Raw genomic sequence first — 57,671 nt, forward strand, 5'->3', positions numbered from 1 at the left:
AATTCGTGCCAAAGAGGTTCGGCTGGTCGGAGCAGAGGGTGAACAAATCGGGATCAAGCCGATCCGCGAGGCGTTACAAATGGCGATCGATCTTAATCTGGATTTAGTCAACGTAGCACCGCAGGCGAAGCCGCCGGTATGCCGCATCATGGATTACGGCAAGTTCCGTTATGAAACGCAGAAGAAAGAGAAGGAAGCCCGCAAGAACCAGAAGATCGTGGATCTCAAGGAAGTCTGGTTCCGTGCAAACATTGAGGAACATGATTATCAGACCAAGTTCCGCAATGTAATCAAGTTCCTGGGCGAAGGCGATAAAGTGAAGTGCTCCGTCCGTTTCCGCGGCCGTGAGATTACCCACGCTAGTATCGGTCAGAAGATCCTGGAGCGCGTGAAGAGCGAAGTAGAAGAGCTTGCTGTTGTAGAGCGCCAGCCTAAGCTGGAAGGCCGCAGCATGATTATGATTCTGGCTCCGAAGCCCCAATAATCCTGGAGTCACTTGCATAGCAATTTGGCGCCGCATAATATTCAAGGAGGAAACACCATGCCTAAAATGAAAACACATAGCAGCCTGAAAGGCCGCTTCAAGATCACTGGAACTGGTAAAGTATTGCGTTACAAAGCTCACAAGAACCACTTGCTGTCCCACAAATCGAAACGTGCAAAACGCGTATTGAACGGCAATCCGGTAATGGCCCCTGGGGATGTAAGACGTTTGAAACAAGGACTCGCTAACTTGAAATAGTTAATCACACATTTTTGGGAGGTTTATTAATATGGCAAGAGTTAAAGGCGGATTTGTAGTTCGTCGTAGACATAAAAAAGTATTGAAGCTGGCAAAGGGTTACTTCGGTTCCAAGCACCGCATTTTCAAAACAGCTAAAGAGCAAGTAATGAAATCGATGGTTTACGCATACCGTGACCGTCGTCAGACGAAACGTAACTTCCGCAGACTGTGGATCGTTCGTATCAATGCTGCAGCCCGTTTGAACGGTCTGTCTTACAGCAAGCTTGTATACGGCCTGAAATTGGCTGGTGTAGAAGTGAACCGTAAGATGCTGGCTGATCTGGCAGTGAATGATCTGAACGCTTTCAACTCCCTGGCTGTTGTTGCCAAAGAGAAGATCAACGCGTAAGACGCTATAAACCGAAAAGCACCGCCTGCGGGTTCTCCCGTGTGACGGTGCTTTTTTGCGCGGTGGGAACCGCCGGATGGACAGCTATTCCCAGTATTTCGTTGTGCTAAGCAGCGAAGCGAGTTTCTTGCTGCTGGAGCGTCTCAGCTTGCGCAGCGCAGACCGCTCGTCAGCAGACTGGCAGATCAGCTTCTCTTCGTCGGTCTGGGCCACGATGGCCGGAACAGGGGCTGTAGTGCCATCTTCATTCATAGCTACGAAGGTCAGGAAGGAAGTTGCGGCAACGGCGCGTTCGCCTGTGTAGAGATTCTCGGAGATAATCTTGACGAATACCTCAATGCTGGTGCGGCCCGTCCAGGAGACAAAGGATTCGAAGCAGACGGAGTCCGTCGGCCGGATCGGCAGGAGGAAGTCGACAGAGTCAGCGGATGCCGTTACTACGTTGACCCGGCAGTGGCGCATGGCCGAGATGGAGGCCACTTCATCGATGGTGCTCATGAGCTTGCCGCCGAACAGTGTCTTATGATTGTTTACATCATTCGGGAAGACGCGGCCGGTTTTGAATACGCGGGATTCATGACAGTATTTGAAGTCGGGTGCAGCTTGTGGTATGTGTTCTTGTTCCATTTTCAGTAACTCCCTTTGCGTACAAGATGTAATCATACATGATAATAGAAAAGCCTTCCCTGTGCAATAATAATGTTAATGCACTTGGAGCCATAAGCTACATTTTGAGGTTTTCTAACATATAACGGACACAGAAATAACAGCCCGTGTCAAGGTAAGCGATTTCTTGTTGAAAAATGCAAATTATTATTGACCTGAGGTCATTAATAGACTGGATTTTAGCTTTTTTTGCAGGTATAATTTGTACTAATGGTATGTCCAAAGCAGAACACAGAAGACATCCAATTTACTAAGGGGGATCACTTTCGATGAAGAAGTTTTACCAACTATCTTTGGTTATGGTTATGGCCTTCACTGTCATTCTGGCAGGTTGCGGTAACAATAACAGCGCTAATTCCGGCTCCAATGCTGGAACAGCAACTACTGCACCAACAGACGCAGCTGCAACAGAAGCACCAGCAGCAACTGATGCTCCTAAGGCTGTCAAACTGGGTCTAGTAACTGACGTAGGCGGAGTAAACGATAAGTCCTTTAACCAGTCTTCCTGGGAAGCACTGGAGGCTATGGAGAAGGAATTCGGCGCTGAGATCAAATACCTGCAGAGTAAATCCAATGCAGACTATGAGCCTAACCTTAACCAGTTCGTTAAAGGCGGCTATGACCTCACTTGGGGAATCGGCTTCGACCTTGGCGATGCCGTACTGAAGGTTGCCAAAGAGAACCCGAATGCTAATCTTGCGATCATTGACAGTGTAGTGGACGCTCCTAACGTTGAATCTGTAACCTTTGCCGAGAATGAAGGCTCCTTCCTGGTGGGTGTTGTTGCTGGTATGACAACCAAAACCAACAAAGTAGGTTTCATCGGCGGTATGGAAAGCCCGGTTATCAAACGTTTCGAAGTGGGCTTCAAAGCCGGCGTAGAAGCGGTTAACCCTAATGCAAAAGTAACTATCACTTATGCAGGTGCTTATGACAAGCCTGATACCGGTAAATCTTTGGCTGCAACGCTGTATGATGCCGGCAACGACATTATTTTCCCTGCTGCAGGCGCAACAGGCAACGGCGTATTTAACGAAGCGAAATCCCGCAACAAAGCCGGCGGCAGCAAAGTATGGGTTATCGGCGTTGACAAAGACCAGTCCCTGGAATTTGGCGATGATGTAACGCTGACTTCCATGATCAAACGTGTTGACGAAGCGGTTAAGAAGGTTTCCCAGCAGGTTGTTGACGGTACCTTCAAAGGTGGTACTACAACTGTTCTTAGTCTGAAAGACAACGGTGTAGGCCTTCCTGAAACATCCAAAGCTAACGTTACTGCCGATATTCTGGCTAAGGTTGACGAATACAGCAAACAAATCATTGATGGAACAATCGTTGTTCCTTCCGAGTAATTCATTGCTTCAGCTTAACCCGATTTAACATAACTCGACGAAGCAGGGCCGGTTCAAACACTGGCCTTGTTCTCTGTCAGCATCTGTTATAGACAATCACAACTGTACCGTCCTTGTGTGGGGCGGTACAGCCGTGTCTAAAAGGCAATATTATATATATTCTGTGATGAGGGTGATTCCATGAGTGCTGCGGCTCCTGTCGTAGAGTTGAAGCAAATCACAAAACGCTTTCCCGGTATCGTTGCGAACGACTCCATTAGTCTGACGCTGGAAAAAGGGGAGATCCATGCGCTGCTTGGTGAGAACGGGGCAGGCAAATCAACCTTGATGAATATCGTATTCGGACTGTACCAGCCCGATGAAGGCAGCATCGAAATCGACGGGAAACCGGTTATTATTGATAACCCCAATAAAGCTATTGAGCTTGGCATTGGTATGGTTCACCAGCATTTCAAGCTTGTTGATCCTTTTACGGTCACCGAGAACATTGTTCTGGGCATGGAGCCGAAGAAAGGTCTTAAAATTGACTATAAATCCGCTGCGGAGCAGGTTCGTAAGCTATCTGAGCAGTACGGGCTCCAAGTCAATCCAAATGCCAAAATTCATGACATTTCGGTAGGCATGCAGCAACGGGTAGAAATTATGAAAACCCTGTACCGCGGAGCGGATATACTTATATTCGATGAGCCTACCGCTGTACTAACGCCGCAGGAAATTACGGAACTGATGGCGATTATGAAGCGGCTTGTTGCAGAAGGTAAATCCATTATTCTGATCACACATAAGCTGAAAGAAATCATGCAGATTTCCGACCGTGTCACCATTATCCGGCGCGGTAAGGTGATTGATACGGTGAAGACCACCGAGACCAATCCTAACGAGCTTGCTGAGAAGATGGTCGGACGCGGAGTAACCTTCAAAGTGGACAAGCAGCCGCCGCATATTGGCGAGAGCATCCTGAAGCTGTCTAATGTCAGCAGCAAAAGCAAGGATGGCGTGCCTGTGCTGAATGGCCTGAGCTTCGAAGTTAAGGCGGGGGAGATTCTCGGAATCGCCGGAGTGGACGGTAACGGCCAGAGTGAGCTGATTCAGGCCATTACCGGGCTGCGCAAGATTGACTCAGGTTCGATCCAGGTCTCCGGTAAGGAGATTGGCAATCTGTCACCGCGCAAGGTATCTGAAATGAATGTCTCCCATATTCCGGAGGACCGTCACAAGCATGGTCTGGTGCTGGACTTCACCGTGAGCGAGAACATGGTTCTGGAGACGTATTATAAGAGTCCATATAACCAGAACGGGTTCTTGAACACAGATGTGATTAACAAGCATGCCGAAGATCTGGTAAGACAATTCGATGTGCGCACACCTTCTATAGAGAATAAAGCCCGCTCCTTATCCGGCGGTAATCAACAAAAAGCGATTATTGCGCGGGAAATAGACAAGAATCCGACTCTTCTGATTGCCGCTCAGCCAACGCGCGGTTTGGATGTCGGAGCCATTGAATTTGTGCAGAAGCAGCTGATTGCGCAGCGTGACCAAGGCAAGGCTGTACTGCTGATTTCATTTGAGCTGGATGAAATTATGAATGTGTCCGACCGGATTGCCGTTATATATGAAGGGCAGATTGTCGGAGAGGTATTCCCGCAGGATACGAATGACCAGGAGCTGGGTCTGATGATGGCGGGCAGTTTGAAGCGGGGAGGTCATGCGGATGTCTAGACTCCGGAAAATATTCGCAACAGACAGCTACATAATTCCTCTTGTAGCAATTCTGATGGGTTTCCTTGTAGGTGCTATCGTCATGCTGATTGGCGGTTATGATCCTATTGCGGCTTATTCTGCGCTGTTCAAGCGCGTGTTCGGCAGCCCGTATGATTTCGGTGAGGCGATCCGCGAGATGACTCCGCTTATGCTGACGGGTCTGGCTGTAGCCTTTGCCTTCCGCTCAGGGATGTTCAACATTGGTGCGGACGGGCAGGTCATGATCGGGATGACGGCTGCATCTGTTGTCGGCATTAAGCTTGGTGGGGTATTGCCGGCTTTCCTGTTAGTTCCGCTTGCGGTCATTGCAGCTGCTGTATGCGGCGGACTATGGGCCGGTATTGCCGGATATCTGAAGGCCAAGCGCGGAATTAATGAAGTTATCACAACGATCATGTTGAACTGGATTGCGCTCTTCCTGTCGAATTATATTGTCCGGACGTTCCTGCTTCTGCAAGGGCAGAACCGGTCGGAGGATAATCCGGCTTCTCTATCCATGACCTTCCTCTTCTCCACCTTTGATAATGCCCGTTTGCACTGGGGAACCGTGATTGCCCTGGCGGCAGCAACTTTCTTCTATGTCTATCTCTGGAAGACCAAGCAGGGCTACGAAATGCGTGCAGTAGGCTTGAACCCGCATGCTGCCGAATATGCAGGAATGAATGTCGGACGCAATGTGGTGAAGGCAATGTTCATCAGCGGCGTGTTCGCAGGTCTCGCAGGCGCTGGTGAAGTACTGGGTGTATTCCATTATCAATCCGTATTTGCAGCTTCACCTGGTTATGGATTTGACGGTATCGCTGTTGCCCTGCTTGGACTGACCCATCCGCTGGGTGTCATTCTCGCTGCTATTCTATATGGCACGCTGACGTACGGTTCGGCAGGCATGAGCTTCGGTGCGGATGTGCCTCCGGAGCTGATCCGTATTGTAATCGGTTCGATCATATTCTTCATTGCTGCGCAAGGCATTGTACGCTGGGTGCTCAAACCGTTTTACTTCAAGCGCAAGAAAGAGAAGGTGTTATAGATGGACTTCGTAGTCTTAGGCCAACTGCTCAATACGACGCTTGTTTTTTCCACAGCGCTAATATTTGCCTCCCTCGGCGGCATCTTCTCTGAACGATCCGGTGTTGTGAACATCGGACTTGAAGGCTTAATGATGTTTGGCGCCTTTGCAGCTGCAGTAGGTGGCTACTATGCTCAAGATGCAGGCATGGGCGAATGGGCCCCTTGGGTCGGGGTGCTTTGTGCCATGGCTGTCGGAGTAATCGGTTCACTGATCCATGCAGTGGCTGCGATTACCTTCAAGGCTGACCAGACGATAAGCGGTACGGTTATTAACTTCCTGGCGGCAGGCAGCACATTGTACATGGTTAAGCTGTTCTTCGAAGGATCAGGCGAAACTCCGCTGATCGACGGATTCAGCAAAGTGGCGATTCCCGGGCTCTCCAAGATCCCGGTTATCGGCGAGGGGATATTTAACTCCTATCCAACCACTTATCTGGCGATTATCTTAGTCATTGTCATTTATTTCATCCTGTTCAAAACTCCGTTTGGACTCCGTCTGCGCGCAGTCGGTGAACATCCGAGTGCGGCTGATACCCTGGGTGTCAATGTCAACAAGATGAGATATATCGGCGTCATGCTGAGCGGACTGCTGGCGGGTATCGGTGGAGCCACCATTACATTGACTACTACAGGTACGTTTGCGCACAATACGATCTCGGGACAAGGCTTCATTGCCATTGCTGCGATGATCTTCGGGAAGTGGAATCCGCTTGGTGCCTTCGGTGCTGCGGTATTCTTCGGCTTCTCCCAGGCGATCCGCAACTATGTCCAGCTGTTTGAATGGTCCAAGAGCATTCCGCAGGAATTCATCTTCATGATTCCTTATGTGTTAACCATTATCGTTCTGGTGAGTGCTGTGGGCCGTTCCTCGGCACCTAAGGCGCTTGGTGAACCTTACGATCCGAGCAAACGCTAAGGCTATCGGTATACCAATTCCAGAGCTTAACAGAACAGAGCGCATTTCCGGATTTCCGGGAATGCGCTTTTTGATAGATAAGAATTTATATGTTTTGGGGTCCCCGCAAAGCACCTGAGTCATCATCGAAGCTAAAGTCCCACTTTGTGGGGGGATTTTGTAATCATTGCAGGCAGCAGCTGCGAATACTTTCAGCCCGGAGGCGGGCGGATGTACAGGCAAATACCGGGTGAGGCGAATAGACTGTTAAGAAACAAATACAGGAGGGATATTATGGCACACCCGGTTACGAAACAACAGGTAATCAAATTAATTGGCAAACATATCGTGGCGGTAAAAAAAGACGGGTCCAAAGTGACGGGCAAGCTGGTCCGCATCTCAGGCAACCGGCTGATCCTGCAGCGTATCAGTGGTAAAAAAGTACAAACCAAGGCACTGATTCCGCTCGTGTTGTTTGATTTGCTGGCCATCGGTACAGCTCCTTACGGTTACGGCGGAGGCTACGGCTATGGCGGCGGTGTTCCTTACGGGGGCGGTTATGGTTATGGCCATGGTCCTGTTCCCGGCCCTTATGGCGGCTATGGCCCTGGTCCTGGTTATGGGATTCCGCCGATTGGATTCTTTTAAGCCATAGAGCTGGTCTGCTTCATCAGCGGAACTGTTTTTCAAGCTCATAGCAGTAATTTTGCGGTTGATAACGGGCTACGCTGTAGCCCAGTTTTTCATAAAAGGCCAGACCAGCGGTATTTCCGGTATCTACGGAGACCTTCGCTCTGTGGCATGCACGGGATAGTGCAAACCGCTCCGCCCTGTCCATAAGCATATTTCCGTATCGCTTACGCCTTGCATCCGGGGCAATGGCGAGCATATCAATGTATAATAAATCGCCATGCAGCAGAAAATGCACGAACCCCAGCGGATCACTGTCGTAGTCGGGACAAGCAACAAGTGTGACTCCCTGTCCCAGGCGGCGGGGCAGATCCTTCCTGACCTGATTAATGATTGTCTGCGGAAGATGGGATAACGGGACAAGCTGCTTTTCAATTAAGTCATAAATAATCGTGTCATCCTGCCTGGGTCTGCGGTAACGAATCATAAATATTGCCCCCTTTCCACGCATTGTCGTACATCATATGCCCCGGGCGGTGTGGGCGTTCCGGCAAGAATAGAACAAGATTTTATGAACAATTTAATGTATAACCCGCAGATGGGTATTGACTAACCGTGTGAGGAATCATATAATGTGTCTAAACATTTAACGAGCATACATGTATCGGCAATGATGAGGACGAAGTTTTAAGGGCTCTTTTGTTCAGAGAGTGAGAGGAATTGCTGCAACCTCCACCAGAATCCCTTATATACGAGCTCACCTCGGAGCTGTTTCCCTGAAAGGCCCACCAGCAGGAGCGGTGGAATTATTAGGGGGAATCGTTTGGTCCGCGTTAGGGACTTCAGGTTACGAAGATTTGGGCCCTGCCTACATCGATGGATTTTTGTATACCTGATAAGGCATATCATCGTGAGATGTTATGCAAACATGGGTGGTACCACGGAAGCTAAACCTTTCGTCCCTCACGCGCTTCTTCTGCGCGTGGGAGGCGAAAGGTTTTTTTGTTGAAACAGGAAAGATTTAAGCCTGTTCGCTAATATTAAAGGTTGGATACTGACGTCCTGTCATTTGAATAATGCATGTGAACGATCGAAGGGAGGAATACTGATGAGCGCGCAATTACCGGAAGAAGTGCGGTCGATAGAGCAGTTACGTGAGAAATGGAAAAATCCAGAGGTGGTTTCGGGTTCCGAAGTCCTCCTGCGCAGTCTTGTACTGGAAGGTGTAGATACTGTATTTGGATATCCCGGCGGGGCTGTGCTCTATATCTATGATGCTCTTTATGGATTCGACGATTTCAATCATATTCTGACACGCCATGAGCAGGGAGCGATCCATGCGGCTGACGGGTACGCAAGAGCGAGCGGTAAAGTGGGCGTATGTATTGCCACTTCAGGCCCCGGGGCAACCAATCTGGTAACCGGAATTGCTACAGCTTTTATGGATTCGGTTCCGCTGGTGGTCATTACAGGTAACGTATTCTCCAGCCTGATTGGCACAGATGCTTTTCAGGAAGCGGATATTACCGGGATAACGATGCCGATTACGAAGCACAGCTATCTGGTGCGGGATGTTGAGGATCTGCCGCGAATTATTCATGAAGCCTTCCATATTGCGAATACGGGACGTAAAGGTCCGGTACTGATCGATATTCCGAAGGATGTATCGGCGGCGATGACATTGTTCACTCCGGCAGAACACCAGGGAGTTAACCTTCGCGGCTACAATCCGCGCACGGTTCCCAATAAGCTGCAGCTCGATAAGCTGGTGAAGGCTATTGAGGCGGCGGAGCGTCCGATTATTATTGCAGGCGGCGGAGTCATCTACTCTGGAGCGCATGAGTCCATGTATGAATTCGTGAAGCGCACGGAGATTCCAATCACTACTACATTGCTGGGACTGGGGTGTTACCCGAGCGGCGAAGAGTTGTGGATGGGAATGCCGGGAATGCATGGCACATACACAGCGAATAATGCCATTCAGCAATGCGATCTGCTGATTAACATCGGTGCCCGGTTCGATGACCGCGTAACCGGCAAGCTGGACGGCTTCGCTCCCAAAGCGAAGATCGTGCATATCGATATTGATCCGGCCGAGATCGGCAAGAATGTAGCAACTGATATTCCTATTGTGGGCGATGTTAAGACGGTTCTGGAAATGCTGATCCCGGATGTGAAGCGTGCCTCGAAGGCTGATGCCTGGAGAACACAGATTGCCCAGTGGAAGCTGGACCAGCCGTACCGGTACAAGGATTCGGAGACGGAGCTGAAGCCGCAGTGGGTCATCCAGATGATCAATGACACCACCAAAGGTGAAGCTATTGTGACGACTGACGTAGGCCAGCATCAGATGTGGGCTGCTCAGTATTACAAGTTCAACCATCCGCGTTCATGGATTACTTCGGGGGGCCTTGGAACAATGGGCTTCGGATTCCCGTCAGCGATCGGGGCGCAAATGGCCCATCCGCAGCGGCTCGTAGTCTCCATTAATGGTGACGGCGGCATGCAGATGTGTTCCCAGGAGCTTGCGATCTGTGCGATCAATAAGATTCCGGTTAAGATCGTTGTGATTAACAATCAGGTACTCGGAATGGTCCGTCAGTGGCAGAACCTGATCTATGAGAAGCGTTACAGCTATACCGATCTGGCCGGCAGCCCGGACTTTGTGAAGCTGGCTGAGGCTTACGGTGTGAAGGGCCTGCGGGCAACGAACAAGGAAGAAGCCAGCGCCGCCTGGAAAGAAGCCATGGAAACACCTGGACCTGTCCTGGTAGAATTCGTTGTCCCCAAAGACGAGAATGTCTACCCGATGGTAACCCAAGGGTCTACCATTGATCAAATGCTGATGGGGGATGAATAACAGTGATGAGACATACGATTGCTGTGCTTGTGAATGACCAGCCTGGCGTGCTGCAGCGGGTATCCGGATTATTCGGCCGCCGGGGGTTCAATATTGAGAGTATTACTGTTGGGCAATCCGAAGAGGTCGGATTGTCCCGGATGGTCATTGTAACGTTAGGTGATCAGCATACTCTGGAGCAGATTGAGAAGCAGCTCTACAAGCTGATTGATGTAATTAAGGTAGTTGATCTGGGTTCAAAGCCTATGGTTGCCCGTGAGCTGGCCCTCATTAAGGTCAAGGCTGAGCCCTCTGAGCGGCCTGAGATTATGGGCGTAGTCGAGACCTTCCGTGCCTCGGTAGTAGATATCGGTACGGCAAGCCTGCTGGTGCAGGTAGTCGGAGAAACCACCAAAATTGATGCAATGATTGAGCTGCTGAAGCCTTATGGCATTAAGGAGCTGTCCCGGACAGGAGTAACGGCAATGATCCGCGGGAATGCCTAATCGTCACATTTTACAGCTTTAACGAATTGCTGCTTGCGTGCATTAATTTAATTAAGACATTCATTTAATTAAGATTAGGACAGACTTTGCCCGCTAAAGAGCGGGGGCTTGAGGAGCACGCTATAATAGAGTAAGCCTAACAGGAGTGTGCTCTTGAAGCACCCGCTCTTTACGATGGGTCCCAAATTAAAGGAGGATTTTGACAATGGCAGTTACAACGTACTATGAACAGGATGCAGAGCTTAGCGTATTGAAGGGAAAGACAATTGCAGTAATCGGGTACGGTAGCCAAGGACATGCCCAGGCACAGAACCTGCGTGACAGTGGTCTTCAGGTGGTTATCGGTCTGCGTGAAGGTAAATCTTTTGAAACTGCCAAGAATGACGGCTTTGAAGTATTGTCTGTAGCAGAAGCGGTATCCCGTGCAGATGTGGTGCAAATCCTCATGCCGGACGAAACTCAGGCATCTGTATATAAGAATGATATCGAACCGAACCTCAAGAAAGGCGCGGCTCTGATGTTCTCCCACGGTTTCAACGTGCATTTTGGACAAATCGTAGCTCCTAAGGATGCGGATGTGCTGTTGGTAGCTCCTAAATCTCCTGGACACATGGTTCGCCGCACTTATGTTGAAGGCTTCGGCGTTCCCGGCCTGATCGCTATCGAACAGGATGCAACCGGCAATGCCAAGGCTATTGGTCTGGCGTATGCCAAAGGCATCGGCTGTACCCGTGCCGGAGTCATCGAAACCTCCTTCCGTGAAGAGACAGAAACGGATCTGTTCGGTGAACAGGCTGTTCTCTGCGGCGGTGTGTCCGAACTGATCAAGGCTGGTTTCGAGACATTGACTGAAGCCGGATATGCGCCTGAGATGGCTTACTTCGAGTGCTTGCATGAGCTGAAGCTGATCGTTGACATGGTATATGAAGGCGGATTGTCCAGCATGCGCGATTCCATCAGTAACACAGCGGAATACGGTGACTATGTAACTGGACCACGCATCATCACTGCTGAGACTAAGAAAGCTATGAAAGAAGTACTGTCTGATATTCAACAGGGTAAATTCGCCCGCGACTTTATCCTTGAGAACCAATCCGGCCGTGCCTTCCTGACCGCTACCCGCCGCAATGAAGCCGCTCATCCGGTAGAAGTGGTTGGCAGCCAGCTGCGTGAAATGATGCACTGGATTAAGAAATAAAATCATATACTTCAGAATACAAGTAACCATAGTGTGATTCTCAGATGCGGCCGTAATTTTGCGGGCCGCATTTGAGGGTTTATGGACAATCTTCAGGAGGTGCTCAGCATGCGGAAAATTCATGTGTTCGACACGACACTGCGTGACGGGGAGCAGTCGCCGGGTGTGAACCTCAATACACGTGAGAAGGTAGAAATCGCTTACCAGCTGGAGAAGCTGGGAATTGACCGGATGGAGGCAGGCTTTCCAGCCGCTTCCCCAGGAGATCTGGCTGCGGTGAACGCAGTGGCCAGAGCGGTCAAGAACGTCACCGTAATCGGTCTGTCCCGTTCCAGAGAGAGCGATATTGATGCGGTCAAGGAAGCGCTGCAGGGGGCACAGGACCCATGCATTCATATTTTCCTGGCTACATCGCCGATACACCGTCAGCATAAGCTGCGCATGGAGAAGTCACAAGTGCTGGAAACGGCACAATCGGCGATCCGCTATGCCAAGAAGTATTTTCCCAAGCTGGAATTCTCCCTGGAGGACGCCGGCCGTACCGAGCGTGATTTCATGGCTGAAATGGTATCTATGGCGATCCGCGAGGGTGCGAATGTGGTGAATATTCCGGATACGGTCGGTTACCTGAATCCGGCGGAATACGGTGCCATCTTCAAATTCCTGAAGGATACGGTGCCGGATATCGAGCGGGTACAGCTTAGCGCCCATTGTCATAATGATCTGGGGATGGCTACTGCCAATACGCTGGCTGCCATTCAGAATGGCGCAGACCAGATTGAGGGTACGATCAACGGGATCGGGGAACGTGCCGGCAATACAGCGATTGAAGAGGTGGCTCTGGCGCTTGAGACCCGCAGTGAGTATTTCGGCGCGAAGACCTCTCTGGTCCTATCCGAGATCTCCCGTACCAGCCGCCTCGTCAGTAAGCTGACAGGGATGGTTGTGCCGGGGAACAAGGCGATTGTCGGCGCGAATGCCTTCGCCCATGAATCCGGGATTCATCAGGATGGCATGCTGAAGGAGAAGACGACCTACGAGATTATGACACCGGAAACCATCGGCCTCAAAGAAAGCAAGCTGGTGCTCGGCAAGCATTCGGGCCGTCACGCTTTCCGCGATAAGCTGAGTGATCTGGGTTATGACATCTCTGAGGAAGAGGTCAATGCCGCTTTTGCCAAGTTCAAGGATCTCGCAGATAAGAAAAAAGAAGTCTCAGACGAGGATATCCTTGCGCTTCTGGAAGAGAAGCTGATCGATACGCCGGAAACCTTCAGCCTGCAGACGATCTATGTTACGTATGGCAATGAGGCTACTCCAACCGCCAAGGTGATTATTCATGGCCAGGACCCGCAGCCGATTGTGGCGGTTGCCGAAGGCAACGGATCGGTAGATGCGATCTACAATGCCATTGACCAGGCTACAGGGGAAGAAGTCACACTTGGTGATTATTCGATCAAAGCCGTCAGCAGAGGGAAGGATGCTCAGGGTGAGGTGCATGTCGTGCTCTCGCAAGGCGAGGTGGCTGCACAGGGCCGCGGACTTAGCACCGATATTCTGGAAGCAAGTGCCAGAGCCTATCTGGATGCACTGAACAAGTTGATTGAGAAGCGCAAGACCTACACCAAGCGGGAGCATGCCAATCTATAATTTACTATTTAAAAGAAGCTTCACCGGACCAGTTCATTTTGTCCGGGGAGGCTTCTTTTTTTTGTTCAATAATCTGCTGAAATTTTTTTGACGCTGAGCATTCCGGGGTAGAATCCAGCTGAAGGGGATTTGAAACAAGTTTTAAATGAAAAGAATGAACAAGATGAGTCGGAAAAATGAAAAATAGTTCATAATCCAGGGTGGATTCCACATTATCAGCGTTTGAAACCACTTTTTTGCCGATAAAAATATTTTATTTTTAAGTTATCTATGATTTATCTCATAATCTGTTCAGAAATTGTTCAGAGGCGGCAAGTAAAGTTACGGAAGTACAGTAAAAGAGAAATCGAAGGCCCACATACATATTAGTGACAGGGGGACGATCGGAAAGAAGCAGGCCGGAACGGGTAATTGCGACGCTGGAACAATCATTTTGCAGAAAGAGAGAGAGGTTATAATTATATGAAGAAAAAGACGATAGGCGCCTGGTTGGTTGTTGTAATGCTGATTACACAGTTTGCCAACGGTTTCGGGTTCATGACGAAGGTTAAGGCGGATGGGACGGAGATAACGGCCCCGCTGATTACGAGTGTATCACTTGCAGTGTATAAAGATAGTAATTATACGGAGACAGTTACAGGAAATGTGTATCAGTTAGATTCCTACGCTGAACTGAACTATACGTGGGAACTTGAGGACAGTCATGGTTATTCTGCAGGCTCCACGTATAGATTTAATCTTCCTTCACAATTTGAGCTTTTTAACAATTTAGAAGGCCAGCTTGATTTTGAGGGAGAGACTGTTGCAAATTACACTGTAAACAAGGATACAAATGAGGTTGTATTTACTTTCAATGAGTTTATCACTAATTATGACAAAGTAGGGGGAACATTTAAGGTTCAATCCTTGCTTAGCTCTAAAAAGATTACTGGCTCAACGAAGCAAATCCTTGAGTTTCCAGTAAAAGGCGGCTCTCAATTCATTGAGCTTAACTTTAAGCCTAATGTCAGTAAGACGATAGAGAAGAAAGGTTCTCCTAAGCCGCAATTCTACAACCCGCAAAGCATCGAGTGGACTATTGATGTGAATAAGTCGTTAGATAGTGTGGGGCATGCAGTAGTTACTGATAAATTGCCGACTGGGTTGTCACTTGATCCAAGTTCAATTGTTGTTCATGAGCTTGCAGTGGATGTTAACGGCAATGTTTCGGAAGGCAGTCTTGTTAGTAGCAGTCAATATGTAACAACAGACTCCACTGCTGATAACTTGAAGCTTAGCTTTGTGAGCAGCCCGATTACGAAAGCTTATCGCATTAACTTCTCTACCATAATTAATGCTGCCGGTGCAGACGAAACAGCATATGAGAATACTGCGGTCCTTTCCGGTGATGAGGGTTATTCCAAAGAGGCAAAGGCTACTGTCACCGTGGGACGCGGCAAACCTCTGGAGAAGTCCACTACTGGTTATGATAAAGCTACCCAAATAATTTCGTGGGCTATTAATTATAATTACAATGTCAAGACCATTCCAGCGTCTAAGGCTGTATTGAAGGATGCCTTTAACAAATCGCAGGATTTAATCTTAAACTCTGTTAAGGTATACCCGGTTACTATTGATAATAGCGGCAAAGGGGTAAAGGGTGCTGTGATTGATTCCAGTCAATATACAGTGACCAAGACCGATACAACATCATCAAACGGATTTGAATTGAAATTCAATAACGAAATCAATAGCGCATATCGGATTGAATATCAGACTCAAGCAAACGGTCGGGTTTTTGATGATGGTCAAATTACCAACACGGTTACCTATGACGGGGAATCGAAAGAAGCTACTCGTGATGTGAAACAGCAGATTCTGCACAAGACGTACTCCAATGTGGACTACTCCAAAAAAACAGTGCAGTGGACAATTAACATTAATGATGACAGCCAGAAGATGAAAGATCTGGTTGTAACGGATACCTTCAATAATGCGGGACTTAAGCTTGACCGCAGTTCACTAAAAATCACGCCAAAAAGCGGAGGAACACCAACAGTTCACTCAGTAGTCTATAATGAATCTACTCCACCGGCTGCAACTGACGGATTCGTGATCACATTTAATGGAATAATTAATGAACCTTATACAATTACCTATACTACAAGTTTTAATTATGACTGGCTGGATTCAGGCAAAGACAGATTTGTGAATACAGCAGCATTAAAATGGAAAATAGACGGTAGCACCGATTGGCAGAAAAAAGAAGTCTCGGCTGAATTTAATCCGAGAGACGAAGTGAAGAATAACGGCCTGAAATCTGGTTCTTATAATGCCACGACTAAGAAAATTTCCTGGACGGTAGGAGCAAACTATAATTTTAAGACGCTGGATGCCGCCGAACTGGTGGATACCATTACAGATGGTCAAATCGTCGATTTGGCGTCTGTTAAAGTCAACAAATTGGAGTATGGGGCAAATGGAAACCCTTCTGCTGCTGCCAGTGTGAATGATGCTGATTATAAGGTCACTCTGGATGGAAATAAACTGAAGGTTATCTTTAACAAAAAGATTGATTATGCATTTTACGTAACATTTAATACAACATTTGCTAATCAGGCGATAGATTCAGGTTCTGTTAATAATACAGCCGTATTGTATGACGGTCTGGTCAAGCAATCGAAGGATTTAAAAGCCTCTGTAAATATTCCTAACGCCGGAGAATACGTAATTAAAACGGGAGTGCAGGACGGTAACAAAATCAACTGGACGATTTCTATCAACCGTAACCAGTCGCTTATCAAGGAAGCCGTCCTAACAGATGAACCAAGTGACAATCAGATTCTCCTGTCGAATACTTTCCACCTGTTTAAGACTACAGTTGCAGGAAATGGAGAAGTAAAAGAAACAAACGAGGAACTGGTTAGAGATACAGACTATAAGCTGGAAATTACGGCAGATAGTGACGGGAAGGAAAGCTTTAAGCTAAGCTTCCTGAAGGATATTTCAGAAGCATACGTCCTTAAATATCAATCCTTGATTACTGCGGCAAATGGTGAAACGGTCTCCAACAAGGCAAGCTTGAACGGCAAAAATGTAAAAGAGATAACTAAAAACGACAGCGAAGTGATCACCGTCAAGCTCTCCAGCGGTTCAGGTACCGGCAGCGGGATTAGAGGCACATTAACCTTAACGAAAATCGAAGAAGGCAAGAGCAGCAATCTTCTCCAGGGAGCGAGCTTTGATCTGTACCGTGTCGTTGGTGAGGATCGGATCTGGATCAAAGATGGAACTACGAATGAAAAGGGAATAATTGAATTTACGAAACTGATTGGCGGGAATTACGTTGTAATTGAAACAAAAGCTCCTGAGAATTTTGTACTTGATTCAAAGCCGCATGATGTGAAAATTAATTCAACAACAGGATTTAAACTGGAAGTTAGCAACAAACTGAAGCCTGTACCAACAACAGCACCAACTACGGCGCCAACAGCAACACCAACTACGGCGCCAACAGCAACACCAACTACGGCGCCAACAGCAACACCGACTACAGCACCAACAGCAACACCGACTACAGCACCAACAGCAACACCGACTACAGCACCAACAGCAACACCGACTACAGCACCAACACCAACAACAGCGCCGACAGCAACACCAACAACAGCACCGACAGCAACACCAACTACGGCGCCAACAGCAACACCAACTACGGCGCCAACAGCAACACCAACTACGGCGCCAACAACAGCACCAACTACGGCGCCAACGACAGCACCAACTACGGCGCCAACGACAGCACCAACTACGGCGCCAACGACAGCACCGACTACGGCGCCAACAACAGAACCAACTACGGCGCCAACAACAGAACCGACAACGGTACCAACTACAGCACCAACATCACCGCCGGTGTACTACACACCGACACCTGAACCATCAAGCATTCCTGGAGTTATCGGTACACCAACACCGACACCATCGGTAACGCCAGCACCAACGGGGACTCCGGCTGCTTCCAGTACGCCAGGAGTAACGGCAACACCACAGGTGACGCCAGCAGCAACACCGGTCCAGCCAGGAACGGTTAGTACTCCAACGCCGCAAGCCACACAGGTCACTACGATTGAGGAAGTGCCTATCGACGGCGAGATCCCGCTGGGAGGTATTCCTAGCATCGGCGAAGAGCCGGCGCATGGTACGGTAACTATTACACCGGATGGCAAATGGACGTATACTCCTGATCCAGGCTACACCGGCAAGGATAAATTCACGATTGTCGTAACAGATGAAGACGGCAATGAGGAAGAGATTACAATTGAAGTTGGAGTCGATGAAGTACCTAAGGGTACGGTTACACAACCAACTGACAAAGGCAACAACAGCGGACTTCCCGGCAAGCTCCCGCAGACCGGAGAAGAAAGTCCTCTCCCGCTGTATCTGACTGGCGGCGGATTGATTATTCTGGGAGCTGTACTGGCCAGAAGATTTAATGCCCGCAAGAAAATGTAGGAGAATGCACCTTAGCAGGTATTAACCAGCTAATATGGCAGCATACACAAAGACACCCGCAGCTTGCTGCGGGTGTCTTTAGCTTTTTAAATATAAAGTCGCTGAAATAATACTGTCCCTTGAAAGGTCAGCATAGCCGGTTCTACTTATGGAGGATTACATGCTTCTGAGGTTAAGATGCTTCCATTCCTCATACCAGCGCTTAATACTCGCGGGCGGCTTCACGCCGAGCTCCCGCTTCAGTAAATCCGTCAGAATATGATATTGTTCCTCTACCGCTGAACGCTCTCCAATGCTGTCGTAGACCTTCATCAGCCCGAGATGCCCCTGTTCAAAATAAGGCTGGAGCTGCACTACTCTCTGGTACACGGTCACCGCTTCCGGTATCCGGCCGCTGCCGACATAGAATTCGGCGATATTCATTGCATGATGCAGCCAGATGGTCCGCAGACGCTGCCGTTCCCCTTCCGCCCAGAGGTAATCGTAATCGTTCAGATAATCGCCGGAATAGAATTCGAACAACCGCTGATGTTCCTCATAGTTGTCTTTATTGATGGCATCCAGGGTAAGAATGCCTTTCTCCCATTCGTAGCTGTCTATCAGCAGGCTGCCGGTCTCCAGGGTGTAGCCTTCTCCTCCGCTGGCATTGCTGATCTGCAGATCGATCTCCGCCTGCTTCAGGCATTGCCGAACCTGATAAATCGTTGTATAAAGATGAGTAGAGGCCTTCTTGAGATTGAAATCAGGCCACAGCAGATCGGTTAGGGTATCTTTGCTTACGAACCGGTTGCGGTTATGAAATAAATAAGCGAATAATTCCTGTGCCTTGGAGGTGCGCCAGCGGATATTGGGCAGCGGCTGGCCGCCCCGTTCGAATCTTAAGGACTGGAAGCTGCGGATCATTACCGTCTGTGCAGGCTTGCTCGAATCCTCCTGTGCCTGGCTGAGACGCTCCTCCAGCCGCTCGATGGTCTTCAGCAGACGGCCCCGCTGTACAGGCTTAAGAACATAATCAAGCGCATAAAGCTCGAACGCCTCGATGGCGTAGCTGTTATGTGCAGTTACAAATACGATGCTTGCCTGCGGGCACAGCCTTTGCATGGCTTCCGCAGCCTGGACGCCATTCATCTCAGGCATATCAATGTCGAGGAAAATCACATCAGGGCGTAGCAGCGGCACTGCTTTGACCGCCTCGGAAGGATCAGTATAAGCAGCGATTATATTTATAGTTGTCAGTTCCTCCAGCATCATTTTCAGCTTCATAAGAGCAAGCCGTTCATCATCTACCAGCAAGGCCTGAATCATGTCTATCCCACCACTTCATTAAGGAATGTTGTCTTGTCATAGGCTGTTTAAGGATAATTCGACAAGGATGCGGGTTATCCTCCCTCTGAGCTTGCACTTGAGGCTGATTTTGAATAGAAATGCTGCTATTCTAAAATAATCAAGTGGAAACGGCTTTGCCGTCCTTTGAGGGGACGGTACCGTTTCAGCGAGAAAGATAAGGATAATTATAGCGCGAAGCATATAAATTCTTATCTTTTTAAAAAACTATGCAGGGGAACCTTAAAGTCAGACGTCTAACGTTATGTAGCTGAAGGAGGGAAGAAAGACTTGGAAGAGACGGAGTGGATCAGTGCTGTGCTAAGCGGGGAGCATCAGGCCTTCGGGAATCTGGTGACCCGTTATCAAGGCATGGTATATAGCGTATGCATCAAAATTACAGGAGAAGCCGAGTCTGCCAAGGATATGGCTCAGGAAGTCTTCATCAAAGCCTATAAAGCCCTTCCCACCTTCAGAGGACAATCTTCCTTCTCCACCTGGCTGTACCGGATTGCTTACCGCACCTGTCTGGACTGGAAACGGGCCAATGACCGGGAATGGCGGCACCGGAGTGCAGCAGATTACACTGAGAATGACTGGGTGACTTCACAGACACCTGAACAGGCAGTGCTTCGCAAGGAGGCTTCCCGGGAGCTGGGTGAGAACCTGAATAGTCTGGCGGAACCGTACCGGTCGGTTGTGCAGCTGTACTATTTTCAGCGCCACTCCTATCAGGAGATCGCGGAGCAAAAAGGAATTTCGGTTAAAACGGTTGAATCGCAGCTCTATCGGGCCAGACAGATGATGCGCAAAAGCGGGGAGGAATGGCGATGAATTGTTCAACAGTAAAAGAGTGGATGCCGCATTATATAGATGGACAGTTGTCACCTGAGGCCCAGCAGGCGATCTATCTGCATATCCAGACCTGTCCCGGCTGCGCGGAATGGCTGGAGGAGGCGCGGGAGCTTGCGGCGATGTGGAGCGAGATGGAAGCCGGGCTGGATCTTAACGGGCAGGAGCCCGTGTTGCCGCATGACTTCCCTGACTTGACCGGGGATGTTATGGCAAGGATCGGCCAGCTGGAGAACGGACGCAGAGAACGGATCGTGAAATCAACCATGTCCAGACGGCGTACGACCCGGGGAACCTCCTGGATGCATTACGGCGTGGCGGTAGGTCTGACGTTTCTCCTGCTGCAGCTTGGCGTATTTGAGAATTTGGCCTATGGCATCACTGAAATCAACGGGCATATGTCCACATCGGTCAGCTCCTGGTTCGGCCCGCAAGGTAACAATAAATAAATCCATAGCGGCTTCGCCGGTTATCTAATTTATTTCAACAAAACTTTTGGGAGGGTAACATATGATTAAGAAAAGACGCTGGCTCACGTTTCTCCTGGCTATGGTTCCGGGACTGGGCCACATGTATCTGGGCTTTAAAAAAATGGGTCTGGAGTATATGATTGGAGCATCGCTCTGTATTATATTCATTCCGTCCATGCCCGCAGTGTTTCCGTTCGCGCTTGCTGCGCTCTGGTTCTATCAATTATTCGATGCGCTGCAAAAGGCGGCTTGGATGAAGGTGTCGGCTGCCGAGCAAGAGCGGATGATGTTCCATCCGGATAGCTTTGGAGCGCCCTGGACGATGGGAATGTCTGCGCCCCCGATGTATCCGCATGATGATGTGAACCCGGTGTGGGTCGGTATTGGGTGTGTTATCGCAGGCATCCTGCTGCTGCTCATCACTGCATTTCCCGCTCTGTGGGAAATACTGAGCGATATGAATATCGGAGCGATTCTGTTGTCGCTTGCCTTGATCGGGTATGGATTCAGAATGCTGAAGAATAATTCAAAAGTATAGTGAAATGGGGAATTAAACGATGGGGAGATGGAAAATCGGCAGCTTTACCGCCGCAATAGGGTGCATAATAGTAGGCGTTATTGTAGTCATGGCTCAATATGGTGTAATCACGTACGATGTGCTGGGTTATATCTGGCCGGCCCTGCTTATCCTGTTCGGCCTGGAGATGCTGCTTAGGCTCTTCATTAAATCAGATGTCAAAAGCCGCGTAAGCGGCTGGGCCATTCTGCTGATCATTGTGCTTATCGCGGCAAGCGGGGCACAGACGGTGCTGGCTGGAGGCTCGCTGAGCAGTATCTTCGGCAATACCAAGCTGGTGCCGGTGAACGGGAAGGTAGAAGTGCAACAGGATATTAAGAATGTGCGGATTGATCTGCCCCAAGGCAAGGTTAAGCTCCAGGGTGTGGATGGGAGCACGCTGACGTATGAAGGAAAGCTGGAGCTGCCGGGCAATACAGACAATGAAGCGGCAAGTGCCCTGGAGCGTAAATGGAAAGTGACGACCGAGGGCGACACGCTTGTGATGGAGCTGGAAGGAGATTCAGGCTGGCTCTCCAATATCCAGATCGGCTTCAACAACAATGCACCATATCTGAATGTCGGCATTCCGCAGAATCTGGCCGCTCAGGTAGAGACCAGTGACGGTTCCATCGAAGCCGGTGGGCTGGCCGCAGGCATTAATGTGGATACGAGCAACGGAACCATGGATATCCATGATGTCACCGGCGGTGTGAAGGCTCATAGCAGCAACGGAACGCTGACGGTAAAGAATGTACAGGGCGGAGCAGACCTGGTTAGCTCGAACGGTGCGATTACGCTGGGGAATATTGACGGCGCTGTGTCGGCCAGAAGCAGCAACGGCAAGATTACAGTCAATTCGGCAATCACAGGTGCATGGGAACTGAAATCCAGCAACGGCAAGATTGTCTTGGGTCTTCCGGCGGTAACGGATGCCAAGATTACGGCAGATACCAGTAACGGATCACTTAAAGGCAACGTGGACTGGGGCGGCGACGATGAGGACCATGGAACGGCTGTACTTGGAAAAGGCACCCATGAGGTCACCTTGTCCACCAGCAATGGTTCTATAACAGTGGATACGGCGCAATAAAAGACATAGAAGCATAAAGAGCTGTTCACCGGATACGTTATGCCGGTGAACAGCTCTTTATTGTAAGAGAAGAAATGATATCGGGAGGTTATGCCGGCTGCAGCCAGTTAGTCCTGATTACCATGCATAAGCCTTGGGAGCCGCACCGCCGGGTCCGGGGAAAATCTCGTCCAGACGCTTCAGCACGGACTCGTCCAGAACGACCTCCAGGCTGCGCAGCGCGCTCTCGAACTGCTCCAGCGTACGCGGTCCGATGATTGGCGCTGTTACGGCAGGGTTGGCCAGCAGCCAGGCCAGTGCGATATTATCCTGCGGCTCGCCCAGCTCCAGACTCAGCTCCGCAAAGGCCTCAAGCTGCTTCTTGTGCTGCTCCACACGCTCCGCGTTGCCGCCGCTGCGGCTGCCCTCGATCTTCTTCAGCGCATTGCGTCCCAGCAGCCCTCCGTCAAGCGGACTCCACGGAATAATGCCGAGGCCCAGATGCTGCGCCGCAGGCAGAACCTCAAGCTCCGGCAGACGGCAGGTCAGGCTGTATTTATGCTGCTCGGATACCAGTCCAAGGAACCCGCGGGCCTTCGCTTCCTGCTGGGCAACGGCAATATCCCAGCCGGCGAAGTTGCTGGAGCCGGTGTAGCCGATCTTGCCTTGGCTGACCGCAAGCTCAAAGGCGCCCCACAGCTCGTCCCAGGACACGTTACGGTCGATATGGTGCATCTGGTAGAGCTCGATGTGATCGGTCTGCAGACGCTGCAGGGAGCCCTCCAGATGGCGGCGGATAATGTAGGAGGAGAGGCCGCCTTCATCATTGGGTCCATCCAGCTTGTCACTCATCGCCCCGTAGACCTTGGTCGCCAGGACAACCTTCTCACGGCGTCCGCCGCCCTGCTTGAACCAGCGGCCGATAATAGTCTCGGTCAGACCCGAGTTCTCACCCCATCCATACACATTGGCGGTATCAAAAAACTGGACTCCCGCGTCCAGCGCCGCATCCATAATCCGGAAGGCTTCCTTCTCGTCGGTGATGGGACCGAAGTTCATCGTTCCCAGACAGAGGCGGCTTACCTTCATACCAGACTTGCCAAGCTTCGCGTATTGCATCTTGAGATCACTCCTCTTCCATATGATTAGAGATCCGATAATTTCACCTACCCATTAATTGTAATCAATTGGCGGGACAAGGGCAAATTAGGGATTTGTCTCACTTATAGGCTATATCTATGAACGTGATAGAATCTATATCTTTGTCCTTTGTCCTTCGTTATGATACAACAATATACAGAAGAACTATGTCTGCGACCAGCAGGACTACCTAAGGAGTGACAGGAATGAGCGAGGTCAAAAAAATCGCCGTAATTGCCGGGGACGGTATCGGACCTGAAGTTGTGGCGGAAGCGGAAAAGGTATTGAAAAGAACGGAAGAGCTGTTCGGGTATACATTTGAAACAGAGCACGCCCTGTTCGGCGGAATCGCCATTGATGAACGCGGAACTCCGCTGCCTGAGGATACGCTTGCGATCTGCCGCAACGCCGATGCTGTATTGCTTGGAGCCGTAGGCGGACCGAAATGGGATAACAATCCGAAGGAACTGCGTCCGGAGACCGGACTGCTCGGTATCCGTAAGGCGCTTGGCCTATTCTCCAATCTGCGTCCGGCGGTGGTCTTCGATTGTCTGAAGGATGCTTCGACGCTGAAGCCGGAGGTCCTGGAAGGCACAGACCTGATGGTCGTGCGTGAATTGACAGGCGGGATCTACTTCGGGGACAAGCTGCGCCGTCAAGGTGAGCATGGGGAAGAAGCGGTAGATACTTGTGTCTACAACGTCACTGAAGTGGAACGGATCGTACGCCAGGCGTTCGAGATTGCCGGGAAGCGCCGGGGCAAGCTGGCGAGTGTCGACAAAGCCAATGTTCTGGAGACCTCCCGTCTGTGGCGTGAAGTGGTGAACAGACTGGCGCCGGAATATCCGCAGGTTGAAGTTGAGCATGTGCTGGTGGATAACTGTGCGATGCAGCTGCTGCGCCGTCCTTCGAGCTTCGATGTCATCGTGACTGAGAATATGTTCGGTGATATCCTGAGCGATGAAGCAGCGATGCTGACAGGCTCCATTGGTATGCTGGCCTCCGCTTCACTGGGAGAAGGCAGCTACGGCCTCTATGAGCCGGTTCACGGCTCCGCGCCTGACATTGCCGGACAGGGGCTGGCGAACCCGATCGCTACGATCCTGTCGCTTGCACTGATGTTCCGTATGACCTTCGGCTACGAGAATGCAGCCGCAGCCATTGAAGCCGCAGTTGCGGAGGTACTGGATGCCGGTCACCGGACGAGCGATATCGCAGTTGATAAGAGCAAGGCGATCAGCACCACAGAGATGGGCGACCTGATTGTAGCCGCTATCCGCAAAGCCTAGTTCTACCACATGTATCCCTTTTGACGCAGAATGAAGAAAAACTTCACAAAATGTTGCTTATTTATAATTATTATAAAAAAGTAATCAATGTAATATTGACTTTGATTTTGTACGATGATAACATTTGGTCTGTACCCGTAAGAATGTAACCATCCAATAAAATCAAGAAAAGCATATTGCATCCGGCAACGGTCCGGTAGCTGTTTTTCTTACATAATCAAAAGGAGGATTTAAGCAATGGCAGAACGTTTGGTAGGTAAACCCGCTCCTGACTTCTTCATGGAGACAGTAACAGGCGACGGTAAGGATTTCGGTAAGGTAAGCTTGTCCGACTATCGCGGCAAATGGCTTGTATTCTTCTTCTATCCGCTTGATTTCACCTTCGTATGTCCAACTGAAATCACAGCCCTGAGTGATGCTGCTGCTGATTTCGCAGAGCTTGATACAGAAATTCTAGGTGTGAGCATCGACTCCATCCATAGCCACAAGGCTTGGTTGTCTACACCTAAGGATATGAACGGTCTTGGCCAGATCAACTTCCCTCTGGCTTCTGATATCACGAAGAAGGTTGCCAGCGATTATGGCGTCCTGATTGAAGAAGAAGGCATTGCGCTGCGCGGACTGTTCATCATCGATCCTGAAGGTGAACTGAAGTATCAGGTTGTTAACCATAACGATGTGGGCCGCAGCGTTGAAGAGACATTGCGTGTGCTGCAGGCTCTCCAATCCGGCGGGCTGTGCGCTATGAACTGGAAGCCAGGCGACAAGAACCTGTAGGCTTCCGGGCCTCATGAACCGCGATCTTTGATATACTAAGAGGACCTCCTTGCGGGAAGCATTATTCCCTTCAAGGAGGTTTTTTGCAAAGATATGGAATGGCGTTTGAAAATGGGCATAAAGGTTAATATATAGCTTGTAAGGAGAGGAATCTCTCCCGCTGTTTTGTAATATACTAATAGGAAATCAAATCAACGACAACACTCAAGGAGGGTGAACAAAAATGAGCTTTTGCTGTGGAGCGAGTATGGTTGGAACGAAGGGGACCCTAAAGCATTATCGCACGCAAGTCCATAATGTTCCCCTGCTTTTTTGTCCGGTATGCCACCGGGTAGAGGTACATTACAAAGTCGAGAATGAATATGAAATTCTGGCGGAATATGCCCATGGCGACGGCGTCACGGATGTGGATTTCCAGGATTATGTGATGGAGGAAGAGGAAGCGATCTTCGAGAACGTCATCAATATGGAGAGCGAGGACCCGCTCGCGATCATACGCAGCCAGATCGATATGTCGCTGGACCTGCTGGCGGTTGCCAAACAGATCGGCGACTCCAAATGGGAACGTGAGCTGAAGAAGCGTCTGGCTGTCATGAGCCAGCGGCGTCACCGGCTCCAGCAGAAGGCTTGAATATCTGTCTTGATCCTGCCACCATCATGTTATAAATCAGTGAGCTCCCGCCGCCTGGCGGGGGCTCTTTTCAATGTATTTGCAGGAAACAAATCATTCCCCTCCCACTTAAATGTGTCTTAAGAATCATTTTAGGAATATTTTTGCCATTCGACAGATTCTCTGATTGCGTTGTCTTCTTCTCTTGGATATGATTGGAATATAGTTGAAACGGTTGGATAATACAATACGATTTTCGAATGTTCTGGCGGCTTCGTCATATACTCAGATACATAGTAATTTGATGTCGCTTAAGCGTCTTCGTCAATTGCAGTAAAAGGGGGAACTTCGTATCGTGATAAGCCAATATCAGGAAAGCTTGCTATTATCGGCAAGAACGTTTCAATCTGGTCCGATGGATACCACATTTGAGGATGTGCTGGAGCACATCGACAGCGGGATTCTGCTTTTTGATGATGAGGGTGTGCTGACTTTCGTCAACAAGCAGATGTACGGCATTCTGGAGCTTAACCGTCACTCTCTTCTGGGCTGCACCTTGCATCATCTGTTATCCCATATTCAGCTCAGCCGCTTCAAGAAGAAACAGGTGCTCAGGAGTTATCGTGAAATGGTGCTCAAAGGTAAGCCAAGCTATGAATTTGTGGATGAATATGGACGGTACTGGCGCGCAACCTTGTCCAGCGGAGAGGAAATGAAGGGCAGCTACCTGTTCACATTCAAAGAGATCTCCGACTACAAGCTGATTGAACAGACGGCCTACCAGAACGACAGCCTGGCCATGCTGGGCCGGTTATCGGCCTCCATCGCCCACGAGATCCGCAATCCCCTGACGGCTATCCGGGGGTTCATACAATTGCTTCATCCCCATCTGCATCTGCTTGGCAAAGAAGAATATGCGAAGATTATATTAGCGGAGATTGACCGTGCCAATGACATTATTCATGAATTTCTGACTTCCTCCAAGCCTTCTGTGCCGCAGATCAGCATGATTCCTGTCTCTGCCTTGCTGAAGGAAGTGGTCCTGCTGACAGAGAGCGAGGCGCTGATGAAGGGCTGCCAGATCAACTTGCAGGTGCTCCAGGAGGACCTGGTCATCTCAGGGGATATTAAGCAAATGAAGCAGGTTGTGCTAAATATGATCAGAAATGCGATGGAAGCGATCTCGGAGCGGGTGGATGATTCTGTAGGCCGGATTGAGGTAGGCGCACGTAAAGAAGGAACAGAGGTGCGCATCTTCATCTCTGACAACGGTAAGGGAATGGATATCTGCACGCTTGACAGACTGTTCAATCCGTTCTTCACCACGAAGGAGAATGGGACGGGACTCGGACTCTCCGTCAGTGACCGGATCATCAAGAATCATGGCGGCTGCATCTCGGTCAGCAGCCGGCTGAATGAAGGAACCCGGTTCGTCATTTCGCTTCCGCTTACTCACTAATGCTATCTTAAGCCCGTTGTTCTCGGTGGAGTGCATTCGGGTTATAATCAATATGTAAGGGCTGATTCCTGCAATGCACGAACAAGTGCGGGAGATCAGCCTTATCTGCGTTAGTCGGAGGGATGGAGCTTGATCTTTGAATGGAGCAGTGATGCCGGTAAAGCTTCGCCGCAAGGAGATGCTGTATGTCTAATCATCTCAGAGGCACAGGCACAGGGAGAAGGACTTCCGGCAGATTGGGCCGCGAGAGTCCGCCTATTGTCCGCTGCGGGCCTGTTCAGTGGCAAACAAGGGCAAGTGTATATACTGCCCGTAATGGAGCAGCCTGAGCAGCCTGTGGTCATTCTGGCCGGAAGCGGAAAGGGCCAGATGGGTATGCACGAGCTGCGGCAGCTGATGGCGCAGACCGCCAGGGCAGCTTACAGGCTGAAGGCCGCTGCGCTGGTTGTGCAGATATTGGCGATACCGGGCGGGCTGACTGGGGCGCTGAAGGCGGAGCAGGCCGGCCAGGCCATCGCGGAAGGGCTGGTCCTGGGGTCGTACCGCAGAAGACACTATAAGCTGGACCAGGCAGCCTATACGGGTATAGATACGGTACATCTGCGTACGGAAGGCAAGAGCGAAGCAGCAGAAGAGGAAGCCTGGAGACAAGGCATCAAGCGGGGGAAGGCTTTCGGGGAGGCTGCCAACTTTGCCCGTGATCTGACCAACCGTCCGGGGAATCTGCTGACTCCTTCGGGTCTTGCAGTGGCTGCTATCGAAATTGCACAGCGGCACGGGCTTCCGGCTGAAGTACTGGATGAACGGGAGCTTGCGCTTAAGGGAATGGGCGGCTTGCTTGCGGTCGGAAGCGGCAGTGTGAATCCTCCCCGCATGATTGTTATCCGCTATCAGGGGACGAATCAATGGGAGAACGCAGTGGGCTTGGTCGGCAAAGGAATCACTTTCGATACCGGGGGCATCTCCCTGAAGCGGGCACCGGGCATGGAGAGCATGTTCAGTGACATGGCCGGGGCCGCAGCCGTTCTGGCGGTTATGGATGCGCTGGGGCATTTGCGTCCCAAGGTCAATGTGGTCATGCTGATTCCGGCGGCAGAGAATATGCCGGCAGCGAATGCTTATAAACCAGGCGATATCATTACTACCCTCAGTGGAAGAACGGTCGAAATCATCAATACTGATGCGGAGGGACGGATCATTCTGGGAGATGCGCTTACCTATGCCCGGGAGTGGGGCGCACAGCGGATCATTGACGTAGCCACGCTGACAGGAGCTGTGGTGTCGATTCTGGGAGATGTGGCTACAGGGGCAGTAACGAATGATCAAGCATTCCTGGAAGAGCTTCTGGCAGCCTCAAGGCTGTCAGGGGAGCACATCTGGCCGTTGCCTGTCTATCCTGAATTCCGGGAGATGCTGACAAGCGAGGTTGCGGATCTCCGCAATGCTGCCGGACGATATGGGGCTGCCAGCACGGCGGGGCTGTTCATCGGAGAATTCGCCGAGGGATTGCCGTGGGTGCATCTGGATATTGCAGGGACTGCCTTTCTGTCTTCGGAACGGGGTGTGAATCCTAAGGGTGCCACAGGTATCATGGTCCGCACCTTGCTGGAATATCTGCTGAGCGCTGCGGCTGAACCAGATCACCGCTCCCCTGAGGCCTAGACCGAATTGTCCAAACAGACACAAAGAGCCGCAGATTCTCAGTTTCCTGAGACCTGCGGCTCTTTGTTCATTTGGAATTCTGCTTCTCATAACTGCGGGAATAGCAGCCTATTTACGGGCCTTCATCTGGGCCGTCAGGGATTGGACGCCATTCATAATCTTATCCCGTGTATTCTTATTCTTCAGCAAGTAGGCGGCTCCCAAGGCTACCGTTGTAAACAAAGTCTTCTTGGTGTTCATGGTTATTCCTCCTTGGCAATAGTCTGGTTGTTAAAAGCTTATAACTAACATACCCGCATGCCAAGGTTTCTAAACGAAAGAATACTAAGTCTGTATCCGCTAGAACTGCATCCTAGCGCTTGCTGCCCAGTGAAGCACTGCCGCAGGACAGAGGTGAATCCATCGCTGCTGCGGGACAGGTCTTGCCCTTGTCACAGCCTGCACAGGCCCCCTGCTTGCCTTTCTGCACATGGCGGTAGATTATCCAGCCGGAATACCCGAATATTAGCGCCACAATCACAATATTAACGATCATTGCCGTCATCGCTTCCTCTCTTAATAACTTGGACTTGCTGCGGGGGCTACGACCATCCGAGCAAACGTCCTCCTTGATAGATCACCAGTGACACCGCATAGGCCAATACCAGAGAGTAACCCATGGAGAAGAATGTCCATTTCCAGGACGCAGTCTCTTTCTTGATAACGCCGACAGTGGCCAAGCAAGGAATGTAGAGCAGGATAAAGGCCATGAAGCTGATCGAGCTAAGCGGTGTAAAGACTGATGCAATCTGGCCTTCCAGTCCCGCTGTATCCGGGGCATGGTAGATGATGTTCATGGTAGAGACCACAACCTCCTTAGCGAGGAAGCCGGGCACCAGAGTAGATCCCGCCTGCCATGTTCCGAAGCCGAGCGGCTGCAGCAGCGGGGCAATGAAGCCGCCGAATTTGGCCAGGAAGGAGTGATCCATGTCCACATTGAGACCGCCAGGACCAGCGTAGGACATCAGCCAGATCAGGACCGAGCCGGCCAGGATAATGGTCCCTGCTTTGCGCAGGAAGCCCTTGCCCTTCTCCCAGGTGCTGCGGCTCAGTGTCTTGAGCTGCGGCATCCGGTAAGGAGGCAGCTCGATAATGAAGATAGACGCCTCATTCTTGAACAGGTACTTGGAGAAGAACTTACACAGAACCAGGGCAAATACAACACCCATGACATACATAGAGAGTACAGCTGCAGCTTGCTGGGCAGGGAAGAAGACCGCTGCGAACAGCAGATAGACTGGAAGCCGGGCAGAACAGGACATCAGCGGCATAAGCAGTGTCGTCAGCATCCGGTCCTTGGGTTGTTCAATACTTCGGGCCGCCATAATCGCCGGTACGTTGCAGCCAAAGCCGATAATGAACGGAATGAAGGCCTTGCCGTTCAGTCCCATCCGTTCCATCGTGCTGTCCATCAGCAGGCAGACACGGGCCATATACCCGGAATCCTCCAGGAAGGAGATCATCAGGAACAGGATGAATATCTGTGGAACAAATACGAGCACGCCGCCCACACCGCCGATGAGACCATCAACGATCAGTGCGTGCGTGAATTCCGAAGCCCCGATGGCCCCCAGCAGCGAATTCGTCCAATCGCTGAGCTGACCGCCGATGAAGCCATCCAAGAGATCTGACAACGGCCCGCCAATCCAGTCAAAGGTAGTTTTGAACATGACATACATAAACAGGATGAACAGGGGCAGTCCGAGAAAACGGTGGGTAAGGATGGAATCCAGACGTTCGGTCAGATTATGCGGTTTTTGCAGGGTGGAGTCTATCGCTTCAGCGCACACCTTGCGGATGTAGTCCATGCGGACCGAGCGAATCCACTGGGGAAGAGTGAGTGCAAGCTTCTCCCGCTGCAGCCGGGTCTGAGCGGTATCTGCAATCAGCAGCAAGCCGGAAATATCCGTCCGCTTCTTAAGCAGTTCCAGGATTACCGGGTTCTGCTCCAGCAGTTGGAGAGCAACCCAGCGGAGATTAGGCAGGCCAGAGATCTTTTGCAAATGTGTAACAATGGAGGCTATGGCTTCTTCAGCGAGTTCGCCATAATTCAACTGGAAGGTAACAGGCGGGATATGGGAAGGCTGCTCCAGCACGCTAAGCACCTGACCGGTCCCTTTGCCTGTCCGGGCAATCAGCGGCAGCACGGGAATACCGAGCTGTTCCGAAAGAATGCCGGGGTTCACCTGAATGCCGCGCGCCTTGGCAACATCGGTCATATTCAGTCCGAGGATCGTCGGCTTGCCATACTCCAGCAGCTGCAGGGTAAGCAGCAGGTTTCGTTCCAACTGCGAGGCATCGACAATATTGATAAGTGCTTCAGGGGTTTCTTCGATTAGATATTGTGCGGCTACGCCCTCATCACGGGAGAGGGGGTGAAGGGAGTAGATTCCAGGCAGATCGATGAGCTTCCCGGCTCCGTTCTTCAGACTGCCGATTTTTTTCTCAACCGTAACGCCTGCCCAGTTCCCTACGTATTCGTAGGAGGAAGTCAGGGTATTGAACAGCGAGGTTTTCCCGGTGTTGGGGTTCCCCACAAGTGCGATGGAGCTCATGATACTTTCACCTCTATCATAGATGCTTCCTTCCGCCGGATAGCAAATAGCTGACCGTTACATTCAAGCGTAATCGGACCCATGAACGGCCCTTTGCCCTTGAGACGGATCATTACACCCTCAGATACTCCCAGATCGGCCAGACGGCGGCGCAAAATTGGATTCATGCCTTCAATTCTTTGAATGGAGCCGGTAGTGCCTGGTTGCAAACGCAGCAAGGAGCAGGATGTTAGAGCCATTGTTATCCCTCCGAAAGAGACTGATAATCAATCTCAATGATTTCTTGTAATGTAGCATTTTACTGCCATTTATTCTGTGATTAATGTCATTGTTTCTGTTAGCGAAAATCGATATGAAGATTACTGAAATTTTCTTTACAATATCTTCTTCATTAAAGTATGATTGAACGATAATATAAGCATAGTACTAAAGAGATACCCCGAAGGGAGAACAGATTGTGAAGACTAATCATAGTAAAATTGTCGATTGTACCATCCGTGATGGGGGATTGGTAAATAACTGGGATTTCAGTATTGAATTTGTTCAGAAATTATATGCCGGACTGAATGAAGCCGGTGTTGATTATATGGAAATCGGATATAAGAACTCGCCGAAGCTGCTCAAAGGGGCAGAGGGTGCAGGCCCTTGGCGCTTTTTGAATGATGACTTCCTGCGCAAGGTCATTCCGCAAAAGGGGCATACGAAGCTGTCGGCTCTGGTCGATATCGGCCGGGTGGACGAGAATGATATTCTGCCGCGCAGCGAGAGCATGCTCGATCTGATCCGTGTGGCCTGTTACAGCAAGGATGTGGACAAGGCCCTTCAGCTGGTGCAGACCTTCCATGACCTGGGCTATGAGACGACCATTAATATTATGGCCCTGTCCAATGTGATGGAGAATGAGCTGCTGGAAGCCTTCGAGCAGATCCGTGAGAGCGTAGTTGATGTAGTCTATATCGTGGATTCTTACGGCAGCCTGGATCATAATGACTTTCATTACCTTGTAGAGAAGTTCAAGACACATCTTCCGGAGAAGCGGCTCGGTGTGCATACCCACAACAATCTTCAGCTGGCCTTCTCCAATACGCTGATTGCAGCCGAGAAGGGGGTAGAGCTGCTGGATGCTTCCTGTTATGGAATGGGCCGCGCCGCAGGCAACTGTCCTACAGAGCTGCTGGTTACCCATCTGAAGAATACGAATTATACGCTCCGGCCTGTTCTGGATATCATTGAGAACCTGATGATCCCTCTGCGGGAGAAGGAAGAGTGGGGCTATATCATTCCGTATATGATTACAGGAACGCTGGACGAGCATCCCCGCTCGGCAATGGCGCTGCGATCTTCGGCCGATAAAGATAAGGCGGTTGACTTCTATGACACACTGACAACACCCGAGGTCAATTTCGGGGACAAATAACCGTCTGGAAGGAGAAAGCACTGGCCTCTGTTTGTAGGCAGGTGCTTTTTTTCTGCCGAATCTGCTTCCTTACAATATTAGTAGGTGATCAATGTAACTTTACAGAGCTATCTAGCCGATATTTATACATAGGACATCATACACATCCATCTGACTTTATAGATATTATTTTTAGACGCGAGGGACTTATGAGACAAGAAGAGAGAAAGACGATTCATGCGGCTATTCTGGGGGCTGTGCTATTCCTTCTGATCCAGATTTTTCGTACACCGCTGGGCCGAATCGAGGACAAGGATTTACTGATAGCCTTTTACCTTATTTTGGGCTGCTGTACTGTCGCGTTCGGTTTTGCGATTTTTGCCCAGGGCTGGCTGCTGTTCGCCAATAGTCTATCTAAGGCTAGGCTGTACACCTCTGCATTGTTCCTGGGGGTGAGCATTTTTGATTTCCTGCATGTACTCGGGTTTGTAGGTATTCCTGGAATCACCTCGTATATCAGCCCGGAGCAGTCCTTATGGCTCCTGACGTTCTCCCGGCTGGCCAGTGCACTGGGGATTATGCTTATTTTCAGCAGAGAAGACCAGCTTGTAGGAAACGGCGTCAAGGGGAAGGTGTTTCGGAATGCTTTTGTGGTGATTCTGCTGTCTTTGGCTGTGTTTGGTCTCGGCAACCTGATTGTCTCCGGGCTGGCGGACGAACCATGGGCAGAAACGGCAAGAGATCTGATGAACATGGCGATACTGTTCGTCTATTTGCTTGGTGCTGCGATTATTATCTATCCTGGCAAAAGCGAAAAGTCAGCCTCTCTGCTGATTATTATCCGTTCCCTTGTGTTCTTCTCACTGGCTCAGGTCTTCTTCATGAATCTGTTCAGTGTCGGAGAATTGGATTATCTCTTCGGGATGCTCAGCAGCGCAGCGGCCTATTATCTTCTGCTGACCGGGGTCTACAGATTGACGATTGAGGAGCCATTTCAGGAGAATCAGCAGGCGGAAGCGCGGATTAATTATCTGGCGTATCACGATGAGCTGACAGGTCTTCCGAACAGACGCCGCCTGATGCAGCGCATGGAAGAGGTGGTGCTCCAGAGTGAGCAGGACAAAAGCCGCGGCTTCGCCGGGCTGGTCATTATGAACATCAACCATTTCAAGAATATCAATGACTCTCTTGGCCATTATGCAGGAGATCTGCTGCTGCAGCTGGTCGCCCGGCGGATCGGGGATGAGGTTAGAGTCAATGAAGAGCTCTTTAGTATGGGAGCGGACGAGTTTGCTTTTCTGATGACGGAGCGGACGGGTCTGGAGAATTGTCTGGTCCGGGCGGGTGAGCTGCTGCGCCTGTTCGAGACACCGGTAGGCCTGGAGTCGGGCGAATACCATATCTCGCTGAGTCTGGGGGTAAGCATCTACCCCGGGGATGGAGATACGGCAGAGCAGTTGATACAGAATGCAGACACAGCGGTGCACAATGCCAAGGATCAGGGGGTGGAGATCCGCCGCTATATTCCGGCTATGCAGATGAAGGCGAAGGAACGGCTCAAGCTGGAGAACGATCTGCGCCGGGCGCTGGAACGGGGGGAGTTCTATCTGGTCTATCAGCCCCAGGTACTGCTTGAGACAGAAGAGATTGTCGGCATGGAGGCGCTGTTGCGCTGGAACCATCCCAAACGCGGCTTGGTCTCTCCGGTGGATTTCATTCCTATCGCTGAAGAGAGCGGGCTAATTGTCCCTATTGGGGAATGGGTGCTTAAGACGGCCTGTATGCAGAATAAAATGTGGCAGGATGCCGGCTATCATCCGATTTGCGTGTCCATTAACCTCTCGATGCGCCAGTTCCTGCAGCCCAATCTGGCCGGCAAAATTGATGCCATCCTGAAGGATATCGGTCTAGATCCCTGCTACGTGGATTTGGAGATTACCGAGAGTATGACCCTCGACAAGGAGACCGCCTTCGACCAGCTGAACCGCCTCAAAAGACTTGGCGTATGCATCAGCATTGATGATTTCGGCACAGGCTACAGCTCACTGCATTATCTGAAGAATATGCCGATTGACCGCTTGAAGATTGATCGTTCCTTCGTATCCGATGTCATGGAGGACAGCAACAATGCCGCGATTGTCTCTACGATTACCTCGATGGCCCACCATTTGAAGCTCAAGGTCACCGCCGAAGGTGTGGAGAACAAGGAGCAGCTGCACTTTCTGCGCCAGCAGCATTGCCATGAGGCCCAGGGGTATCTGTTCAGCAAGCCGGTGAAGGCGGCTGAATTCGAACAGTCCTTCCTCAGGCCTTTGCTGGAAATGCCGTCGTAACCTCCGGACTCCGGTATCTGAATTTAATAGGGTTGCAATTTATTCGTAGTGGTGCTACAATGTTTCTTGTACTCAATTCGAGTTGCGGGTGTAGTTCAATGGTAGAACTTCAGCCTTCCAAGCTGATAGCGTGGGTTCGATTCCCATCACCCGCTCCATATTTAACTTCCGAAATCCTTGTCCGCAAGGGTTTTTTTGTTGTGAAAATGAGGGCGATTGGACCAAATGTAGGCGAAAATAAAACAAAAAACAGCCAGGCCTCCGATTCCTTCGGGGGCCTGGCTTACTTATATGATGTGACAGGTAAGCCGTCTGCCTTGGACGTTAGACGGTCTTCAGGAACTCGACAAGGGTCAGCAGGCCTTTGTCGAAGTTCTCCAGATTGAAATGCTCGTCCGGCGCATGCAGGTTCTCGTCATCGAGTCCGAAGCCCATCAGGACGACCGGTGCCTTCAGGATGCGGGCGAAGCTCTCCATGATTGGGATGGAGCCGCCGTCTTTGGTGAAGAGGGCACGTGTGCCGTAGACCTTGCCATAAGCATCGGCAGCGGTCTGCAGGATCGGGTGCGACGGATCGATGTTGAAGGCGCGTGCCTTTTCCATCTGCTTCACCTGAACCTTGGCGCCGCTCTGGATATTAGCCTTCAGATGGGCTTCAACGGCATCCAGGATGTGCTGCGGGTCCTGGTCGCCGACCAGGCGGCAGGTAATTTTAGCATGGGCTTCCTTCGGGATTACTGTCTTGCTGCCTTCGCCTTGGAAGCCTCCGTATACGCCGTTCAGCTCCAGCGTTGGACGTGCGCCGACCCGTTCCACGAAGGTGTAGCCTTCTTCGCCGTACAATTGCTCCAGGCCGAGGGCGGTCCGGATTTTGTCTTCATCCACACCTTGCTTGGCGAATTCTTCGCGTAGCAGCGGGGACAGGGCAGGCACACCTTCGTAGAAGCCTTCTACAGATACGAGGCCCTTATCATCGTGAAGGGTGCTGAGCAGCGAGACCAGCGCATGCAGCGCATTGGGAACGCCGCCGCCGTAAGAGCCGGAGTGCAAATCAGTTAATGCGGTGTTCACTGTGACCTCCATCGAGCAGAGACCACGGAGCCCGGTGCAGATGGCGGGGCGTCCGCGTTCCAGCAGGGAGGTATCCGAGACGAGAACGGCATCTGCCGCAAGCTTGTCCTGGTTGGCTTCCAGGAATGGCGGCAGGTTGACGCTGCCAATCTCCTCTTCCCCTTCGATGCAGAGCTTGATGTTGACCGGCAGCGTGCCCTCTTGCTTGAGGATAGCTTCGATGGCTTTGATATGCATGAATACCTGGCCCTTGTCGTCTGTAGCGCCGCGTGCATACAGCTTGCCGTCACGGATCTCCGGTTCAAACGGAGGCGTAGTCCACAGGTTCAGCGGATCCACCGGCTGTACATCATAATGGCCGTAGACCAGAATGGTCGGCTTGCCGGGAGCGTGAAGGTAGTCTGCATAGATCACCGGATGACCGGCTGTAGGGTGCAGCTCGATATTCTCAAGGCCTGCACGCTTCAGGGTCTCTACCAGCCAGCCGGCAGCGGCATTGATATCTTCTTTGTGGGTGGACAGGGCTGAAATGCTGGGGATAGCCAGCCATTGCTTGAGTTCGCTGAGCTGGGCTTCACGCTCAGCCTGAAAGTAAGTTTCGTATGACATTGTGGTTATGTACCTCCTTGGAATTCGCTGCTTAATACCACAGCTACCCGTATTATGCGGCGAAAGGCATAACGGAGGGTCTCTGCGGCTCAGGTTCGGCAGTGTAATGCATTCATTATACTGGAGATATCCCCATGGATCAAAAAAGGATTGTCCCGGCCCTTCAACATAGGTTGACCGGAGCTGCGTAGCTTGGGGTACAGTTCCTTGCAGGCTGTTGATTACTGGCAGTAACCGTGATAGACTTACTTAGTTTAAGCAAAGGAACCGCCGAGCGCGGCGGAAGCGACAGGAGCGAAATTGAAGTGTCAGCGAATATGCCTGCAAGTGTTGAACCGTTATATATATATACTTATGCCCATTCACCGGATGAGACCTCTTTATGCGGGATGGAGCTGCGCTGCCTATTCGGCAGGGAGATCCCTCCGGCTATATTTGCAAGCGGGGTTGAGGTGGATGTCAGCCGCAGTCCTTTTATCAAAGAGCGGATTGATGTGATGTACGAAGGGGACACGCTCCCGGAGATCTACAAGCAGACAGAGCAGGTAGAGCTGGAGGGGAGGAGCTTTAAGGTTATTTTTGTGAAGACTAATGATCTGGCTCCTGAACACAAAATCGAATACGGTGAGCGCAGAGTGATTGAGCGGGAAATCGGCCTGCGGATTGAGGGAGAGGCGGATGTGAATCATCCGGAGCTGGTGTACGGGATTGTAACGCTCGGCGGACGCTGGTACTTCGGCCCTTATCATAAGAACAATGCAACCTGGTTCCGGCAGATGCACAAGCCCCGCAGCTACTCCATAGCGCTCAGCACACGGGTAGCCCGGGCAGCGGTCAATATGGCGGTTCCGCGCATACCCGGTGTGAAGCTGATCGACCCCTGCTGCGGAATTGGCACAGTAATGGTGGAAGCTCTGTCGATGGGAATCGATGTCGTCGGCCGTGATATTAACCCGCTCATTGCAGCCGGTGCGCGGACGAACATTGCTCACTTCGGCTTCGAGAGCGTTGTTACGCTCGGAGATATCGCAGACATCCAGGAGCATTACGATGCAGCGATCGTGGACATGCCTTATAATCTGTATTCACGGATTACCCCCGAAGAGCAGTTTGCGATTCTGAGCCATACGCGGCGGATTGCGGACAGAGTGGTCATTGTGGCGATTGAGGCTGTGGATGAGATGATTGCTGCGGCCGGTTTTACGATTGTAGACCGTTGTGTGGCGCGTAAAGGTGCGTTCTCCCGCCATCTGATGCTGTGCGAGTAGAGCGCCTGGAAGAAATAGCGTAACTAAATCCGAGTGAAGGCGGTGTGCTTGTGGAACCGAAATGGTTAACCTGGGCCAAAGAAATTCAAGGGATTGCCCAGACCGGACTGACATATGCCAAGGATGTATATGATATTGAGCGTTATCAGGCACTGCGCGAGCTGAGCGTGGATATTCTGGCGAACTATACGTATGAGAGCAAGGAGCGTATACGGCTCTCTTTCGCGGGTGAAGGCGGGTATAGCACACCTAAGGTGGATATCCGGGGAGTGATTTTTCAGGAGGATAAAATTCTGCTCGTACACGAGAAGCTCGACGGAAAATGGGCGCTGCCCGGAGGGTGGGCGGATATCGGCCTGTCACCGAGTGAGGTGGCTGTCAAGGAGATTGCCGAGGAATCCGGTTACCAGGCGGAAGCGGTTCGTCTGCTTGCTGTACTGGATAAGAAGTTCCATCAGCATCCGCCGGAGCCATACCATACCTATAAAATGTTCATCCTGTGCAGAATTACCGGCGGGGAGGCGGCGGGTGGTGTGGAAACGAGCGGTGTTGGATTTTTTGCCGAGGATGCATTGCCCGAATTGTCTGAAGAACGCAACACGGCAGAGCAGCTACACACTATGTTCCAATATTTACATCATCCCGAAAAAGAAGTAATATTGGACTAAAGCACTGCATATAATAGATAACCAAGAGTGTATATAAGTTTTATGAATACATTTTTTGGTTAATATTATTTATGTAAGCCTTTACAGTGATGATCCGCTGAGCCTTTATATCTAAAAATTTATCGAAAACATCTCTTTTTGGGCCTGGCGGTCTACATTTTTTCCTCTGCTTTGACGATAAGAATTTTAGGAGGGGATCGCATGGAACAAGAAGAGCTAAGACTTCCGCTTGCGCAGGAGGGGATGACCCGGCCTACAGAGGGCAATATCGCCACGGGCCTGGTATGGGGTGTCCTGATCAGTATTCCCTTATGGATCTCGTTGATCGGCTGGATGATGGGCATCTGGAAATTCTAAGACCCGTCCGCAGAAGCTATATTCCACTACTAACTTACACATATACAATGAAGGCTGCCTCTTCGAAGTGAAGAAGCAGCCTTTTTATGCTGAAATTACAAGTCGTTGTTGATATGCGCCAGCTGGAAGGTCTCGCAGACCACCCGCATATCCGGGTCGAAGGGCTTACCCTCACGCTCCAGCTCCCTGGTGAAGAACACCTCATGCTCGTAGCGCCAGGATTCAAGGCTGCGGTCATCCTCCCCTTCGGAGTAGGCGAATTCAGCGGTTACCTCAGCGAATGGAACGACCTCCACCTTCGTTGTTTCGATGATCGCGCGCGGCTGCCCTGTGCTGTCCAGCAGGATGGATAAACCGCCTGTAAAAGGCATGGTCAGCCCTTGCGCTTCAATCAACTCATAATTTTGCGCGGTCCCGGTCTTGATTCCTCTAAGAACCAGATCCAGCAGCTCATCTGCCAGCCGGGGATTGTCGCCGAACGCCCAGGCGCTGTCGAATTTGTCTGCCGCTTCCGGATGCTTCACCAGATAACTCTCCCAATATTTCGCAATTTCCGGAGTTAATGTCATTACGGTCACCTCTACCTTAGATTTAGTATTTAGTCTGTCTACAATTCACATCTCCGCTTCGCTCAACCAGCCGCTATACAGTTCATCGAGCTTCTGCTGTGCAGCATCTCTCATTCCTTGCAGCTCGGCCAGCTTCTCTGCATTGCTCGACAGCTGCGGGTCCAGCATCTCGGCATCGATAAGAGCAAGCTGCGCTTCCGCTGCGGCAATGTCCTGCTCCCACGAAGCTGCCGGACGCGGCTTGCGGTTCGGACTGGCAGGGCTGGAGGGTGATCCCCCTGTATTCTTGCGGCGGGAGGAAGCGGATTCCGTACCCGAACCTGCTGAGGCAGAGGCGGAGGCAGAAGGGGAGCGGTCTACCTGCCCGCTTAAGGAGCGGGGCTTGCCGGTGCCGCCCCCGGAAGATTCCGGCTGCGTGGCCTCTTGCCGCTGGGCGGCTGCGGCATGTTCAGCCTGCTTATCCTTATAATACTCGTAGTTACCCGAGAAGGAGGAGAAGCGTCCGCCGTCAATATGCCAGAGCTTGCCGAAGCAGCGGTTGATGAAGTAACGGTCATGGGATACCGCCAGCACGGTGCCGGGGAACTCCTCCAGCGCTTCCTCCAGCGCTTCGCGGGAATCGATATCCAGATGGTTGGTCGGCTCATCCAGAATCAGCAGATTCGGCCTCTTGTGCATCAGGATCGCGAAGCGCAGCCGGGTCCATTCTCCTCCTGACAGGTTGGTGATGCTCTTGAAGACATCGCTGCCGTAGAAAAGGAAGCGGGCCAGCTGTCCGCGGGCTTCGCCTTCTTCAAGTCCGGCCTCCTCGCGGAAATACCGCAGCACGGAGTGGTCGCCCTCCTCCGGCACAGCTTCCTGGGCAAGATAACCGACGACAGCTCGGGAAGCAAGCGTACAGCTCCCGCTGTCCGGTGACTCCTGGCCAAGGATGATCTTCAGCAGGGTACTTTTGCCTGCTCCGTTGCCGCCGATCAGTGCGGTGGTCTCGCCATATCTCAGAATATCGCTGGCGGCCGAGAAAAGCCTGCGCTCCCCGTAAGACTTGCTGATCCGGTCCAGGATGACGACCTGGTTGCCGGTCCGGTCCTCCTGCTGAAGCTGCAGATCCATGGACTTGCGCTCCAGGATCGGGCGTTTGACCTTGACCATCCGGTCCAGCGCCTTTTGCATGGACGCCGCACGGCGGTGGAAGGAAGGGTTCGGCGGATTGGAGCGGTTGCCCCATTCGATCAGCCTTTTGATACTCTCCTGCATCTGCTTGATCTTCTTCTGCTGCTCCTGGTAGTCAGCGAATTGCTGAAGGAGCCGGGCTTCCTTCTCCACCTGATAACCGCTGTAGTTCGTATGGAAGGTGAAAGCCTCCCCGTCTTCAATCTCGATGACCTTCTTCACCACGGCATCCAGGAAGTAACGGTCATGGGAGATCGCCAGCACCGTGCCGTCATAGCTCTGGAGGAACTGCTCCAGCCACTCGATAGCCTCCATGTCCAGATGGTTGGTCGGCTCATCGAGCAGCAGGATGTCGGGACGGCGCAGCAGCAGCTCGGCCAGCCCTACCTTGGTCTTCTCTCCGCCGGAGAGGGAGGAGAAGCGGCGGTCGTACTGTCCCGTTCCAATTCCCAGCCCTGAGGCTACACGCTGGATCGAGGCTTCCAGCTCATAGCCGCCTGCGGCCTCGAACTTCTCCTGCAGGGTGCCGTATTCCTTAAGCAGCCGGTTCCAGGCCTGCCCGTCTTCGCCCGCGCCGGAGGAAGACATCTCCTGCTCCAGCTCCCGCAGGCGGCGCTGCCAGCCGAGCTGCTCGGCGAAGCTGCGCTGGAGGACGGCATAGACCGTGTCGCTCTCGTTCACCTCCTGAATCTGGGCAAGCAGGCCGATGACGCTGCCCCGGCGGATGGAGAGCTGCCCTTGGTCCGGGCGTTCTTCTCCGCTCAGCAGGTGGAAGAGGGTGGTTTTGCCGCAGCCGTTGCGGCCGATCAGACCGATTTTTTCGCCTTGGCGGATATCGAAGGTGATATCGCTCAGAACGAGCTGGGCACCGTGGTATTTTTGGATATTTTGACATGAGATAATCATCGTTATTCTTCTCCTTTAATTAGGAATGCACTCTCCTTCGCCGTCCTTTGGCTTCTGCGGATTCCGGTCAAAACAGCATAAAAAGGCCGCAGGGAAATTTCCCTGCGGCCTGAGTATTCTTCGGGTTAGGATATCCGTTGAAGTGTAGGCGAGAAAGGCATTTCACAATGTTGTAGTGTTATTAAATTCATGTAAATGGACAGACTTCTCCCGTTGTCCAGATTTGCATGAATAACGCCAGCCATAATATTAATCAGCCGGCTGCTAACACTGTTGGTCCGATTGTGATCCATTCTCCTACACCTCCTTTTTGATAAATTTAAAGCTAGTGTAACCAAAAATCCCGAAATAAGCAAGGGAGAATTGTTCCCGCAGAGACATAAATGCATGGCACTGCAAGTAGTATGGAGTGTGGCGAGGGGGCGTTGCCCTTATAACAGCTGCGGGAAAAGAGGAGAGTTATGGCGATTTTTAACGGATTGCTCGGCAATGCAACTCAGGTGGAGCTGGGGGAGGTGCAGCGGGAATATGGACGGATTCTGGCTCCGAATGAAAAGATTGAGCGCGCCTATAAGCTGGTCCGGGACATGTTTATTTTTACAGACAAGCGGCTGATTCTTGTAGACAAGCAGGGGATGACCGGCAAGAAAACCGAATACCACTCTGTTCCTTACAAAAGCATCACTCATTACTCTGTGGAGACGGCGGGGCATTTCGATCTGGATGCGGAGCTGTGTCTGTATATCTCGGGCGCGGGGCTGCCGCTGAAGAAAACCTTCAACAAATCGGTCGATATCTACGAAGTGCAGGCTGTGCTGTCGCAATATATCCTGAAGTAAGGGGGCGCACAGAGGGCGTACTAAGGCTGTAGCCTGCTGCAGCTCCATATAACAGACGGGTAGAACGAATGCCCGCCTGGGTCTGCTTCCGTCCTGAAATTTGTGCATGGCTCACAAAATAAGCGGCAGCAAATGTAGAGTCCTGCGGAAGCCGTTGACAGGGGTTCAGGTCCTGCTGTTAAATGACACTAACTTAAGCGGCAGGGAAGGGAGGCGGAGGCGGAACATGAGGAGAGGACCGGTGACCGGAACGAAAACAATGGTGGTCAGCCCGCATTATCTGGCCTCGGCGGCGGGCGCGCAAGTTTTGGCCAAAGGCGGCAACGCCTATGATGCGGCCGTTGCAGTCAGCGCGGCGCTGGCTGTGGTCTACCCGCATATGACCGGGCTCGGCGGCGACGCCTTTTGGCTGGGGTACAGCGCCAGCGAAGGGCGCGTGCGGGCCTACAACGGCAGCGGACGCTCGGGCTACGCCGTCCGCCGGGACTGCTATGCCGGGGAAGAGGCCATTCCCCGGCGGGGTGTGCGCAGCGCCATTACGGTGCCCGGAATGGCGGATAGCTGGGAGGCCGTCCAGCGGGAGTATGGACGGCTGACCCTGGCCGAGGTGCTGGAGCCGGCTATCGGCTACAGCGCCGGGGGCTTTCCGCTGTCGCCGGACCAGCATGGCGGCAGTGTTCTGGCCGGAGCCGCGCTGTCGCCTGAAGCGGCGGCGGTGTATCTTCCCGGCGGCCGGATACCGGCGGCGGGAGAGCGGTTTGTACAGCGGCAGCTGGCCGGGACGCTGCGGACGCTTGCGGCGGGAGGCCGGGATGCTTTTTATAAAGGGAGCATTGCGGAAGAGATCAGTAATTATATGCAGGCTACCGGCGGGTACCTGACCCGCGATGATTTCGCGGACCATCAGGGAAGCTGGGAGGAGCCGCTCCAGACCGAATACCATGGGCATACCGTCTATCAGGTTCCGCCGAACTCGCAGGGCTTCACGGCGCTCATGGCGCTTAATATCCTGGAGCATTCTAACTTCGCGGAGATCAGGCACGGCTCCTATGAGTATTATCATCTGCTGGTGGAGGCGCTGAAGCTGAGCTTCCGTGACCGGGACCAGGTGCTCACCGACCCGTCCTTCAGCAGCATTCCGCTGGACCGTCTGCTGAGTAAGCCCTATGCGGCTCAACTCGCGGCGGCAATTTCTCCCCGTAAGGCGCTTGCTCTCAGAAGCGAACCAGTTGGAAGGGATACGGCTTATGCGGCGGTAGTAGATGAAGAGGGTAACGCGGTGTCGTTCATCCAGAGTCTGTATTTCGAATTCGGGTCGGGGGTTGTGGCCGGGAATACGGGAATTCTGCTCCAGAACCGCGGGTCCTTTTTCTCGCTTGATCCCGCCCATGTGAATACGCTGGAGCCCCACAAGCGCACCTTCCACACGCTGATGCCGGCGATGGCCTGCCGGGACGGGAAGCCGGCTTATCTCTATGGCACACAAGGCGGTGAAGGACAGCCGCAGACGCAGACCCTGCTGCTCACGCGCATGCTTCACTATGGGATGGACCCGCAGACTGCGGTGAGTGAACCGCGCTTCGTCTGGGGCAGAACCTGGGGGGAGCCGACTCAGGAGCTGCGGATCGAGAACCGGGTGGCGGAAGCCGTGCGGGCGGAGCTGGCGGAGGCGGGACATCTGGTTCGTGAGGCAGAGAGCTATGACGGGTTGATGGGTCACGCCCACGCCATCTCGATTGACGGTAACGGCTACCGCAGCGGGGGGACGGACCCTCGTTCTGATGGAGCGGCTATCGGGTGGTAGACGGGGTGGATTCGTGGCGGGAAGGTCAAGGAGATAGGGAGATAGTGAGATAGTGAGATAAGGGGAATGGGAGATAGGGAGGTAAGTGGATAAGGGGATAAGGAGATAGGAAGACAAGGAGATGGGGAAATAGGGAAATAGGGAAATAGGGAGACAAGGAGATAGGGAGATAAGGGGAATGGGAGAGTGGGAGATAGGGAGACAAGGAGATAGGGAATTAGGGAGATAGGGAGGTAAGTCGAGGTAGGGAGGTAAGGGGAGTGGGAGACAAGGAGATAGGGAGATAGGGAGATAGGGAGGTAGGGGGATAGGGAGATAGGGAGACAGGGAGATAGGGAGGTAGGGAGGCAGGGAGAGCAGGAAGGTAAGAGGCAGGGTGAGAGTAACCCGGTTTGTCCGGGAGGGAGAGGGTGGAGCAGCATGGTTCTTGATAATCGGCACAGTGCATTCCGGGTCCCGGAGCTGGAGATTCCCGGCAGCGGGCACGGGGTATTGCACGGCCTGACCTTCACGGTAAAAGATGTCTTCGCAGTGGCCGGGCACCGCTCTTCCGCCGGTAACCCGGACTGGCTGCGCAGCCATGGACCTTCGGACTCCCATGCAGCTGCGGTACGCAAGCTGCTGGAAGCCGGAGCTACGCTGCGGGGGGCAGCCCATACGGATGAGCTGATGTACAGCCTTGGCGGAGAGAACTATCATTACGGTACGCCGGTGAATCCGCACGGGGAGAACCGGATTCCCGGCGGCTCGTCCAGCGGGTCGGCGGTGGCGGTGGCCTCGGGGAGCGTGGATTTTGCCCTCGGAACGGATACCGGCGGCTCCATCCGGGTTCCATCCGCTTATTGCGGTGTGTTCGGTTATCGGCCGACTCACGGTGCGGTATCCCTGGAGGGGGTTATTCCGCTGGCCCCAGCTTTTGATACGGTGGGCTGGATCGCTGGAAGCACGGAGCTGCTGCTGAAGACGGGGCGCGTTCTGCTTGGGGCTGTGGACAGCGGCGGAGATGCCCGGTGCGAGGAAAATAGGAAGAAGTCGGGCGATCTACTCGGGTCTGTGGACAGAAGCGGTGATGCCTGTAGCGGGGAGGATAGGAAGAAGTCGGGCGATCTACTCGGGTCTGCGGACAGAAGCGGTGATGCCTGTAGCGGGGGGGATAGGAAGAAGGCGGGCGTTCTGCTCAGGTCTGCGAACAGCGGTGGTGATGCCCAAGGCGGAGAGAGTAGGAAGAAGGAGGGCGTTCTGATCGGGCCTGCGGGCAGAGACGATATTGCCTGTGACGGGGAAAATAGGAAGAAGTTGGGCGATTTGCTCGGGTCTGCGGACAGCGGCGTAGGTGCCCAGGGCATGGAGAATAGTATGGAGCAGAGCGGCGGTGAGGCGGTTGACGAGTCTGCTGGTGATCTTCGAATGTCCCGGATGTTCATTCTCCCGGAAGGCTGGGCGCTTGTGGAGCAGGACTGTGCAGACTACCTGAGGCGGGGGCTGGACAAGCTTCAGGCAGGCGCTTCGCTACAGGCTGCTGAAGCCGTGGTTGCCCCTGAAGGCTTGAAGACCTGGATGGACGCCTTCCGCGAGTTGCAGGGTGCCGAGATCTGGGCAACCCATGGGGAGTGGATCGGGCGGGAGCAGCCGGTCTTCGGGCCGGATATTGCCGCCCGGTTCGCTTGGGCGGCGGGGCTGGCCGGGGCGGATCACATCCCGGCCGCTATGCTGCGCAACCGGATCACTCAGCGGCTGCGGGCGCTGCTCGGGAAGGACGGCTGTCTCGTCCTTCCGACCGTGCCGGGTCCAGCCCCGCTGCGCGGCGCCGGACCCGGGCAGCGGGAGCGGAGCCGCAGCAGCGCCATGATGCTCAGCTGCCTGGCCGGACTGGCCGGGCTGCCGCAGGTTACGCTGCCGGTGCCCGGCCCCGGCGGACTGCCGCTGGGATTGTCCGTCATCGGCGGACACGGACAAGATCTGAGACTCCTGTCCTGGATACAGGAGGTATGGAAGTAGGAAGTCATAGCCCTGGTTCTCTGAACGTAGAGAACCAGGGCTTTTTACTGATCGTTAGGAGATCCGCTAGTTGCGCGAGGTGCGTGGGCCAAATGTATGCGGAAAACCGAATACAATACCCAGCAGCGAGGTGAGCGGGCCAAATGTATGTGGAAAACAGCATACAATGGGCCGGTGCGAGGTGAGTGGTCCGGATGTATGTGGAAAACAGCATACATTTGGCCGGTGCGGGGGTGAGTGGTCCGGATGTATGTGGAAAACAGCATACAATGGGCCGATGCGAGGTGAGCGGGCCAAATGTATGTGAAAAACAGCATACATCCGGCCGGTGCGGGGGTGAGTGGTCCGGATGTATGTGGAAAACAGCATACAATGGGCCGATGCGGGGTGAGCGGGCCAAATGTATGTGAAAAATAGCATACATTTGGCCGGTGCGGAGGTGAGTGGTCCGGATGTATGCGAAAAACAGCATACATCCGGCCGGTGCGGGGTTGAGTGGTCCGGATGTATGTGGAAAACAGCATACATCCGGCCGGTGCGAGGTGAGCGGGCCAAATGTATGCAAAAAACAGCATACATCCGGCAGCTGCAAAGATACGTGGCAATTATGCAGCTTCCAGGGACCAAATGAGAGTCACTGCCGCCAAATATGTAATATTACCTAACATATTTGAGCCTAATTCTAACTTTTCTCTTTCCAACAGCGGTCATTTTATCTATAATGTTACATAAAGTAACATATGACTCGAATAAACCTATTATGAAGGTAGAGAAGGAGGGGTGGCTATGCATCTTACGGTGGAAGAAGCGTTGTCCATTTATCCTTTATCCGAAGCGAAACTGATTGCCGGGTCCAAGGGGAAGCACAGGATCGTGAAATCGATTAATGTCATGGATGCTCCCGATATCTCGGATTGGATCAAGGAAGGAGAAATGCTGCTGACCACAGCCTATCTGATCAAGGACAGCCCGGAGGATGCCTCGGCACTGCTGCAGATGCTGAACCGGCGCGGGTCAGCGGGGCTGGGCATTAAGCTGGGCCGGTTCTGGGAGGCTGTGCCGCCACCCTTGATTGCGGAAGCGGAGCAGCTGAATTTCCCGCTGATCGAGCTGCCGTTCCAGTTCACCTTCTCCGACCAGATGAACGGCTTGTTCCGCGCGGAGCTGTCGCGCAGCGTGGGCACCCTGCAGAGCATGATGGAGAAGCAGCGGCTGCTGATGCGTCTTGCCTTGCGTTCCGGTCGCAGCCGTCCGCTGCTGGACACCGTCTCTGAGATCATCGGTTATCCGCTGGCTGTAATCAGCAACCGGGGGGCGGTAGTATTCAACAACTCGGGATATACCGAGAGTGAGCAGTTGGAAGGGTGGCCCTGGCCGCCCCGCAATCAGCGCTTCCGGCTCGGCGGAGGCACCGGCTACCGGCTCCCGCTGCTACAGGCCGGGAAATGTCTGGGTTACCTTCATTATTGCGATATTGATCCCTTGCTGCTGCCCGTGGAGGAAAGTCTGTTCGTCCAGGGGGCAGAGCTGATTTCTTATCATATGCATACCGGGCTGGAGGATTATTTCGAGCAGGCCGGACACCGGGAATTCAGCGGGCTGCTGCGGCGGTTCCTGAAGGACGGGCTGAAATACGCTGAGCTGGCGCAGGCAGCGCTCCGGCTGGAGATTACGCTGCTCCAGTCTCCGTATCAACTGCTGCTTACCGATGTGGCTGCTGAGGGAGAAGCCCGGCAGGCAGAGCTGCTGCGGCTGAAGGAGGAGTATTCGGAGCATCCGGTGCTGCATGGCCTGCAGGCGGTTCACTTCCTGGTGGAGGAGGGACTGGTGTCGCTGTATCCGGCCGGGCCGCATCAGCCGGAGGAGTTCCGGGCGCTGATTCAGGAATGCTTCGACAGCCTGAAGTTCGATAAAGGGTATTATCCGCAGGCGGCTGTCAGCAGCGTGAAGCTGAAGCCGGAGGGGCTGAAGGAAGCTTTTGCCGAGATTAAGGAATGTATGGGCATGGCCCGGCAATGGGGCGCACACGGAAATGTGGTGCATTACCGCCAGCTGGAGCTTGATCTGCTGCTGAGCAAGATTCCGGCGGAGACCATGGAGCGTTACTACAACGGTAGCCTGCGGGGGCTGCTTAGCCGGGAACCGGAATATGTTAAGGAGATGCTCCACACGCTGGAGGTCTACCTGGAGAATGACGGCCATGTGAACGAGACGGCCAAGAAGCTGTTCATTCACCGCAATACGGCCACTTACCGGATTGAGAAGCTCAGTGAGCTGCTGGATGTCGATTTCAAAAAAATCAATGATCTCATGAAGCTGAAGCTGGTATTCCTGTTCCGCAGAATGCTGGAGCGCGAATAACAGCCGTCCATCAGCAGATTGCCCAAAAAAAGGAGTGGAGAACAATGAAGGTGGCCGGAATCTTTTTGGCGGCAGGCCGCAGTAATGGAGCAGGGGCCTCTGAAGGTTCTCAGAACAGGGCGGGCGCGGGTTCAGCCGGTGCGGCGATGCTCAGTGAGCTGGAGACCTGCGGGCTCGCGCCGCTGGTTGTAGTGGTGCGTGCGGATGATCCTTTAGGCTGGCTGCCGCCGGCCGGGAAGGCGGAGAATATGCGGCGGATTGAGACTTGCCTGACGGCCCATTTAGGCCTGTCCTTCTCCCTGCGCTGCGGCTTGAATGCTGTAGCTTCGCTTCAGCCGGATGCGGTGGTCATTGCGGCGGCAGATCAGCCGTTTGTGGCAGCGGCTCAGATCCGCCGGTTCATCCAGGCGTATGAGCAGCACCCGGAGCTTGATTATGTCACCAGTGCACAGGAAGGGCTGCTGATGCCGCCTACCCTTTTCTCAAGCACGCTGTTCGGCGGACTTCAAGAGCTGGATGAGGAGGAGGGCATAGCTGCCATTATGCGGACCAAGGAATATAAGGGGCTCTTCCTGCCGCAAGAGTCTGTTCAGGCCTTCGCAGAGACCGGGCTGCCGGAGAGCTTCGGAGATTACAGCAGAGAATGGAGCGTGCGGAGCGGGAATAGACAGTGAATTCGCTATTTTTTAAAGCTATGTAAGGTAATATCACAGTATTTAAGTTTAATTTGAGATGACTTCGTGCATGAAGCACAAAATCGGCCCCCTCTTCTTATCCAACCACACAAAGCTATGTTATATAAATTTACGTAAGTGCTGCGCCTCAGTATAGTAGAGATACATTAATGGCTGTAGCCATTAGAAGAGATATCCTGGAGGAGGAGAATTATGAAACAAAGGGGTCAGGCATTCAAATTCAGCATCATCACGATGTTCCTGCTGGCGGTGGTTCTGACGGGGTGCGCGAAGAATAATACGGCGTCTAATACGGGTGCGGCAGCAACGGCAGAGCCTTCGGCGGCCAGTACACCGGCAGGCAGCGAGGCGGCGGCAACGACAGAGCCGGCAGCGAAGAAGCCGACGGTTGCTTTTGTCTATATCGGGCCTCCGGGTGACGGCGGGTATACGTATCAGCATGACCAGGGCCGTCTGTATATGGAGAAGGAGCTCGGGATTAAGGCGGATTTCGTAGAAAATGTACCGGAAAGCGCCGATGCCGAGCGGATCATCACAGAGCTTGCGCAAAACCATGACATCGTGTTCACCACAAGCTTCGGCTATATGGATTTCACCTTGAATGTGGCCGGCAAATTTCCTAACGTGAAGTTCCTGCATGCCTCCGGCTACAAGACCGCTGAGAACATGGGAACCTACTTCGGCAAAAACTATCAGGCAAGCTATCTGTCGGGGATCGCGGCAGGCAAAATGACAAAGAAAAACCATCTCGGCTATGTGGGAGCCTTTCCGATCAGCGAGGTGATCTATAATCTGAACGCCTTCACGCTGGGCGCGCAGAGCGTCAACCCGGCGGTTAAGGTGGATGTGGTGTGGACGAATACCTGGTATGACCCTGCAACTGAACGTCAGGCGGCCATCAGCCTGCTCGACAAAGGGGCGGATGTCCTGCTGGCGTATCAGGATTCACCGGCTACCCTTCAGGCTGCGGCGGAACGGGGAGCTTTTGCCGGGGGGAATGACTCGGATATGAGCAAGTATGCACCGGACAACTACTTAACCAACCCTGTATGGAACTGGGGTCCTTATTATGTAAAAGCTGTACAGTCTGTGATGGACGGAACCTGGAAAAGTGAGCAGTATTCCGGCGATATGGCGGACGGCATGGTGGAGCTGGCGCCATTCGGCAACAAGGTTCCCGAGGATGTGAAGAAGCTGGTGGAGGACGCCAAGGCCAAAATCATCAGCGGCGGGCTGGAGGTCTTCACCGGACCAATCTCGGACAACAAGGGCAATGTAACCGTTAAGGACGGTCAGAAACTGACCCTTGAAGAGGTGCTTGGCATGAACTGGCTGGTCAAGGGTGTCGAGGGCACGATTCCGCAATAACAGCTGCTACACATCTTCATACAGCACAGCCTTACGGGTGGGGCGGGTTCCGGATACCGGAGCCTTCCCCACCTGTACTATAACTACCCGGAAAGGAGCGTAGTATTATGCAGGACCCTTCGGTTGAAATGCGCGGGATAGTGAAGACATTCGGTGCTGTAACGGCCAGCGATCAAGTTGATTTTTCGGCAAATGCGGGGGAGATTCACGCGCTGCTCGGGGAGAACGGGGCAGGGAAAAGCACAGTCATGAGCATGCTGTCAGGAGTGTACCGGGCGGACGCTGGGGAGATTCTCATTCATGGCAAACCGGCCAGAATCCGTTCCCCGAAGGATGCGGCACTGCTCGGTGTAGGCATGGTTTTTCAGAACTTCAGACTGGTGCAGAGCCTTACAGCGGCGGAGAATATCGTGCTTGGCGAAAAGTCGTCTTTCTGGCGCGGCAGCAGATGGATTAAACGTAAGCATGAAGAGATAGAGGCGCTTGGAGAACGCTTTGGCTTGAAATTTCCCGTCGACCGGCCCATCTGGCAGCTGTCTGTCGGAGAGCAGCAGCGCGTTGAGATTGTCAAGACGCTGTACCGGGGGGCAGATATCATCATTCTGGATGAGCCGACTTCGGTGCTGACACCGGGGGAGGCGGAGCAGCTGTTCGAGACCCTTCAGGTGATGAAGCAGGCGGGCAAGACAGTGATCATGACCACGCATAAAATGAAGGAGGTCATGGCCTCCTCGGACCGGATCTCCGTGATGCGCAAGGGGAAAATGATTGCTTCGCTGATGACGGACGAGACGGATGAGCTGGAGCTGGCCCGGCTGATGGTGGGCCGGGAGGTTACGATCAGCCGTCAGGAGCGAGCGGCGACGGCTGGAGAGCCGCTGCTGATCGTCCGCGATCTGGAGGTGGCTGCGGATCATGGCCGCAAGGCGCTGGATGCCCTGTCGCTTACGGTTCATGAAGGCGAAATTGTGGGCGTGGCCGGTGTCGCGGGCAACGGGCAGAAGGAGCTGGCGGAGGTATTGACAGGGCTAAGAGCATGGAGGACGGGCGAGATCCGGTTTGACGGCAGTCCTGTAAAAACAGCTTCGGTAAGAGGAGCGATCGATTCGGGCATCTCGCATGTGCCGGAGAACCGGATGAAGAGCGGTCTGGCCGGACGGCTGGGGTCAGTTGACAACCTGCTGTTCAAGTCTTACCGCAGCGGGGAGCATTCCCGGTTCGGCTTCCTGAAGGCGGCCAGGAACCGCTCCTGGTCGCAGGAGCTGGTCCGCCGCTTCAATGTGAAGACGCCTGAGCTGGATACTCCCGTGCAGCAATTGTCCGGCGGGAACCAGCAGAAGCTGCTGTTCGCCCGCGAGGTCAGCCACCGTCCGAAGCTGATGGTGGCCGTGCATCCGACGCAAGGGCTGGATGTCGGCGCAGCGGCAGGGGTGCATGAGCTGCTGATGGAGCTGCGCAGCTCCGGCAGCGGGGTGCTGCTGATCTCCGAGGATCTGGATGAGCTGCTGCAGTTATCCGACCGTATTCTGGTGATTTATGGCGGGTCAATTATAGGTGAGAGCGATCATGAGCAGGCGGACCGGGAACAAATCGGCCTGATGATGGCCGGTATCCGGAGCAGGGAGGGAAGTGCCGTATGAGTCCGAATCCTGGAAATGAATCTGCAACGCTTACGCCGCTGGCGGGGCGCAGCGGGAGGTGGTACTCTATCAGGCTGGAATATGATTCAAGCCGTACCCGTTCACCGTGGTGGACGCCCATCCTGTCCGTTGTTCTGGCACTCTTGCTCTGTGCGGTGTTCATCGCCGCTAATGGAATGAGTCCGCTGGTCGTATACGAGAAAATGTTCCGGGGAGCCTTCGGCACCTCCTACGGCTTCACTGAAACCATGGTCAAGGCTATTCCGCTGCTGCTCTGCGGGCTAGGCATTGCTGTAGCTTACCGGATCTCTGTGTGGAATATCGGGGCAGAGGGTCAGTTGACAGTAGGCGCTATGGCGGCTACTGCGGTAACGATCTATTTCCCGGACCTGTCTTCCTTCTGGTCCATCACGCTGATGCTGGTTTTCGGTACAGCAGCCGGAGCTTTGTGGGGTCTGATGACGGCAGTGCCGCGAACCCATTTCGGTGTCAATGAACTGATTACCTCATTGATGCTGAACTACGTGGCCCTGCTGGCTCTGGATTATGTAGTGTTCGGCCCCTGGAAGGACCCGAAGGGCTTCAACTTTCCGGGTTCGCCGATGTTCACCGCTGCACAGTCCCTGCCGGTGCTTGGCACTACCCGGCTGCACATCGGGCTGGTCTTCGGCCTTGTGGCTGTGCTGATCTATTATCTGATGATCCGGTTCACCCGCTGGGGCTATGAGCTGCGTCTGATCGGCGCCAATCCCACAGCAGCCCGTTATGCGGGCATCCATATCAAGAAGCATATTATCATCGTCATGCTGATCAGCGGCGGTCTTGCCGGGATTGCCGGCATGGCTGAAGTGTCGGGGGTTACGCATAAGCTGATGCAGGGGATCTCTCCGGGCTATGGCTATACGGCGATCATCGTAGCCTGGCTTGCCAAGCTGAACCCGCTGGGCCTGATTGTGACTTCGATTCTGTTCGGCGGCCTGATTGTGGGCGGCTATAGTGTTCAGACCATCGGACTGCCTTCGTCCATATCGGAAATGCTGCAGGGCGCGATCCTGTTCTTCCTGATTGCCGGCGACATGATTCACCGGTTCCGCATCCGCCTTAGCGCATAACAGCATTCTCGTACAGGAGGGAGTTCACTCATGGATTTCACTACACAGTTATTAATCGCCGCCATCTCCGCCGGAACACCGCTGCTGCTGGCTACGCTTGGAGGCATTCTGACCGAACGGGCCGGCATTATCCAGCTCGGCGCGGAGGGGCTGATGCTGATGGGGGCAGTGACGACTTGCATCGTCTACATCCGCAGCGGGAATCTGATCCTTGCGCTGCTCTCGGCGGTAGCCATTACCGCTCTTCTGGGTATGGTTCATTCGTTCTTATGTGTCACGTTGAGGGCCAATCAGACGATGTCGGGCCTGGCGATGACGCTGTTCGGCAGCGGACTTAGCGCTTATGTGGGCAAGTCGATCAGCGGCATTCCGCTGCCCGGCAGTTTGCCCAAGCTGGATCTGGAGATACTGAAGCCGGTGCCGGTGCTCGGGGAGCTTTTTGGCAGGCTGGATATGCTGACCTGGTTCAGTCTTCTGCTCGTCCTTGTGCTGCATCTGCTGATTCACCATACCTCGTGGGGGCTGCATCTGCGGGCAGTCGGCGACAATCCGGCTACTGCGGACGTCATGGGCATTCGTGTGCAGCTGATACGCTACTGCTATGTTACTGCCGGAGCGGCGCTGATTGGTCTGGCCGGTGCGGATATGGTGCTGGCATATGCGCCGACCTGGAATGAAGGGCTGACCGCCGGGCGGGGCTGGATCGCCGTGGGTCTGGTGATTTTCGCCAGATGGAATCCGCTGCGCGCTCTCTTCTGCGCCTACTTCTTCGGAGCGCTCGATTCGCTGGGGTTCCGTATTCAGCTGTTGGGGAGTGCGGTGCCGTCCTATTTTCTGAAAATGATTCCTTACGTCGTAACCATTCTCGTATTGATGTATCTGGGATACCGCAACCGCAACAAGCCCTCCGGTACGCCGGAATCGCTGGGAACACCTTATATTCGCGAACAGCGGTTCTAGGCTGGAAGGGCGCGGGCGGCAATATGCAAATTAGAGGGATGGAGGCTGACCTATGACTATACCGGCGGACCGGTTGACTCTGGAGCAGATGAACTCGATGGTAAAAAAAGACTTCGTGGAGCAGCTCGGCGGCATCTTCGAGCATTCCCCTTGGGTTGCAGAGGAGGTGTACAGCAGGCGTCCGTTCGATTCCGTGCAGGAGCTGCATGCTGCCATGATGGAGATAGCACGGCAGGCGGAGCCGGACCAGGTGCTGGCGCTGCTGAGAGCTCACCCGGATCTGGCAACAAGACTTTCAGTCAGTCCGCTCTCGGCGGCAGAGCAGCAGGGGGCCGGACTGGACCGGCTGACACCGGAGGAATTCGCGGAGCTCACCGGGCTGAACGCCGCCTATACAGCGAAATTCCGCTTTCCGTTCATCTTCGCCGTACGGGGCAAAACGAAAGAAGAGATCCTTAGCGCCATCGGTGAGCGTGTGGATCGTTCGCTTGAGGAGGAGCAGGAACAGGCGCTGCTGGAGATTGGTGCGATTACTCGTTTTCGGCTGGAGGATCTGCTGGGGGCGGACTAGAGACAGGACATTGCATATTATAGGAGGAGGGTGACGCAATTGTCTGGAAGGAACGGAAGGCTGACAACTCATGTGCTGGATCTGTCACAGGGCAAGCCTGCTGCGGGCCTGTCGCTTCAGCTCTGGCGGCTGAGTACCGGAGGGCCTGTGCTGCTGCGTGAGGCGGTGACGAATGAGGATGGCAGGCTGGACGCTCCGCTGCTGGCGGGAGAAGAAATGCAGGCCGGAAGCTATGAGCTGCTGTTCATGGCCGGTGATTATTTCCGGGGCGCTCAGGCTGGTGCCGGAGAACCGGAGGCTGAGGAGGAGGGAGCAGGCGCTGTAGTCCCGTTCCTGGACCAGATTCCGATCCGCTTCAATATGCCGGACCCCTCCGCCCATTACCATGTACCGCTGCTGGTTGCACCTGGAGGATACAGCACTTATCGCGGGAGTTAACGCGGCAATTCAGCGTACCGCTGCATCTAATCTTAAGCCAATAGACCGGAGGTGGGCCTATCATGAAGGAAGAAAGTTATGAGCTTATCATCAGGAACGGACAGGTGGTCCTGCCCGGAGAAGTCCGCAGGCTTGAGATCGGGGTGAAGGATGGCAAAATCGCTGCACTGGGCGAAGCCTTACAGGCATCGCCCGGGACCAGAATTTTGGATGCGGAAGGACAATATGTGCTGCCCGGCATGATCGACATGCATGTTCACTTCAATGAGCCTGCGTTCGGTCACTGGGAGGGCTTCCGGAGCGGGTCAGCTGCTCTAGCGGCTGGCGGCTGCACCTGTTATGCGGATATGCCGCTGAACGGGAATCCGCCGACGGTGAATCTGGAGGCGCTCCGGCTGAAGGCGGAGGCCGCAGCCGGGAACTCGGCGGTGGATTATGTGTTGTGGGGCGGCCTTATGCCCGGGAATCTGGAGGAGCTGGAGGGACTGGCGGCAGCGGGCGTTACCGGGTTCAAGGCGTTCATCTCGAATCCCGGCGGTGAAGGCGAGGGCCGGTTCCGTGAGGTGGACGATGATACCCTGTATCAGGGGATGCTTCGGATCGCCGCAACCGGCGGGATTCTCGCCCTGCATGCGGAGAGCGAAGCGATAACCTCGGCGCTGGGGGCGGCGGCACTCCGTGCCGGGCGCAGCAGTGCGCGGGATTTTGCGGCTTCACGCCCTCCGCAAGCGGAGCTGGAGGCTGTAGCCAGGGCACTGCTGTACAGTGAGCGGACCGGCTGTAAGCTGCATTTTGTCCATATCAGCACAGCGGCAGCCCTGGAGCTGATTCATGAGGCCAAGCTGCGCGGTCTGGATGTGACCGCAGAGACCTGTCCTCATTATCTCATCCTGGATGAAGACAGCATGGAGACTCTCGGGGCGCTGGCGAAATGCGCTCCGCCCCTGCGCAGCAGCAGTGAACGGGACCGGCTGTGGGCGGCGCTGGCTGCGGGCCGGGTGGATCTGGTCGCCTCCGATCACTCCCCCTGTCCGCCTGAATTGAAGCTGGCGCCCGGGCTGTCGTTCATGGAAGCCTGGGGCGGGATATCGGGAGCACAGAGCAGTTTGGAATTGATGTTCCATGAAGGCGTTCATGTGCGCGGCCTGCCGGTTACGCAGATCTCAGCGCTGATCTCCGGCCTTCCTGCCCGGCGGTTCGGACTGGAGGGGCGTAAGGGCTCCATCACGCCGGGGCTGGATGCCGATCTGGTGCTGCTTGATCCAGATGCGGCCTATACCCTGCGTGCAGAGGATCTGCTGTACCGCCACCGGCATAGCCCTTATGTCGGAATGACCTTATCCTGCAAGGTAACGGCAACGATCTGCCGGGGCAATGTTGTCTATACTGCCGCGGAAGGCGTTATTGCTGGCGGCGGAGGAGAATGGCTGCGTATCCGGCACAGCCAGCCGGGGATATGAAGCCGCCGGTCCCGCATGTCCCCGCCGGGGAGATGCTGAAGCTGCTGGATGAACTCGCAGCCTACAGCGCTCCGGGTCC

Annotated in this window: 50 protein-coding genes, 1 tRNA gene and 1 pseudogene (2 of these 52 cut by a window edge); 41 read left to right on the forward strand and 11 right to left on the reverse strand. The window is 53.1% G+C overall.

All coding sequences use genetic code 11. From position 1 onward, the window contains the following. The 3 genes in view from infC to rplT are tightly spaced (at most 57 nt apart) and all read left to right on the forward strand, a layout consistent with a single transcriptional unit that may run on beyond the window. Nucleotides 1–484, forward strand: the 3' portion of a protein-coding gene (infC, locus tag NYE26_RS05160; protein WP_209879757.1) for a translation initiation factor IF-3. The gene continues 14 nt to the left of window position 1, outside the view; 484 of the gene's 498 nt are visible here — the last part of the coding sequence; its start codon lies off the left edge, out of view; its stop codon occupies nucleotides 482–484. Nucleotides 485–541: 57 nt separating this feature from the next. Continuing rightward, entirely contained in the window at nucleotides 542–742 is a 201-nt protein-coding gene (gene rpmI / locus NYE26_RS05165; protein ID WP_036696104.1) for a 50S ribosomal protein L35, read from the forward strand. Nucleotides 743–773: 31 nt separating this feature from the next. Further along, on the forward strand, nucleotides 774–1,133 hold the full coding sequence (rplT, locus tag NYE26_RS05170; protein ID WP_036649386.1) for a 50S ribosomal protein L20: 360 nt from the start codon (nucleotides 774–776) through the stop codon (nucleotides 1,131–1,133). 84 nt (nucleotides 1,134–1,217) lie between these two features. On the opposite strand, the gene NYE26_RS05175 is transcribed toward rplT, so the two are convergent. Continuing rightward, entirely contained in the window at nucleotides 1,218–1,760 is a 543-nt protein-coding gene (locus NYE26_RS05175; protein WP_339254361.1) for an acyl-CoA thioesterase, read from the reverse strand. A gap of 308 nt (nucleotides 1,761–2,068) precedes the next feature. Between NYE26_RS05175 and NYE26_RS05180 the strand changes: the two genes are divergently transcribed. From NYE26_RS05180 to NYE26_RS05200, 5 genes are all read left to right on the forward strand, one after another. Beyond that, nucleotides 2,069–3,151: a BMP family ABC transporter substrate-binding protein gene (locus NYE26_RS05180; protein ID WP_036727661.1), complete on the forward strand. Its 1,083-nt coding sequence runs from the start codon at nucleotides 2,069–2,071 to the stop codon at nucleotides 3,149–3,151. Between the two features lie 180 nt (nucleotides 3,152–3,331). Continuing rightward, nucleotides 3,332–4,870 carry an ABC transporter ATP-binding protein gene (locus tag NYE26_RS05185; RefSeq protein ID WP_036727662.1) on the forward strand — a complete coding sequence of 513 codons (1,539 nt, stop codon included), beginning with the start codon at nucleotides 3,332–3,334 and terminating at the stop codon, nucleotides 4,868–4,870. Continuing rightward, on the forward strand, nucleotides 4,863–5,939 hold the full coding sequence (locus tag NYE26_RS05190; RefSeq protein WP_036727664.1) for an ABC transporter permease: 1,077 nt from the start codon (nucleotides 4,863–4,865) through the stop codon (nucleotides 5,937–5,939). The genes NYE26_RS05185 and NYE26_RS05190 overlap by 8 nt, the downstream gene beginning before the upstream one ends. Next, a complete protein-coding gene (locus NYE26_RS05195) occupies nucleotides 5,940–6,896 on the forward strand; it encodes an ABC transporter permease (RefSeq protein WP_036727665.1) in 957 nt (318 codons plus the stop codon). A 273-nt stretch (nucleotides 6,897–7,169) separates the two neighbouring features. Then, entirely contained in the window at nucleotides 7,170–7,523 is a 354-nt protein-coding gene (locus tag NYE26_RS05200) for a hypothetical protein (protein ID WP_339254364.1), read from the forward strand. A gap of 22 nt (nucleotides 7,524–7,545) precedes the next feature. Here NYE26_RS05200 and NYE26_RS05205 read toward each other — a convergent pair whose 3' ends face one another. Then, nucleotides 7,546–7,992 (reverse strand): GNAT family N-acetyltransferase, encoded by a 447-nt coding sequence (locus tag NYE26_RS05205; protein WP_339254366.1) that lies wholly within the window; start codon nucleotides 7,990–7,992, stop codon nucleotides 7,546–7,548. A 621-nt stretch (nucleotides 7,993–8,613) separates the two neighbouring features. Between NYE26_RS05205 and ilvB the strand changes: the two genes are divergently transcribed. The 5 genes from ilvB (at nucleotide 8,614) to NYE26_RS05230 (ending at nucleotide 18,192) form a co-directional block, all read left to right on the forward strand. After that, nucleotides 8,614–10,365 carry a biosynthetic-type acetolactate synthase large subunit gene (gene ilvB / locus NYE26_RS05210; RefSeq protein ID WP_036727670.1) on the forward strand — a complete coding sequence of 584 codons (1,752 nt, stop codon included), beginning with the start codon at nucleotides 8,614–8,616 and terminating at the stop codon, nucleotides 10,363–10,365. A gap of 5 nt (nucleotides 10,366–10,370) precedes the next feature. Further along, entirely contained in the window at nucleotides 10,371–10,850 is a 480-nt protein-coding gene (ilvN, locus tag NYE26_RS05215) for an acetolactate synthase small subunit (RefSeq protein ID WP_036727931.1), read from the forward strand. 205 nt (nucleotides 10,851–11,055) lie between these two features. Continuing rightward, nucleotides 11,056–12,048, forward strand: a complete 993-nt coding sequence (gene ilvC, locus NYE26_RS05220) for a ketol-acid reductoisomerase (RefSeq protein ID WP_339254369.1) — start codon at nucleotides 11,056–11,058, stop codon at nucleotides 12,046–12,048. A 108-nt stretch (nucleotides 12,049–12,156) separates the two neighbouring features. After that, complete coding sequence (locus NYE26_RS05225; protein WP_036727673.1) at nucleotides 12,157–13,698, forward strand: 2-isopropylmalate synthase; 1,542 nt, start codon at nucleotides 12,157–12,159, stop codon at nucleotides 13,696–13,698. Nucleotides 13,699–14,160: 462 nt separating this feature from the next. Continuing rightward, complete coding sequence (locus tag NYE26_RS05230; RefSeq protein WP_339254371.1) at nucleotides 14,161–18,192, forward strand: collagen binding domain-containing protein; 4,032 nt, start codon at nucleotides 14,161–14,163, stop codon at nucleotides 18,190–18,192. A gap of 156 nt (nucleotides 18,193–18,348) precedes the next feature. Here the strand turns inward: NYE26_RS05230 and NYE26_RS05235 are convergent, their stop codons facing one another. Continuing rightward, complete coding sequence (locus tag NYE26_RS05235; protein WP_339254373.1) at nucleotides 18,349–19,497, reverse strand: response regulator; 1,149 nt, start codon at nucleotides 19,495–19,497, stop codon at nucleotides 18,349–18,351. Nucleotides 19,498–19,806: 309 nt separating this feature from the next. Between NYE26_RS05235 and NYE26_RS05240 the strand changes: the two genes are divergently transcribed. The 4 genes from NYE26_RS05240 to NYE26_RS05255 all read left to right on the forward strand — a co-directional run bounded on the left by NYE26_RS05240 (nucleotide 19,807) and on the right by NYE26_RS05255 (nucleotide 22,486). Then, nucleotides 19,807–20,349 (forward strand): RNA polymerase sigma factor, encoded by a 543-nt coding sequence (locus tag NYE26_RS05240; RefSeq protein WP_036727677.1) that lies wholly within the window; start codon nucleotides 19,807–19,809, stop codon nucleotides 20,347–20,349. Beyond that, on the forward strand, nucleotides 20,346–20,816 hold the full coding sequence (locus NYE26_RS05245) for a zf-HC2 domain-containing protein (protein WP_339254374.1): 471 nt from the start codon (nucleotides 20,346–20,348) through the stop codon (nucleotides 20,814–20,816). Before NYE26_RS05240 ends, NYE26_RS05245 begins: the two co-directional genes overlap by 4 nt. A 61-nt stretch (nucleotides 20,817–20,877) precedes the next feature. Next, nucleotides 20,878–21,375 (forward strand): hypothetical protein, encoded by a 498-nt coding sequence (locus NYE26_RS05250; protein ID WP_339254376.1) that lies wholly within the window; start codon nucleotides 20,878–20,880, stop codon nucleotides 21,373–21,375. 19 nt (nucleotides 21,376–21,394) lie between these two features. Then, nucleotides 21,395–22,486, forward strand: coding sequence for a DUF4097 family beta strand repeat-containing protein (locus NYE26_RS05255; RefSeq protein WP_339254378.1), 1,092 nt, complete (start codon nucleotides 21,395–21,397; stop codon nucleotides 22,484–22,486). Between the two features lie 117 nt (nucleotides 22,487–22,603). On the opposite strand, the gene NYE26_RS05260 is transcribed toward NYE26_RS05255, so the two are convergent. After that, nucleotides 22,604–23,584, reverse strand: a complete 981-nt coding sequence (locus NYE26_RS05260) for an aldo/keto reductase (protein ID WP_036696143.1) — start codon at nucleotides 23,582–23,584, stop codon at nucleotides 22,604–22,606. 227 nt (nucleotides 23,585–23,811) lie between these two features. On the opposite strand from NYE26_RS05260, the gene leuB reads away from it, so the two are divergent. The 5 genes from leuB to NYE26_RS05285 all read left to right on the forward strand — a co-directional run bounded on the left by leuB (nucleotide 23,812) and on the right by NYE26_RS05285 (nucleotide 29,402). Further along, nucleotides 23,812–24,894, forward strand: coding sequence for a 3-isopropylmalate dehydrogenase (gene leuB / locus NYE26_RS05265; protein WP_339254381.1), 1,083 nt, complete (start codon nucleotides 23,812–23,814; stop codon nucleotides 24,892–24,894). Nucleotides 24,895–25,131: 237 nt separating this feature from the next. Further along, the gene (locus NYE26_RS05270; protein WP_036727686.1) at nucleotides 25,132–25,671 is read left to right on the forward strand and encodes a peroxiredoxin; all 540 of its coding nucleotides are present in this window, start codon (nucleotides 25,132–25,134) and stop codon (nucleotides 25,669–25,671) included. A 223-nt stretch (nucleotides 25,672–25,894) separates the two neighbouring features. Continuing rightward, complete coding sequence (locus NYE26_RS05275) at nucleotides 25,895–26,302, forward strand: hypothetical protein (protein ID WP_036727687.1); 408 nt, start codon at nucleotides 25,895–25,897, stop codon at nucleotides 26,300–26,302. Nucleotides 26,303–26,636: 334 nt separating this feature from the next. Further along, nucleotides 26,637–27,740 carry an ATP-binding protein gene (locus NYE26_RS05280; protein ID WP_036727689.1) on the forward strand — a complete coding sequence of 368 codons (1,104 nt, stop codon included), beginning with the start codon at nucleotides 26,637–26,639 and terminating at the stop codon, nucleotides 27,738–27,740. A gap of 129 nt (nucleotides 27,741–27,869) precedes the next feature. After that, complete coding sequence (locus tag NYE26_RS05285; RefSeq protein WP_339254383.1) at nucleotides 27,870–29,402, forward strand: leucyl aminopeptidase; 1,533 nt, start codon at nucleotides 27,870–27,872, stop codon at nucleotides 29,400–29,402. 108 nt (nucleotides 29,403–29,510) lie between these two features. On the opposite strand, the gene NYE26_RS05290 is transcribed toward NYE26_RS05285, so the two are convergent. The 4 genes from NYE26_RS05290 to NYE26_RS05305 all read right to left on the reverse strand — a co-directional run bounded on the left by NYE26_RS05290 (nucleotide 29,511) and on the right by NYE26_RS05305 (nucleotide 32,235). Beyond that, nucleotides 29,511–29,642 (reverse strand): hypothetical protein, encoded by a 132-nt coding sequence (locus tag NYE26_RS05290; protein WP_256707444.1) that lies wholly within the window; start codon nucleotides 29,640–29,642, stop codon nucleotides 29,511–29,513. 112 nt (nucleotides 29,643–29,754) lie between these two features. Then, the gene (locus tag NYE26_RS05295; protein WP_339254387.1) at nucleotides 29,755–29,946 is read right to left on the reverse strand and encodes a FeoB-associated Cys-rich membrane protein; all 192 of its coding nucleotides are present in this window, start codon (nucleotides 29,944–29,946) and stop codon (nucleotides 29,755–29,757) included. 37 nt (nucleotides 29,947–29,983) lie between these two features. Then, entirely contained in the window at nucleotides 29,984–31,996 is a 2,013-nt protein-coding gene (gene feoB / locus NYE26_RS05300) for a ferrous iron transport protein B (protein WP_339254389.1), read from the reverse strand. Then, the gene (locus tag NYE26_RS05305; protein ID WP_036696155.1) at nucleotides 31,993–32,235 is read right to left on the reverse strand and encodes a FeoA family protein; all 243 of its coding nucleotides are present in this window, start codon (nucleotides 32,233–32,235) and stop codon (nucleotides 31,993–31,995) included. The genes feoB and NYE26_RS05305 overlap by 4 nt, the downstream gene beginning before the upstream one ends. A gap of 218 nt (nucleotides 32,236–32,453) precedes the next feature. On the opposite strand from NYE26_RS05305, the gene NYE26_RS05310 reads away from it, so the two are divergent. The 3 genes from NYE26_RS05310 to NYE26_RS05320 all read left to right on the forward strand — a co-directional run bounded on the left by NYE26_RS05310 (nucleotide 32,454) and on the right by NYE26_RS05320 (nucleotide 35,883). Then, nucleotides 32,454–33,413, forward strand: a complete 960-nt coding sequence (locus NYE26_RS05310; protein WP_200869575.1) for an aldolase catalytic domain-containing protein — start codon at nucleotides 32,454–32,456, stop codon at nucleotides 33,411–33,413. A 188-nt stretch (nucleotides 33,414–33,601) separates the two neighbouring features. Then, nucleotides 33,602–35,725 (forward strand): EAL domain-containing protein, encoded by a 2,124-nt coding sequence (locus NYE26_RS05315; RefSeq protein WP_339254392.1) that lies wholly within the window; start codon nucleotides 33,602–33,604, stop codon nucleotides 35,723–35,725. Nucleotides 35,726–35,809: 84 nt separating this feature from the next. Beyond that, nucleotides 35,810–35,883 (forward strand) — tRNA-Gly (locus tag NYE26_RS05320). 166 nt (nucleotides 35,884–36,049) lie between these two features. Here the strand turns inward: NYE26_RS05320 and NYE26_RS05325 are convergent. Beyond that, entirely contained in the window at nucleotides 36,050–37,405 is a 1,356-nt protein-coding gene (locus NYE26_RS05325) for a dipeptidase (RefSeq protein ID WP_339254394.1), read from the reverse strand. A 317-nt stretch (nucleotides 37,406–37,722) separates the two neighbouring features. Between NYE26_RS05325 and NYE26_RS05330 the strand changes: the two genes are divergently transcribed. The 3 genes from NYE26_RS05330 (at nucleotide 37,723) to NYE26_RS05340 (ending at nucleotide 39,698) form a co-directional block, all read left to right on the forward strand. Beyond that, a complete protein-coding gene (locus NYE26_RS05330) occupies nucleotides 37,723–38,673 on the forward strand; it encodes an RNA methyltransferase (protein ID WP_339257331.1) in 951 nt (316 codons plus the stop codon). Between the two features lie 50 nt (nucleotides 38,674–38,723). Then, a complete protein-coding gene (locus NYE26_RS05335) occupies nucleotides 38,724–39,341 on the forward strand; it encodes an NUDIX hydrolase (protein WP_339254396.1) in 618 nt (205 codons plus the stop codon). Nucleotides 39,342–39,542: 201 nt separating this feature from the next. Next, entirely contained in the window at nucleotides 39,543–39,698 is a 156-nt protein-coding gene (locus NYE26_RS05340) for a hypothetical protein (RefSeq protein ID WP_156949647.1), read from the forward strand. Between the two features lie 95 nt (nucleotides 39,699–39,793). On the opposite strand, the gene NYE26_RS05345 is transcribed toward NYE26_RS05340, so the two are convergent. Together NYE26_RS05345 and abc-f are read right to left on the reverse strand one after the other, a co-directional pair. Beyond that, nucleotides 39,794–40,267, reverse strand: coding sequence for an ASCH domain-containing protein (locus NYE26_RS05345; protein WP_339254399.1), 474 nt, complete (start codon nucleotides 40,265–40,267; stop codon nucleotides 39,794–39,796). Nucleotides 40,268–40,312: 45 nt separating this feature from the next. Continuing rightward, nucleotides 40,313–42,346 carry an ABC-F type ribosomal protection protein gene (gene abc-f, locus NYE26_RS05350; protein ID WP_339254401.1) on the reverse strand — a complete coding sequence of 678 codons (2,034 nt, stop codon included), beginning with the start codon at nucleotides 42,344–42,346 and terminating at the stop codon, nucleotides 40,313–40,315. Between the two features lie 461 nt (nucleotides 42,347–42,807). On the opposite strand from abc-f, the gene NYE26_RS05355 reads away from it, so the two are divergent. From NYE26_RS05355 to NYE26_RS05415, 13 genes and pseudogenes are all read left to right on the forward strand, one after another. Then, nucleotides 42,808–43,185: a PH domain-containing protein gene (locus tag NYE26_RS05355; protein ID WP_036696174.1), complete on the forward strand. Its 378-nt coding sequence runs from the start codon at nucleotides 42,808–42,810 to the stop codon at nucleotides 43,183–43,185. A gap of 226 nt (nucleotides 43,186–43,411) precedes the next feature. After that, nucleotides 43,412–44,989 carry a gamma-glutamyltransferase gene (gene ggt / locus NYE26_RS05360; protein WP_339254403.1) on the forward strand — a complete coding sequence of 526 codons (1,578 nt, stop codon included), beginning with the start codon at nucleotides 43,412–43,414 and terminating at the stop codon, nucleotides 44,987–44,989. A 420-nt stretch (nucleotides 44,990–45,409) separates the two neighbouring features. Beyond that, nucleotides 45,410–45,970 (forward strand): annotated as a pseudogene (locus NYE26_RS05365) (amidase family protein); the annotation flags it as partial. 1,803 nt (nucleotides 45,971–47,773) lie between these two features. Then, nucleotides 47,774–49,348 (forward strand): PucR family transcriptional regulator ligand-binding domain-containing protein, encoded by a 1,575-nt coding sequence (locus tag NYE26_RS05370; RefSeq protein WP_339254405.1) that lies wholly within the window; start codon nucleotides 47,774–47,776, stop codon nucleotides 49,346–49,348. A 44-nt stretch (nucleotides 49,349–49,392) separates the two neighbouring features. Continuing rightward, nucleotides 49,393–50,022: an NTP transferase domain-containing protein gene (locus NYE26_RS05375; RefSeq protein WP_339254407.1), complete on the forward strand. Its 630-nt coding sequence runs from the start codon at nucleotides 49,393–49,395 to the stop codon at nucleotides 50,020–50,022. A gap of 213 nt (nucleotides 50,023–50,235) precedes the next feature. Further along, nucleotides 50,236–51,411, forward strand: coding sequence for a BMP family ABC transporter substrate-binding protein (locus NYE26_RS05380; RefSeq protein ID WP_036727709.1), 1,176 nt, complete (start codon nucleotides 50,236–50,238; stop codon nucleotides 51,409–51,411). A 107-nt stretch (nucleotides 51,412–51,518) separates the two neighbouring features. Beyond that, on the forward strand, nucleotides 51,519–53,051 hold the full coding sequence (locus NYE26_RS05385; RefSeq protein ID WP_339254410.1) for an ABC transporter ATP-binding protein: 1,533 nt from the start codon (nucleotides 51,519–51,521) through the stop codon (nucleotides 53,049–53,051). Continuing rightward, entirely contained in the window at nucleotides 53,048–54,163 is a 1,116-nt protein-coding gene (locus tag NYE26_RS05390; RefSeq protein WP_339254412.1) for an ABC transporter permease, read from the forward strand. Before NYE26_RS05385 ends, NYE26_RS05390 begins: the two co-directional genes overlap by 4 nt. Before the next feature lie 30 nt (nucleotides 54,164–54,193). Continuing rightward, complete coding sequence (locus NYE26_RS05395; protein WP_076076879.1) at nucleotides 54,194–55,123, forward strand: ABC transporter permease; 930 nt, start codon at nucleotides 54,194–54,196, stop codon at nucleotides 55,121–55,123. Nucleotides 55,124–55,175: 52 nt separating this feature from the next. Then, the gene (gene uraD, locus NYE26_RS05400) at nucleotides 55,176–55,694 is read left to right on the forward strand and encodes a 2-oxo-4-hydroxy-4-carboxy-5-ureidoimidazoline decarboxylase (RefSeq protein WP_339254414.1); all 519 of its coding nucleotides are present in this window, start codon (nucleotides 55,176–55,178) and stop codon (nucleotides 55,692–55,694) included. A gap of 39 nt (nucleotides 55,695–55,733) precedes the next feature. Continuing rightward, nucleotides 55,734–56,132 (forward strand): hydroxyisourate hydrolase, encoded by a 399-nt coding sequence (gene uraH / locus NYE26_RS05405; RefSeq protein WP_339254416.1) that lies wholly within the window; start codon nucleotides 55,734–55,736, stop codon nucleotides 56,130–56,132. A 62-nt stretch (nucleotides 56,133–56,194) separates the two neighbouring features. Beyond that, nucleotides 56,195–57,592 carry an allantoinase AllB gene (gene allB / locus NYE26_RS05410; RefSeq protein WP_339254418.1) on the forward strand — a complete coding sequence of 466 codons (1,398 nt, stop codon included), beginning with the start codon at nucleotides 56,195–56,197 and terminating at the stop codon, nucleotides 57,590–57,592. Beyond that, nucleotides 57,556–57,671 carry the 5' portion of a Zn-dependent hydrolase gene (locus NYE26_RS05415; RefSeq protein WP_339254420.1) on the forward strand. 1,279 nt of this gene lie beyond the right edge of the window, so the window shows 116 of its 1,395 coding nt (coding positions 1–116); it begins with the start codon at nucleotides 57,556–57,558; its stop codon lies off the right edge, out of view. Before allB ends, NYE26_RS05415 begins: the two co-directional genes overlap by 37 nt.

Source organism: Paenibacillus sp. FSL P2-0136, from assembly GCF_037975325.1.
Taxonomy (GTDB): Bacteria; Bacillota; Bacilli; order Paenibacillales; family Paenibacillaceae; genus Paenibacillus_AQ; species Paenibacillus_AQ silagei.

Coding starts and splice junctions, on each gene's coding strand:
- NYE26_RS05185 (WP_036727662.1), top strand. CDS start 3,332: ATGAGTGCTGCGGCTCCTGTCGTAGAGTTGAAGCAAATCACAAAACGC.
- NYE26_RS05355 (WP_036696174.1), top strand. CDS start 42,808: ATGGCGATTTTTAACGGATTGCTCGGCAATGCAACTCAGGTGGAGCTG.
- allB (WP_339254418.1), top strand. CDS start 56,195: ATGAAGGAAGAAAGTTATGAGCTTATCATCAGGAACGGACAGGTGGTC.
- NYE26_RS05370 (WP_339254405.1), top strand. CDS start 47,774: ATGCATCTTACGGTGGAAGAAGCGTTGTCCATTTATCCTTTATCCGAA.
- feoB (WP_339254389.1), bottom strand. CDS start 31,996: ATGAGCTCCATCGCACTTGTGGGGAACCCCAACACCGGGAAAACCTCG.
- NYE26_RS05230 (WP_339254371.1), top strand. CDS start 14,161: ATGAAGAAAAAGACGATAGGCGCCTGGTTGGTTGTTGTAATGCTGATT.
- NYE26_RS05270 (WP_036727686.1), top strand. CDS start 25,132: ATGGCAGAACGTTTGGTAGGTAAACCCGCTCCTGACTTCTTCATGGAG.
- NYE26_RS05345 (WP_339254399.1), bottom strand. CDS start 40,267: ATGACATTAACTCCGGAAATTGCGAAATATTGGGAGAGTTATCTGGTG.
- NYE26_RS05260 (WP_036696143.1), bottom strand. CDS start 23,584: ATGCAATACGCGAAGCTTGGCAAGTCTGGTATGAAGGTAAGCCGCCTC.
- leuB (WP_339254381.1), top strand. CDS start 23,812: ATGAGCGAGGTCAAAAAAATCGCCGTAATTGCCGGGGACGGTATCGGA.
- NYE26_RS05205 (WP_339254366.1), bottom strand. CDS start 7,992: ATGATTCGTTACCGCAGACCCAGGCAGGATGACACGATTATTTATGAC.
- NYE26_RS05290 (WP_256707444.1), bottom strand. CDS start 29,642: ATGAACACCAAGAAGACTTTGTTTACAACGGTAGCCTTGGGAGCCGCC.
- ilvC (WP_339254369.1), top strand. CDS start 11,056: ATGGCAGTTACAACGTACTATGAACAGGATGCAGAGCTTAGCGTATTG.
- NYE26_RS05315 (WP_339254392.1), top strand. CDS start 33,602: ATGAGACAAGAAGAGAGAAAGACGATTCATGCGGCTATTCTGGGGGCT.
- NYE26_RS05225 (WP_036727673.1), top strand. CDS start 12,157: ATGCGGAAAATTCATGTGTTCGACACGACACTGCGTGACGGGGAGCAG.
- NYE26_RS05330 (WP_339257331.1), top strand. CDS start 37,723: ATGCCTGCAAGTGTTGAACCGTTATATATATATACTTATGCCCATTCA.
- NYE26_RS05190 (WP_036727664.1), top strand. CDS start 4,863: ATGTCTAGACTCCGGAAAATATTCGCAACAGACAGCTACATAATTCCT.
- NYE26_RS05255 (WP_339254378.1), top strand. CDS start 21,395: ATGGGGAGATGGAAAATCGGCAGCTTTACCGCCGCAATAGGGTGCATA.
- NYE26_RS05295 (WP_339254387.1), bottom strand. CDS start 29,946: ATGACGGCAATGATCGTTAATATTGTGATTGTGGCGCTAATATTCGGG.
- NYE26_RS05385 (WP_339254410.1), top strand. CDS start 51,519: ATGCAGGACCCTTCGGTTGAAATGCGCGGGATAGTGAAGACATTCGGT.
- abc-f (WP_339254401.1), bottom strand. CDS start 42,346: ATGATTATCTCATGTCAAAATATCCAAAAATACCACGGTGCCCAGCTC.
- NYE26_RS05275 (WP_036727687.1), top strand. CDS start 25,895: ATGAGCTTTTGCTGTGGAGCGAGTATGGTTGGAACGAAGGGGACCCTA.
- NYE26_RS05390 (WP_339254412.1), top strand. CDS start 53,048: ATGAGTCCGAATCCTGGAAATGAATCTGCAACGCTTACGCCGCTGGCG.
- NYE26_RS05195 (WP_036727665.1), top strand. CDS start 5,940: ATGGACTTCGTAGTCTTAGGCCAACTGCTCAATACGACGCTTGTTTTT.
- NYE26_RS05325 (WP_339254394.1), bottom strand. CDS start 37,405: ATGTCATACGAAACTTACTTTCAGGCTGAGCGTGAAGCCCAGCTCAGC.
- NYE26_RS05235 (WP_339254373.1), bottom strand. CDS start 19,497: ATGATTCAGGCCTTGCTGGTAGATGATGAACGGCTTGCTCTTATGAAG.
- NYE26_RS05200 (WP_339254364.1), top strand. CDS start 7,170: ATGGCACACCCGGTTACGAAACAACAGGTAATCAAATTAATTGGCAAA.
- NYE26_RS05250 (WP_339254376.1), top strand. CDS start 20,878: ATGATTAAGAAAAGACGCTGGCTCACGTTTCTCCTGGCTATGGTTCCG.
- NYE26_RS05180 (WP_036727661.1), top strand. CDS start 2,069: ATGAAGAAGTTTTACCAACTATCTTTGGTTATGGTTATGGCCTTCACT.
- NYE26_RS05380 (WP_036727709.1), top strand. CDS start 50,236: ATGAAACAAAGGGGTCAGGCATTCAAATTCAGCATCATCACGATGTTC.
- rpmI (WP_036696104.1), top strand. CDS start 542: ATGCCTAAAATGAAAACACATAGCAGCCTGAAAGGCCGCTTCAAGATC.
- NYE26_RS05375 (WP_339254407.1), top strand. CDS start 49,393: ATGAAGGTGGCCGGAATCTTTTTGGCGGCAGGCCGCAGTAATGGAGCA.
- rplT (WP_036649386.1), top strand. CDS start 774: ATGGCAAGAGTTAAAGGCGGATTTGTAGTTCGTCGTAGACATAAAAAA.
- ilvN (WP_036727931.1), top strand. CDS start 10,371: ATGAGACATACGATTGCTGTGCTTGTGAATGACCAGCCTGGCGTGCTG.
- NYE26_RS05245 (WP_339254374.1), top strand. CDS start 20,346: ATGAATTGTTCAACAGTAAAAGAGTGGATGCCGCATTATATAGATGGA.
- ilvB (WP_036727670.1), top strand. CDS start 8,614: ATGAGCGCGCAATTACCGGAAGAAGTGCGGTCGATAGAGCAGTTACGT.
- NYE26_RS05175 (WP_339254361.1), bottom strand. CDS start 1,760: ATGGAACAAGAACACATACCACAAGCTGCACCCGACTTCAAATACTGT.
- uraD (WP_339254414.1), top strand. CDS start 55,176: ATGACTATACCGGCGGACCGGTTGACTCTGGAGCAGATGAACTCGATG.
- NYE26_RS05340 (WP_156949647.1), top strand. CDS start 39,543: ATGGAACAAGAAGAGCTAAGACTTCCGCTTGCGCAGGAGGGGATGACC.
- NYE26_RS05395 (WP_076076879.1), top strand. CDS start 54,194: ATGGATTTCACTACACAGTTATTAATCGCCGCCATCTCCGCCGGAACA.
- ggt (WP_339254403.1), top strand. CDS start 43,412: ATGAGGAGAGGACCGGTGACCGGAACGAAAACAATGGTGGTCAGCCCG.
- NYE26_RS05305 (WP_036696155.1), bottom strand. CDS start 32,235: ATGGCTCTAACATCCTGCTCCTTGCTGCGTTTGCAACCAGGCACTACC.